The 57,671-nt window shown below is 73.6% G+C and carries 48 protein-coding genes and 1 riboswitch (1 of these 49 running past the window's edge); of the genes, 24 read left to right on the top strand and 24 right to left on the bottom strand.

The genetic code is table 11. The features are described 5' to 3' along the window. A protein-coding gene (locus ACI79I_RS09355; RefSeq protein WP_456992044.1) for a hypothetical protein crosses the window boundary here: on the top strand, positions 1-383 show its 3' end. The gene continues 877 nt to the left of window position 1, outside the view; 383 of the gene's 1,260 nt are visible here — the last part of the coding sequence; its start codon lies beyond the left edge, outside the window; the stop codon is at positions 381-383. A gap of 129 nt (positions 384-512) precedes the next feature. Next, positions 513-1,607 carry an OmpA family protein gene (locus ACI79I_RS09350; protein ID WP_456992043.1) on the top strand — a complete coding sequence of 365 codons (1,095 nt, stop codon included), beginning with the start codon at positions 513-515 and terminating at the stop codon, positions 1,605-1,607. Positions 1,608-1,655: 48 nt separating this feature from the next. Here ACI79I_RS09350 and ACI79I_RS09345 read toward each other — a convergent pair whose 3' ends face one another. Continuing rightward, positions 1,656-2,168 (bottom strand): C40 family peptidase, encoded by a 513-nt coding sequence (locus tag ACI79I_RS09345; protein ID WP_456992041.1) that lies wholly within the window; start codon positions 2,166-2,168, stop codon positions 1,656-1,658. 13 nt (positions 2,169-2,181) lie between these two features. Next, positions 2,182-2,306, bottom strand: a riboswitch (cyclic di-AMP (ydaO/yuaA leader). Between the two features lie 352 nt (positions 2,307-2,658). On the opposite strand from ACI79I_RS09345, the gene ACI79I_RS09340 reads away from it, so the two are divergent. Genes ACI79I_RS09340 through ACI79I_RS09330 form a run of 3 tightly spaced genes read left to right on the top strand, consistent with a single transcriptional unit; the run spans position 2,659 to position 4,083 of the window. Further along, a complete protein-coding gene (locus ACI79I_RS09340; RefSeq protein ID WP_456907530.1) occupies positions 2,659-2,829 on the top strand; it encodes a hypothetical protein in 171 nt (56 codons plus the stop codon). A 46-nt stretch (positions 2,830-2,875) separates the two neighbouring features. Then, positions 2,876-3,838 carry a D-2-hydroxyacid dehydrogenase family protein gene (locus tag ACI79I_RS09335; protein ID WP_456992040.1) on the top strand — a complete coding sequence of 321 codons (963 nt, stop codon included), beginning with the start codon at positions 2,876-2,878 and terminating at the stop codon, positions 3,836-3,838. Further along, entirely contained in the window at positions 3,835-4,083 is a 249-nt protein-coding gene (locus ACI79I_RS09330; RefSeq protein WP_456992039.1) for a hypothetical protein, read from the top strand. The genes ACI79I_RS09335 and ACI79I_RS09330 overlap by 4 nt, the downstream gene beginning before the upstream one ends. Before the next feature lie 8 nt (positions 4,084-4,091). Here the strand turns inward: ACI79I_RS09330 and ACI79I_RS09325 are convergent, their stop codons facing one another. Then, entirely contained in the window at positions 4,092-4,991 is a 900-nt protein-coding gene (locus tag ACI79I_RS09325) for an SMP-30/gluconolactonase/LRE family protein (protein ID WP_456992038.1), read from the bottom strand. 46 nt (positions 4,992-5,037) lie between these two features. Here ACI79I_RS09325 and ACI79I_RS09320 point away from each other — a divergent pair, with 46 nt between their 5' ends. The 3 genes from ACI79I_RS09320 to ACI79I_RS09310 all read left to right on the top strand — a co-directional run bounded on the left by ACI79I_RS09320 (position 5,038) and on the right by ACI79I_RS09310 (position 7,560). Then, positions 5,038-5,886, top strand: a complete 849-nt coding sequence (locus tag ACI79I_RS09320) for an NmrA/HSCARG family protein (protein ID WP_456992037.1) — start codon at positions 5,038-5,040, stop codon at positions 5,884-5,886. Between the two features lie 117 nt (positions 5,887-6,003). Then, positions 6,004-6,495 (top strand): hypothetical protein, encoded by a 492-nt coding sequence (locus tag ACI79I_RS09315; protein ID WP_456992036.1) that lies wholly within the window; start codon positions 6,004-6,006, stop codon positions 6,493-6,495. A 96-nt stretch (positions 6,496-6,591) separates the two neighbouring features. After that, on the top strand, positions 6,592-7,560 hold the full coding sequence (locus ACI79I_RS09310) for a TIGR03557 family F420-dependent LLM class oxidoreductase (protein WP_456992035.1): 969 nt from the start codon (positions 6,592-6,594) through the stop codon (positions 7,558-7,560). A 90-nt stretch (positions 7,561-7,650) separates the two neighbouring features. Here ACI79I_RS09310 and ACI79I_RS09305 read toward each other — a convergent pair whose 3' ends face one another. From ACI79I_RS09305 to ACI79I_RS09295, 3 genes are all read right to left on the bottom strand, one after another. Further along, positions 7,651-8,814 carry an RtcB family protein gene (locus tag ACI79I_RS09305; protein ID WP_456992034.1) on the bottom strand — a complete coding sequence of 388 codons (1,164 nt, stop codon included), beginning with the start codon at positions 8,812-8,814 and terminating at the stop codon, positions 7,651-7,653. A 27-nt stretch (positions 8,815-8,841) separates the two neighbouring features. After that, positions 8,842-10,242, bottom strand: a complete 1,401-nt coding sequence (locus tag ACI79I_RS09300) for a serine/threonine protein kinase (protein WP_456992033.1) — start codon at positions 10,240-10,242, stop codon at positions 8,842-8,844. Between the two features lie 91 nt (positions 10,243-10,333). Continuing rightward, positions 10,334-10,768 carry an ATP-binding protein gene (locus ACI79I_RS09295; RefSeq protein ID WP_456992032.1) on the bottom strand — a complete coding sequence of 145 codons (435 nt, stop codon included), beginning with the start codon at positions 10,766-10,768 and terminating at the stop codon, positions 10,334-10,336. Positions 10,769-10,844: 76 nt separating this feature from the next. Here ACI79I_RS09295 and ACI79I_RS09290 point away from each other — a divergent pair, with 76 nt between their 5' ends. Further along, the gene (locus tag ACI79I_RS09290) at positions 10,845-11,195 is read left to right on the top strand and encodes an STAS domain-containing protein (protein ID WP_456944093.1); all 351 of its coding nucleotides are present in this window, start codon (positions 10,845-10,847) and stop codon (positions 11,193-11,195) included. 10 nt (positions 11,196-11,205) lie between these two features. Further along, positions 11,206-13,485: a SpoIIE family protein phosphatase gene (locus ACI79I_RS09285; RefSeq protein ID WP_456992031.1), complete on the top strand. Its 2,280-nt coding sequence runs from the start codon at positions 11,206-11,208 to the stop codon at positions 13,483-13,485. Positions 13,486-13,509: 24 nt separating this feature from the next. Here ACI79I_RS09285 and ACI79I_RS09280 read toward each other — a convergent pair whose 3' ends face one another. The 5 genes from ACI79I_RS09280 to ACI79I_RS09260 form a co-directional block, all read right to left on the bottom strand. Next, positions 13,510-13,680: a hypothetical protein gene (locus ACI79I_RS09280; RefSeq protein ID WP_456992030.1), complete on the bottom strand. Its 171-nt coding sequence runs from the start codon at positions 13,678-13,680 to the stop codon at positions 13,510-13,512. Between the two features lie 385 nt (positions 13,681-14,065). After that, positions 14,066-15,736: a GAP1-N2 domain-containing protein gene (locus ACI79I_RS09275; protein WP_456992029.1), complete on the bottom strand. Its 1,671-nt coding sequence runs from the start codon at positions 15,734-15,736 to the stop codon at positions 14,066-14,068. After that, entirely contained in the window at positions 15,733-16,908 is a 1,176-nt protein-coding gene (locus ACI79I_RS09270) for a TRAFAC clade GTPase domain-containing protein (protein ID WP_456992028.1), read from the bottom strand. Before ACI79I_RS09270 ends, ACI79I_RS09275 begins: the two co-directional genes overlap by 4 nt. Next, a complete protein-coding gene (locus ACI79I_RS09265; RefSeq protein ID WP_456992027.1) occupies positions 16,908-17,045 on the bottom strand; it encodes a hypothetical protein in 138 nt (45 codons plus the stop codon). Before ACI79I_RS09265 ends, ACI79I_RS09270 begins: the two co-directional genes overlap by 1 nt. Positions 17,046-17,066: 21 nt before the next feature. Continuing rightward, on the bottom strand, positions 17,067-18,170 hold the full coding sequence (locus ACI79I_RS09260; RefSeq protein ID WP_456992026.1) for a serine/threonine-protein kinase: 1,104 nt from the start codon (positions 18,168-18,170) through the stop codon (positions 17,067-17,069). Positions 18,171-18,329: 159 nt separating this feature from the next. Here ACI79I_RS09260 and ACI79I_RS09255 point away from each other — a divergent pair, with 159 nt between their 5' ends. Then, positions 18,330-19,280, top strand: a complete 951-nt coding sequence (locus ACI79I_RS09255; RefSeq protein WP_456992025.1) for a chitosanase — start codon at positions 18,330-18,332, stop codon at positions 19,278-19,280. A gap of 12 nt (positions 19,281-19,292) precedes the next feature. Here ACI79I_RS09255 and ACI79I_RS09250 read toward each other — a convergent pair whose 3' ends face one another. Further along, the gene (locus ACI79I_RS09250) at positions 19,293-25,355 is read right to left on the bottom strand and encodes a DUF4011 domain-containing protein (RefSeq protein WP_456992024.1); all 6,063 of its coding nucleotides are present in this window, start codon (positions 25,353-25,355) and stop codon (positions 19,293-19,295) included. A gap of 278 nt (positions 25,356-25,633) precedes the next feature. On the opposite strand from ACI79I_RS09250, the gene ACI79I_RS09245 reads away from it, so the two are divergent. Continuing rightward, entirely contained in the window at positions 25,634-26,428 is a 795-nt protein-coding gene (locus ACI79I_RS09245; RefSeq protein WP_456992023.1) for an enoyl-CoA hydratase/isomerase family protein, read from the top strand. Positions 26,429-26,479: 51 nt separating this feature from the next. Here ACI79I_RS09245 and ACI79I_RS09240 read toward each other — a convergent pair whose 3' ends face one another. Together ACI79I_RS09240 and ACI79I_RS09235 are read right to left on the bottom strand one after the other, a co-directional pair. Beyond that, the gene (locus tag ACI79I_RS09240; protein ID WP_456992022.1) at positions 26,480-27,748 is read right to left on the bottom strand and encodes an LLM class flavin-dependent oxidoreductase; all 1,269 of its coding nucleotides are present in this window, start codon (positions 27,746-27,748) and stop codon (positions 26,480-26,482) included. A gap of 72 nt (positions 27,749-27,820) precedes the next feature. Further along, positions 27,821-28,798 (bottom strand): fumarylacetoacetate hydrolase family protein, encoded by a 978-nt coding sequence (locus tag ACI79I_RS09235; protein ID WP_456992021.1) that lies wholly within the window; start codon positions 28,796-28,798, stop codon positions 27,821-27,823. Positions 28,799-28,901: 103 nt separating this feature from the next. Between ACI79I_RS09235 and ACI79I_RS09230 the strand changes: the two genes are divergently transcribed. Both ACI79I_RS09230 and ACI79I_RS09225 read left to right on the top strand, forming a co-directional pair. Further along, positions 28,902-29,882, top strand: coding sequence for a LysR family transcriptional regulator (locus ACI79I_RS09230; RefSeq protein WP_456992020.1), 981 nt, complete (start codon positions 28,902-28,904; stop codon positions 29,880-29,882). A gap of 113 nt (positions 29,883-29,995) precedes the next feature. Then, on the top strand, positions 29,996-30,538 hold the full coding sequence (locus tag ACI79I_RS09225) for an NAD(P)H-dependent oxidoreductase (protein WP_456992019.1): 543 nt from the start codon (positions 29,996-29,998) through the stop codon (positions 30,536-30,538). Positions 30,539-30,606: 68 nt separating this feature from the next. Here ACI79I_RS09225 and ACI79I_RS09220 read toward each other — a convergent pair whose 3' ends face one another. Beyond that, on the bottom strand, positions 30,607-31,611 hold the full coding sequence (locus ACI79I_RS09220) for an AraC-like ligand-binding domain-containing protein (protein ID WP_456992203.1): 1,005 nt from the start codon (positions 31,609-31,611) through the stop codon (positions 30,607-30,609). A gap of 249 nt (positions 31,612-31,860) precedes the next feature. On the opposite strand from ACI79I_RS09220, the gene ACI79I_RS09215 reads away from it, so the two are divergent. After that, positions 31,861-32,880, top strand: a complete 1,020-nt coding sequence (locus ACI79I_RS09215; protein WP_456992018.1) for an AraC family transcriptional regulator — start codon at positions 31,861-31,863, stop codon at positions 32,878-32,880. Positions 32,881-32,939: 59 nt separating this feature from the next. On the opposite strand, the gene ACI79I_RS09210 is transcribed toward ACI79I_RS09215, so the two are convergent. Continuing rightward, entirely contained in the window at positions 32,940-34,079 is a 1,140-nt protein-coding gene (locus ACI79I_RS09210; protein WP_456992017.1) for an LLM class flavin-dependent oxidoreductase, read from the bottom strand. A 257-nt stretch (positions 34,080-34,336) separates the two neighbouring features. On the opposite strand from ACI79I_RS09210, the gene ACI79I_RS09205 reads away from it, so the two are divergent. Together ACI79I_RS09205 and ACI79I_RS09200 are read left to right on the top strand one after the other, a co-directional pair. Further along, positions 34,337-35,476: a flavin reductase gene (locus ACI79I_RS09205; protein ID WP_456992016.1), complete on the top strand. Its 1,140-nt coding sequence runs from the start codon at positions 34,337-34,339 to the stop codon at positions 35,474-35,476. A gap of 1 nt (position 35,477) precedes the next feature. Beyond that, on the top strand, positions 35,478-37,457 hold the full coding sequence (locus tag ACI79I_RS09200; RefSeq protein ID WP_456992015.1) for an aconitate hydratase: 1,980 nt from the start codon (positions 35,478-35,480) through the stop codon (positions 37,455-37,457). A gap of 56 nt (positions 37,458-37,513) precedes the next feature. Here the strand turns inward: ACI79I_RS09200 and ACI79I_RS09195 are convergent, their stop codons facing one another. From ACI79I_RS09195 to ACI79I_RS09165, 7 genes are all read right to left on the bottom strand, one after another. Next, positions 37,514-38,431 carry a hydroxymethylglutaryl-CoA lyase gene (locus tag ACI79I_RS09195; protein ID WP_456992013.1) on the bottom strand — a complete coding sequence of 306 codons (918 nt, stop codon included), beginning with the start codon at positions 38,429-38,431 and terminating at the stop codon, positions 37,514-37,516. A gap of 22 nt (positions 38,432-38,453) precedes the next feature. After that, the gene (locus tag ACI79I_RS09190; RefSeq protein WP_456992011.1) at positions 38,454-39,671 is read right to left on the bottom strand and encodes a CaiB/BaiF CoA transferase family protein; all 1,218 of its coding nucleotides are present in this window, start codon (positions 39,669-39,671) and stop codon (positions 38,454-38,456) included. A 161-nt stretch (positions 39,672-39,832) separates the two neighbouring features. Continuing rightward, the gene (locus ACI79I_RS09185; RefSeq protein ID WP_456992010.1) at positions 39,833-41,014 is read right to left on the bottom strand and encodes an LLM class flavin-dependent oxidoreductase; all 1,182 of its coding nucleotides are present in this window, start codon (positions 41,012-41,014) and stop codon (positions 39,833-39,835) included. 233 nt (positions 41,015-41,247) lie between these two features. After that, positions 41,248-42,486, bottom strand: coding sequence for a bifunctional 3,4-dihydroxy-2-butanone-4-phosphate synthase/GTP cyclohydrolase II (locus ACI79I_RS09180; RefSeq protein WP_456944071.1), 1,239 nt, complete (start codon positions 42,484-42,486; stop codon positions 41,248-41,250). Positions 42,487-42,550: 64 nt separating this feature from the next. Continuing rightward, positions 42,551-42,760 (bottom strand): dodecin, encoded by a 210-nt coding sequence (locus ACI79I_RS09175; RefSeq protein ID WP_456992009.1) that lies wholly within the window; start codon positions 42,758-42,760, stop codon positions 42,551-42,553. 104 nt (positions 42,761-42,864) lie between these two features. Further along, positions 42,865-44,355: an aldehyde dehydrogenase gene (locus ACI79I_RS09170; RefSeq protein ID WP_456992008.1), complete on the bottom strand. Its 1,491-nt coding sequence runs from the start codon at positions 44,353-44,355 to the stop codon at positions 42,865-42,867. A gap of 180 nt (positions 44,356-44,535) precedes the next feature. Then, positions 44,536-45,549, bottom strand: coding sequence for an AraC family transcriptional regulator (locus tag ACI79I_RS09165; RefSeq protein WP_456992007.1), 1,014 nt, complete (start codon positions 45,547-45,549; stop codon positions 44,536-44,538). 276 nt (positions 45,550-45,825) lie between these two features. Between ACI79I_RS09165 and ACI79I_RS09160 the strand changes: the two genes are divergently transcribed. Continuing rightward, complete coding sequence (locus ACI79I_RS09160) at positions 45,826-48,150, top strand: transketolase-like TK C-terminal-containing protein (RefSeq protein WP_456992006.1); 2,325 nt, start codon at positions 45,826-45,828, stop codon at positions 48,148-48,150. Positions 48,151-48,668: 518 nt separating this feature from the next. Here ACI79I_RS09160 and ilvA read toward each other — a convergent pair. After that, on the bottom strand, positions 48,669-49,940 hold the full coding sequence (gene ilvA / locus ACI79I_RS09155) for a threonine ammonia-lyase IlvA (RefSeq protein ID WP_456992005.1): 1,272 nt from the start codon (positions 49,938-49,940) through the stop codon (positions 48,669-48,671). Between the two features lie 75 nt (positions 49,941-50,015). Beyond that, positions 50,016-50,900 (bottom strand): isocitrate lyase/PEP mutase family protein, encoded by an 885-nt coding sequence (locus ACI79I_RS09150; RefSeq protein WP_456992004.1) that lies wholly within the window; start codon positions 50,898-50,900, stop codon positions 50,016-50,018. A gap of 123 nt (positions 50,901-51,023) precedes the next feature. On the opposite strand from ACI79I_RS09150, the gene ACI79I_RS09145 reads away from it, so the two are divergent. From ACI79I_RS09145 to ACI79I_RS09120, 6 genes are all read left to right on the top strand, one after another. After that, positions 51,024-51,713 carry a GntR family transcriptional regulator gene (locus ACI79I_RS09145; RefSeq protein ID WP_456992202.1) on the top strand — a complete coding sequence of 230 codons (690 nt, stop codon included), beginning with the start codon at positions 51,024-51,026 and terminating at the stop codon, positions 51,711-51,713. Further along, positions 51,710-53,800, top strand: a complete 2,091-nt coding sequence (locus tag ACI79I_RS09140) for a hydantoinase/oxoprolinase family protein (protein WP_456992003.1) — start codon at positions 51,710-51,712, stop codon at positions 53,798-53,800. The genes ACI79I_RS09145 and ACI79I_RS09140 overlap by 4 nt, the downstream gene beginning before the upstream one ends. Before the next feature lie 5 nt (positions 53,801-53,805). Continuing rightward, entirely contained in the window at positions 53,806-55,683 is a 1,878-nt protein-coding gene (locus ACI79I_RS09135; protein WP_456992002.1) for a hydantoinase B/oxoprolinase family protein, read from the top strand. Between the two features lie 91 nt (positions 55,684-55,774). Continuing rightward, complete coding sequence (locus ACI79I_RS09130) at positions 55,775-56,398, top strand: isochorismatase family protein (RefSeq protein ID WP_456992001.1); 624 nt, start codon at positions 55,775-55,777, stop codon at positions 56,396-56,398. A 26-nt stretch (positions 56,399-56,424) separates the two neighbouring features. Then, on the top strand, positions 56,425-56,889 hold the full coding sequence (locus tag ACI79I_RS09125) for an NUDIX domain-containing protein (protein WP_456992000.1): 465 nt from the start codon (positions 56,425-56,427) through the stop codon (positions 56,887-56,889). Positions 56,890-57,038: 149 nt separating this feature from the next. Continuing rightward, positions 57,039-57,536 carry a DUF4234 domain-containing protein gene (locus ACI79I_RS09120; RefSeq protein WP_456991999.1) on the top strand — a complete coding sequence of 166 codons (498 nt, stop codon included), beginning with the start codon at positions 57,039-57,041 and terminating at the stop codon, positions 57,534-57,536. The last annotated feature ends 135 nt before the right edge of the window (positions 57,537-57,671 follow it).

Raw genomic sequence — 57,671 nt, 5'->3', positions numbered from 1 at the left:
ACCACCCCCACATGACGACCTACCTCGCGCTACGGGAGACGTTGCCGGCCCACCGGAGGGCGGCTGTCGAGGCTGCAGCAGTGGCGACCGCCCGGCAGCAGGAGTTGGCGCTGGCCCGCACCGAGGAGGCGCGAGCACACCAGCGCGCTGCTGATGCCTCCATCGAGATCGACGCCGGCATCGATGCGTTGAAGGAGCTCGTCCGCGTGGAGGTCGCCCGCTACATCGGGCTGCCGGAGGCCACCAGCGGACTGACCGCCGGCCGTGGCGCGGACGTCTCCTCGGAGCCGACTGCGCGCCGACACGGCGCGAACCTCGTCCCGACCTCGCGGGACGCCCACGACCGCATCAACGGCTACGGCACGCATGCCGGCAGCCACTGACCACTGCGGTCCTCACCACATCCGAGAGGTTTCCCTGTGCGAAAGAGCACGACCCCGCGCGCTGTCTCCGCGGCGGCAACCGTCCTGACCCTGGCCGGAGTCCTGGCCGGCTGCGGTGGTGGAGAGGCGGTGGGCGACCCGACCGGTGCGGTGGCCCTGGTGGCCGGGGCGCGCAGCAACATGCCGCCGCCGCAGCTCGACGGTGACGCCGCGGATGTGTTCGACCAGGCTCTGCAGGACCAGTCACTCGTGACCATGGTCGTCGCGGACGGCGAACCGTCAGTGCAGTTCTCGGAGCAGATGCTCATCACGGGCAACAACGGACCTGCACGTGAGGAGAGTCGGGAGCGCAACGAGGCAGCGCTGGCCGCAGAGATCGAAGCGCTCCGTGCGGAGGACGAGGAGACCGATCTCCTCACGGCTCTGGACGAGGCAGCGCGCAGCATCTCGGCCGTGGAGACGCCGCCCCGGACGATCGTCGTCGTCGACTCAGGGCTCTCGACCGTGGCGCCGCTGGACTTCACCCAGCCCGGCCTGCTCGACGCCGACCCTCAGGAGATCGTCGACAACCTGGTGGCGCTCGATGCCCTGCCGGACCTCGGCGGAGTCAGGGTCATCCTGCAGGGAATCGGTGACACGGCCGAGCCGCAGGAGCCGCTGAGCATCGCGCAGCGGAAGAACCTCGTCGCCATCTGGAGGGCGATCAGCACCGCCGCCAATGGGGGCGTTGAGCCCGAGGTCGAGGACACGCAACTGAGCCGGGAGCTCCTCGATGAGGAGCTGCCGAGAGTCACGCCTGTACCGGTGCCCGAGGGGCCGGTCTGCACCAAGGGCACCATCGTGCTCACCGGGGCCGATGTCGCCTTCCGGCCGGACTCGGCCGAGTTCGTCGACGAGGAGGCGGCCGAAGCTGTGCTCCGGCCGATCGCCGAGCAACTACGCGAGAGCGGTGCGACCGCGACCTTGACCGGTACGACCGCCAACGTCCAGGGCATCGAGGGACAGCGGCGACTCGGCCTCGATCGCGCCGAAGCCGTGCGCCAGGTGCTGGTCGACCTCGGTGTCCCGGCCGGCGGCCTGACCGCTGACGGCGTCGGGAGCGAGTTCCCCGGCTACGTCCAGGACCACGACGCTGAAGGCAACCTGCTCCCGGGTCCGGCGGCGCAGAACCGGAAGGTCATCATCACGCCGTCGATCGGGACCGCGGGCCTGGCCTGCGACTGACGGACGGTGCCCCCGGCCGTCCCTCAGGACGGCCGGGGCACCGGTGCGTCACGCGACCCGACGGGCCCCGACGTAGCTCGGCATGGAGTCGAGGTTCACGACCTTGACCGGCTGGCCGGCGGTGGAGGCGTGCACCATCTGGCCGTTGCCGATGTACATGCCCACGTGCGAGACCGGGCTGTAGAAGAACACCAGGTCACCGGGCTTGAGGTCGGACTTCGCCACCGGCGCGCCGAAGGTCGACTGCGCCCGCGAGGTGCGCGGCAGCTCGACGCCGGCCGCCCGGTAGGCGAACGTCGTCAGCCCCGAGCAGTCGAAGGCGTTGGGACCGGTGGCGCCCCAGCCGTACGGGTCGCCCTGCTGTGCGAGGGCGGTGTCGACGGCCTTCTGGGCGGCGCCGTTCGGGGCGGCGGCCGCAGCGACGGCGACGGCGCCGGAACCGGCGTCACCGGCGTCAGCCTGGGCGGTGGCCGGAGCGAGGGTCACGGCGGCGCCGGCGACGGCGGCGATCGCGATCCCACGGAAAGAACGGCGTGCGAAAGACGTGCGTGCAGTCGTCATGGACGACGGGTTCTCCTGTTCTCCACGGCCGCCTACCGGGTTAGCTGACGGGTTCGGACGGGGGAGTCGCCCGGCGCGAGATGCGCTTCACCCCAGGGATGCGGTGGGTCCCCGGTCCGGGCGCGGCGTTCACCGCGTCCGGTTCGGCGTAGTCCGGCCGGTGTCACGCGGTTCGGTGACGAGAGGCCCGGCAGGACCGCGGACGACCGTAGGAGAGCGCGACGGCCCTCGCAGGCGGCCGGACGGTCGCGCGACGGCGGCGTGTCCGGATCGCGACACGCCGCGCTGACCACCGGGGACTACGGAGCGCGCAGGAATGCCATGGATGCGTTTCCGCAGGTCAGCGGCTTGGGACCAAAGTATGTGAACGGCGGAGTGTTCTCACGCGGCGTGACGTCCGTATCGCGGACAGCAGCCGGAACCCGGGGGTTGGCGCAGCCGTTGGGCGGGCACGACAAGAGACGACCGAGAACGAGGAGGGACACACCCCATGGCCGGAATGATCCGGAAGCTGGTGGCGTCGGGGATCGCGGCGAAGGTCATCCAGGAGGCCCGCAAGCCGCAGAACCAGGCCAAGATCAAGGAGTTCATCGCCAAGATGGGCGAGCAGAACAAGAAGCGCGGCGGCGGCAAGGGCTACGGCCGCGGCCCCGTCCACTGACGGCTCCGCTGGGGAGCCCCCGTCCGGCACCGGGCGGGGGCTCCCGGTGAGCCCCCACCGGGTCGCCGTCCTCGACGACTACCAGTCCGTGGCGGCCGAGTTCGCCGACTGGTCCCGCGTCCCCGGACCGCTCGACGTCGTCGCCTTCGCCGACCACCTCGACGACGAGGACGCCCTCGTCGAGCGCCTCGCCCCCTTCGACGTCCTCGTCGCCATGCGTGAGCGGACGCCGTTCCCGCGCAGCCTGCTCGAGCGCCTGCCCGCGCTCCGGTTGCTGGTCACCACCGGCGCCCGCAACGCCGCCATCGACCTCACCGCGGCCCGCGACCGCGGGATCACCGTCTGCGGCACCGGCTCGCACGCACCCGGCACCGCAGAGCTGACCTGGGCGCTGCTGCTCGCCGTGGCCCGCCACGTCCCGGCCGAGGACGCCGCCCTGCGCGCCGGCCGCTGGCAGACCACGGTCGGCACCGACCTCGCCGGCGCCCGCCTCGGCGTGGTGGGCCTGGGCCGGCTCGGCACCCGCGTCGCGCGGATCGGGCAGGCCTTCGAGATGGACGTCGTCGCCTGGAGCCCGCACCTCACCGACGACCGCGCCGCGGCGGCCGGCGTCCGCCGGGTCGAGCGGGACGAGCTGTTCGCCACCGCGGACATCGTCACCGTGCACCTGGTCCTCGGCGAGGGCACCCGCGGCATCGTCGGCCGCGCCGAGCTCGGCCGGATGAGACCCACCGCGATCCTGGTCAACACCTCGCGCGGGCCGGTCGTCGACGAGGCCGCCCTGGTCGAGGCGCTGTCCGACGGGCGGATCGCCGGCGCCGGCCTCGACGTCTACGACCGTGAGCCGCTGCCCGCCGACTCCCCGCTGCGCAGCGCGCCGCGGACGGTCCTCACCCCGCACCTGGGCTACGTCACCCGCCGCGGCTACGAGGTCTTCTACCGCGAGGTCGTCGAGGACGTCGCCGCCTTCCTGGCGGGCTCCCCGGTCCGGGTGCTCGACCCCGCGTGACCGCCGCCCGGCACGGGTACTCCAGCGGCATGACCGAGGGCAACCTGACCGGCCGGCCGGCCGGTGGCGTCAACGAACCGACCGACGGGGTCCCGGGCACGCGTCCGGAGGAGGACCTGGTCGGGCCGCCGTCGCAGCAGGAGGAGCCGCGCGCCGCCCGGGACGGCGAGATGTCGACCAACCCGGGTGAGAGCGCCAGCGGCGTCCCGGACACCGACCACCCGCTCGGCGGCCGGAACGGCTGACCTCGCGGCTACGGCCGGCCGGCGTGGGGGACGTCGACCTCGGTGGCCACCAGGACCGCCTCGCGCACCGGCGCCCGGTTGTGCTCGTAGAAGTCCGGCGCGCAGCACATCAGCAGCGTGCGGCCGTCGTCCCCGCCGAGCATGCACGCGTAGACGCCCAGGCCGGACGGCGCGGCGACCTCGTCGAGGACCTCCCCACCCTCGGCCACGCGCACCACCCGGCCGCCGACCGCGTCGGCCGCCCAGATCCGCCCCTCGGCGTCCAGCGCGCAGCCGTCGGGGGCGACCGTCAGCTGGCCGAGCACCTCGTCGACCGTCGTCCCGGTGACCTCCGGGCCGAGGGACGCCCACACCCGCCGGTTGGACAGCGACCCGTCGGCGCCCAGGTCGAACGCGGTGTACCGGTTGCCCAGCGTCTCGCCGACGACGAGCGTGCCGCCGTCCGGGGTGATGACAGAGCCGTTCGGGAACTGCAGCCCCTCGGCGGCGACCGACACCGTGCCGTTCGGGTCGATGCGCTTGAGCGACGCGGTCGCGGCGCTCCCGCCGCCCATCAGGTCGAAGCCGAAGTCACCGACGAACACGCGGCCGCCGGCGTCGACCACCAGGTCGTTGAGGTGCCCGCCGCAGTGTTCGGCCAGGTCGGCGTGGGTCGTGAGCGACCCGTCGGCGTACCGGAGCACCCGGCGGTCCTTCATCGACACGACGACCAGGGAGCCGTCGGGCAGCCAGCCCAGCCCGGACGGCTGCTGCTCCACCTCGACGACGACGGTCTCCGCACCGTCGGGGGTCACCCGGCTGACCGTGTGCCGGTAGAAGTCCGAGATCCACCACGTGCCCTCGTGCCAGCGCGGGCCCTCGAAGAACCCGCCGCCCTCCAGGACCGTCCTGAGCTGCCGTTCCGCCATGCTCGGGCACCCTAGGGGGACCCGACCCGTCAGCGAGGAGTCACACGTGCCCGGACCCGTGATCGCCGTCGTCGGAGCCACCGGCCGGCAGGGCGGCGCCACCGCCGGCGCACTGCTGGACGCCGGCGCCCGGGTCCGCGCCCTCGTCCGCGACCCGGGCCGGGCCCGCGACCTCGCCGACCGCGGTGCCGAGCTCGTCCCCGCCGACCTGCAGGACCCGGACAGCCTGCGGACGGCGTTCCGCGGCGCGCAGCGGGTGTTCGCGATGACCACCCCCTTCGGCCCGCGGGGTGTGGACGGCGAGGTGGCGGACGGCACCGCCCTGGCCGACGCGGCCGCCGACAGCGGCGTGGAGCACCTGGTGTTCAGCTCCGTCGGGGGCGCCGAGCGGGACACCGGCATCCCGCACTTCGACAGCAAGCGTCGCGTCGAGGAGCACATCGCCTCCCTCGGCCTGCCCGCCACGGTCGTGCGCCCGGTCTTCTTCATGGAGAACCTGCGCTGGATGGCGTCGGCCGAGGACGGCGCGGTCGTCGTCCGGATGGCGCTGCCGGCCGGGGTGCCGCTGCAGATGATCGCCGTCGCCGACATCGGCGCGGTCACCGCGGCCGTCCTGCTGGACCCCTCACGGGTGCCCGGCGGCAGCATCGAGATCGGGGGCGACGAGCGGACCGGCGAGCAGGTCGCCGCCGCCTTCGGTCAGCACGCCGGCCTGCCCGGCCGCTACGAGGCGCTGCCGCTGGACGCGCTCGGCGACGACGAGGACTCCCGGGCGATGTTCGCCTGGTTCGCCCGGCCGCCCGCCTACCGGGCCGACGTCGCTGCCACCCGCGCCCTCGCACCCGGCCTGCAGGACCTGCCCACCTGGCTGGCTCGCACCGGCTGGACACCCTGACGTCCCGGCGCGGACCGGTAGCGGAGGGTCACGCCCACCGCGTGTCGGGACGGGATCCCCGCGACACGGCCGGGGGAGCGGCGGGCCGCGGGTCCGGCTGTCCGAGGCTCCGTCGTCATGACGGGCAGAGTGGGGGTCCCCGGGCTGGCGCTGCCGATGGTCACGGCGGCGACCCGGCTGGACTACCTGAGCCGGCGGGACAACGCGACGGCGTCCTCGCGGCGGCGCACCCCGGCACCCACGCACTCGTGGACGGCCCACCTGCGCGGTGAGGTGGAAGCCCTCGACCAGGAGGAGTCCCTGGAGCTGCTCGACCTGGGCGTCGTCCTCGCCCGCCGGGCCTACGACGCGCAGCACCTGGGCATCCGCGCGGCGCTGCGCACCGGGGCGTCGTGGGCCCGGATCGGTGAGTCGCTCGGCACCACGCCGCTGAACGCGTGGAACCGGCACCAGCGGTGGATCGAGGAGCAGGTCGAGCTCTTCGAGGCCAGCCGCGGCCGGGACGGCCTGGACGACGCCGGCGCCATGGAGGCGCTGCGGCTGGCCGGTGACCGCCCGATCGGCCTGGGTCACGTCCGGCGCACCGGGGACGCCGGCCCCGGGAGCTGACCGCGGCGGCCGGCGCCGGCCCCGGCGAGTCGTTTCCCCCGTCCGCACCCCGGGCAGGCCCCGGGGGACCGACGCGATCCACGGAGGGACGACGACATGCAGGTCGGCTACAAGCTCGCCACCGAGGCCTTCGGGCCGGAGGAGGTCATCCGGCAGACGGTCCGCGCCGAGCAGGCCGGCTTCGACTTCGTGGAGCTGAGCGACCACTTCCACCCGTGGTTGGACAACCAGGGCCACAGCGCGTTCACCTGGTCCCTGCTGGGCGCCATGGCCGCGAGGACCGAGCGGATCGGCCTGGCCACCGGCGTCACCTGCCCGATGATCCGGTACCACCCGGCGGTGATCGCCCAGGCCGCGGCCACCGTGCAGATCCTCTCGGGCAACCGCTTCACCCTCGGGGTCGGCGCCGGCGAGCGGCTCAACGAGCACGTCGTCGGGCAGGGCTGGCCGGCGGTGCGGATCCGGCACAGGATGCTCCGCGAGGCCCTGGAGATCATCCGGCTGCTGTGGCAGGGCGGCTACCAGTCCTACGACGGCCAGTACCTGCAGCTCGAGGACGCCCGCGTCTTCGACCTCCCCGACCAGCTCCCGGTCATCGCGGTGGCCAGCGGCGGACCCGAGGCCTCGAGGCTCGCCGCGGAGCACGGCGACGGGTTGTTCGCCACCGAGCCGCGCGGGGACCTGGTCAGCGCCTACCGGGACGGCGGCGGCACGGGGCCGCACTACGCCGAGGTGCCGATGGCCTGGGCCGCCGACGAGGACTCCGCCGTCCAGGCCGCCCTGGAGACCAGCCGCTGGGCGGTCACCGGCTGGAAGGTGATGAGCGAGCTGCCCAACCCGGTCAACTTCGCCGCCGCCAGCGAGACGGTGACGCCCGACGACATCCGGCAGCAGTTCTCCTGCGGCCCCGACCTGGACGCGCACGTGCAGCAGGCCCAGCCCTACGTCGACGCGGGCTTCGACCACCTGGTGCTGCAGAACACCGGCCCGGACCCGGACGGTTTCCTCGACGTCTGCGAGCGGGAGCTCATCGGCCGGGTGCGTGCGCTGACGCCGTCGTCCTGAGCCGGCGGGGGACCACCTGCGGGTGGTCGTGCTCTGCATGCCCCTCGTACGCAGAGCACGTGCACCCGCAGGTGAGCACCGGCCGGCGGCTCAGTCGCCCTTGACGTTGACCACCTGGCGCAGCGTGTGCCGGACCTCCACCAGGTCGGCGGCGTCGGCCATGACGACGTCCACCGGCTTGTACGCGTCGGGGTGCTCGTCGAGGAACGCGTCCGAGCGGCCCCAGGCGATGCCCTTCATCCGGCGGTCCAGGTCCGCGCGGGTGAACAGCCGGCGGGCCTGGCCGCGGGAGTGGTTGCGGCCCGCGCCGTGGGGTGCGGAGTGCAGTGACTCGACGTTGCCCCGGCCGACGACGATGTAGGACGCCGTGCCCATCGACCCCGGGATGAGCCCCCACTGGCCCGCCCGCGCGGAGATCGCCCCCTTGCGGGAGACCCAGACCCGCGTGCCGAAGTGCTCCTCGCGCTCGGTGTAGTTGTGGTGCGCGTTGACCACCTGGACCCGCTCGACCTCCGTGGTGAGGAAGCGGGAGACCTGCTCGGCGACGCGGTCCATCATCTCCTCGCGGTTGAGGTAGGCGAACCGCTGCGCCCAGTGCAGCGCCTCCATGTAGGCGTCGAACTCCGGCTCGCCCTCCTCCAGGTAGGCGAGGTCGCGGTCGGGCAGGTCGACGCCGCGCGCATCGGTGAGGTCCTTGGCCACCCGGATGTGCTTGGACGCCAGCCGGTTGCCCACGCCGCGCGACCCGGAGTGCAGGAACAGCCACACCCGGTCGGCCTCGTCCAGCGAGACCTCGATGAAGTGGTTGCCCGACCCGAGCGAGCCCAGCTGCAGCGGCCAGTTCTGCGCGACGGCGTCGGCCTGCACGGCACCCGGCAGGTCCCGGAGCTCGTCCACCCGCGGCGCCGCCGTCTCGCGCAGCTTCTTGTTGTAGCGGCCGGCCGACAGCGGGATCGCCCGCGAGATCTGCTCGTGGAGGGTCGCCAGGTTGCGGCCGCGCAGGTCGTCGCCGGTGAACTGGGTGCGGACCGCCATCATCCCGCAGCCGATGTCCACCCCGACCGCCGCCGGGATGATCGCGCCGTCGGTCGGGATCACCGAGCCCACGGTCGCGCCCAGGCCCAGGTGCGCGTCGGGCATCAGCGCCATGTGCGGGTTGATGAACGGCATCGAGGCGGTGCGCTCGGCCTGCAGCCGGGTGGTCGGCTCGAGGATCGACGCCCAGTTGAGCAGGCGGTCGTTGATCTTCTCCACACCTCACCGGTACCCCGCGCGGGTGCCTCAGTCCTTCTTCCCGTCCTTCTTGTCGCCGCCCTTCCCGTTGCCGTTGCCCTGGTTGCCCTCGTTGCCGTTGCCCCCGCCCGCGTTCCCGTTGCCGCTGCCCTCCTCGTCGGGGTCGGCCTCGTCCTCGTCGGGCTCCTCGGCCGGCGCGGACGACGGGGCGGGCGGGGCGACGGCGTGCGTGACGGTGACCGTGTCACCCGGCTGCAGGGCGCCGAGGGGGTCGAGGGCGATCACCTGCCCGGCGGGCACGTCGCCGGTCTGCAGCGGCCGCGGTCGCACGGTCAGGCCCAGCCCGCCCAGCTCGTCCACGACCTCGGACACCGGGCGGCCCACGTAGTCCCCGGAGGCGACCTCCACCCCGGCCGGCGCCGACGGCGAGGGGGTCGGCTCCGCGGTGGGCGAGGACGTGCCGCGGGTGTCGAGCACCACCGCGCCCACCACGACGGCCAGCACGAGCAGCGCGACCAGCGGCACGAGCAGCCGCCGCGCCGGCCGGCCGCCGGGCCCGGACGGCAGCACGCGGGTCACCGGTGCGGCGCCGGCGGTGGCCAGGACGCGGGTCCGCTCGCGCTCGGGTGCTCCGCCGTCCAGGGCGTCCAGCAGCGCGGCGCCGTCGGGGATGCGGTCCGCGGGGTCGGTGGCGAGGGCCCGCTCGACAACCCGGCGCAGGTCCGGCGGGACGTCGGGCGGCAGGGGGCCGAGCCGCTGGGACACCTTCTGCGCGACGACGTGCAGGGCGTTGTCCCCGTCGAAGGCCCGGCGGCCGGTCAGGCACTCGTACGCCACCACGCCGAGCGCGTAGACGTCGCTCGCCGGGGTCGCCTTGGCCCCCTGCGCCTGCTCGGGGGAGAGGTACCGCACCGTCCCGATGACCTGCCCGGTCCGGGTGATCGACGCGCTCGACGCCGACCACGCGATCCCGAAGTCGGTGATCTTCACGGTGCCGTCCGCGGCCACCAGCAGGTTGGCCGGCTTGACGTCCCGGTGGACCACCCCGGCGCCGTGGGCGACGGCCAGTCCGGCGGCGGCCTGGCGCAGGACGTCGCGCGTGCGCTCGGGGCTCAGCCGGCCCTCCCGCGCCAGCACGGCCGAGAGCGGTTCGCCGTCCACCAGTTCCATCACGAGGTAGGCCAGCCGCTGTCCGCCGGGGCCGGTGGTCTCCCCGTAGTCGTGCAGCGTCGCGATGGAGGGCGCGGTCAGGCCAGCCGTCAGCCGGGCCTCGGCGCGGAAGCGGGCCAGGAAGCCCGGGTCGTCGGTGTACTCGCTGCGAAGCAGCTTCACGGCCACCGGCCGCTCCAGGACGACGTCCCGGGCCCGCCACACCTGGCCCATGCCCCCGGTCGCGAGGAGGGCTCCCAGCTCGTACCGGTTCCCGAGGACCGAACCCGCCAGATCCACCGGTCACCTCCGTGCTCGTGGGATCACGCCGCCGTACCCGGTATCGGCGTCCCGTGCCCCCGACCGGAGCGTGCCCGGGGGCGAGCCGGCGTCAGACCGGGTCGACCAGGCGCAGCGCCGGGGGAGAGGTCAACCGCTTCACCAGGGTCACCCGGTGCCGGCCGTCGGGGCCGTGCGCGAAGTCCAGGCGGTCCACCAGCGCCTGCATCAGCTGCAGCCCGCGCCCGCCGCCCTCCAGCAGGGAGCCGTCCCGGTCCTGCGGCAGCGCGTCGGGGTCGAAGCCCTGGCCGTCGTCGAACACGCTGATCCGGCAGGTCCCGGAGTCGATGGCGACCTGCACCTCGTAGTCGCCGTGGTCCCCGGTGTGCTGGACGACGTTGGCGCACGCCTCGGTCAGCGCCAGCGTGATCTCGTCGATCACCACCCGCTCCACGCGCAGGTGCTCCAGCGCCTGCCGGCACAGCCCCCGGACGAAGGGGACGCTGTTGCTGTCCACCGGAAGGCGGACGCTGAGCCCGATGTCCACGCCTGGCTCCCCTCTCCTGTCCGGTGGCATCTACCCTGCGGAGGGCCAGTGGACCACGACGAGGGGACCGATTCCCTTGCTCTTCGAGATCGAGCGGACGACGGTCCTCGGGCGACCGGCGCTGAGAGTACGCGGAGAGCTCGACATCGCGACCTCGCCACAGCTGGCCGAGGCCGTCGACGCCGTGCTGGCCACCGAGCCCCGCTCGATGGTGGTGGACCTGACCGACACCACGTTCCTGGACTCCTCCGGCGCCCGCCAGCTGGCCTGGTGCGCGCGGCGGGCGACCCGCAGCGGGGTGCGGCTGCAGGTGGTCTGCCCCCGCGACAACCGACCGGTCCGGCTGGTCGTCGACCTGCTGGAGCTCCAGGCGCTCGTGCCGATCGTCGAGGCGGCCAGCCTGACCGAGGGGGAGGTCGGCCCGTAGGGTCGCGGTGGTGAGTACACCGCCCGATGACAGCCGCGGGAGCATCGCAGCGAGGAACGAGCGAGGAGCGGATCGCGGCGCGGAGTCGGGCCAGGGTGCGCCGCCCACGACGGTCAGCGACGAGGCGCTCGCCCGCTGCGCCGACGAGCCGATCGCCGTCCCCCGGGCGATCCAGCCGCACGGTGTCCTGCTCGCCGTCACCGAGCCCGACCTCCGGGTGGTGGTCGCCTCGGCCGACGCCGCCGAGCTGCTGGGGACCGAGCCGGCGTCCCTCGCCGATGTGCTCGCGCCGGCCGACCTGGACCGGCTGCGCGACGGGCTGGCCGACGACCTCGCCCTGCTCAACCCCCTGCGGGTGACCGTGGCCGGCGGCGAGGTGGACCTCGTCGTGCACCGCACCGAGGGGCTGCTGGTCACCGAGTGGGAGCCGCTGACCGGTGCCGAGCAGGCCGGCGCCGCCTGGCACCGCCGGCTGCCCACCGTGCTGCAGCGGCTCTCGGCCGCGGCCACGCTGGAGGAGCTCACCGCGACCCTCGCCCGCGACGTCCGGGCGCTCACCGGGTTCGACCGCGTGATGGTCTACCGCTTCGACCCGGAGTGGAACGGCGAGGTGGTCGCCGAGGACCGCCGGGAGGACCTCGAGCCCTTCCTCGGTCTGCGCTACCCGGCCAGCGACATCCCGGCCCAGGCGCGCGCCCTCTACGCGACCAACTGGCTGCGGCTGATCCCCGACGCCACCTACCGCCCGGTGCCGCTGCACCCGGCGGTCAACCCGCTCACCGGCCGGCCCCTGGACCTCTCGGGCGCGGTGCTGCGCAGCGTCTCGCCGGTGCACCTGGAGTACCTGGCGAACATGGGCGTGGTCTCCTCCATGTCGGTCTCGCTCGTCGACCGCGGCCGGCTGTGGGGCCTGGTCTCCTGCCACCACTACTCCGGCCCGCACCGCCCCTCGTACGCCGACCGGGTGGCCGCCGAGTTCCTCGGCCGGACGGCGTCCCTGCTGCTGCACACCACCGTCGAGGCCGCCGAGCGGGGGGACGCCGTCGGCGTGGCGCAGCGGCAGGCACAGCTGGTGGCCGCGCTCGGCCGCACCCCGCGGACGCCCGCGCGGGCGCTCACCGAGGGCAGCCCGAGCGTGCTGGACCTGGTGCCCGCCTCCGGCGCCGCGGTGCGGTTGGACGGCCGGCTGCACCTGCTCGGCAGCACCCCTCCGGCGCAGCGGGTGCCCGGACTGGTGGCCGGGCTGCTGGACACCGGACGCCCGGCGACCGACGCACTGCGCCGGGTGGTCCCCGCCGCGGCCGACGTCGCGGACACCGCCAGCGGGCTGCTCGCCGTCGAGGTCGGCAGCGGGAGCGGGGACTTCCTCGCCTGGTTCCGGCCCGAGACGCCGCGCGAGGTGACCTGGGGCGGCAACCCGCACACCCCGAAGACCGTGCCGACCGACGCCGGCCCGCGCCTGTCCCCGCGCCGCTCCTTCGCCGCGTGGCGCGAGACCGTCCGCGGGACGGCGACCCCGTGGCGGGAGCACGAGGTCGCCGCCGCGCAGGCGCTGGCCGCCCACGTCACCGAGTCCGCGCTGCAGCGGGCCGGCGAGGACAACCGGCTCGCCGCGGCGCTGCAGCGCACCCTCCTGCTCGAGGAGCTGCCCAAGGTCCCGGGCCTGGCGCTGGCCGCTCGCTACCGCCCCAGCGCTGCCGACGTCGTGGGCGGGGACTGGTACGACCTGGTCCCGCTGCCCAGCGGCCGGGTGTCGATCGTGCTGGGCGACGTCGCCGGGCACGGGCTGGCCGCCGCGGCGATCACCGCCCAGCTGCGGCACGCCCTGCGCGCGCACCTGCTCCGCGACCTCGGTCCGGCCGCGGCGCTGCGGGGGCTCAACGAGGTGATCGCCGCGCTGCTGCCCGGCGAGCTCGCGACCGCCGTCGTCGTCGAGCTGGACCCGCGAACCGGGGCGGTGGGGCTGGCCAACGCCGGGCACCTGCCGGTGGTGCACGCCACGGCCGGCGGGGTGGGCCTGCTGGCCGGCCGGCACGGCCCCGCGCTGGGGCTGCTCGACGACGCCGAGTACCCCGAGACCCGGCTGCGGCTGGCCGGCGAGGACCGGGTGCTGCTGTTCAGCGACGGCCTGGTGGAGCGCCGCGACGTCCCGCTCGAGGAGCGGTTGGGCGCGCTGTGCAGCGCGGTGGCCGCCGGCCGCGACCCGGAGAGGCTGCTGGACGACGTCCTCGCTGTGCTGGACCCGCCGGACACCGACGACGTCACCCTGGTCGGCCTCGGCCGCACCTGAGGGCGGCGCGGCCGGACGCCGGTCCTACTCGGCCCGGTCGTCGCCGTGCCGGCGGTGTCCGACCGGCGGCTGCCGGCGGGCGATCCCGTCCAGCCGCTGGGTCAGGTCGGCCTGGGTGTCCTCGTCGTCGGCCGCATGCCGCCCGAGGGTGGGCATCCGGAACTCTGCGGTCTCGTCGAGCAGGTGTCGGGCCACGATGATGTCCTTCCGCGCGTGGTCGACCCCGAGCGTAGAAGCCGGGCCCGGTGCCCCCGGGGTGGCAGGGACGGGTGTGACCGCTGGGTCAGCCGGAGCCGAACAGGACAGCGTTCGTGCCCTGCCCCCGCCCTCGGCCGGGTCGGGTGGGCAGAGGTCCTGGCGTGCTCGTGCTCCGCGGGCCCACGGCACGCAGAGCACGAGTTCCCGGGGAGGTGAGGTCGACCGGGGAGGGGTCGGTCCCAGCGTGCTCGTGCTCTGCATGCCCACGGCAGGCAGAGCACGAGCACCCGCCGGGGTACCGGGTCGGTCGGGACGACGCCGGCGCCAGCGCCGGCCGGGAGCCGCTGGTCGGTCGGGAGGGCGGGTCCGGTGGGGTACCTGCTCAGTCGGGACGGCGGCGGCGCCGGCGGGGCATGTCGTCGTCGGCGCCGCGGCTGCGGGCGAAGGACTCCGCGAGGTCGGCCGGCCAGCCGTCGTCCACCAGCAGCAGGGCCAGCTGCCGGGCGAGGATGCCGTCGACGTCCGCGGCCGGCAGTTCGGAACCGAAGACGACCTCCCGCAGCGCCCAGCCGTTGCCCGCGGTGCCGCCGGTGGCCACCGCGGCGGCGAGCCTCTCGACGCCGGGGACGTCCATCCGCAGCGCGGCCCAGCGCAGCACCGGCGGCAGTCCCGACTGCGGAACGGCCCCCTCCAGCCGGGCCAGCCAGCCGACGTCGGCCAGCAGCAGGTGCCCGAACAGCGTCCTCTGCGGCTCCTCCCACGGGACGCCGGCCCGCCGCCACTGCGCGGCGAGCGCGTCGCCGACCACGCGCCGGCGGGTCGCGAGCAGCGCCAGCTCCCAGGCGTCGTCGGTCAGCTCCAGCAGCGGCAGCGCGATGCCGAGGCTCAGCGCCTGCTCGACGAGCAGGCCCGCCGCCCGGTCCAGGGTGGTGATCCGCCGGCCGCGGGCGACCTCGGCGGCCAGGGCGGCGCACAGGTCGCCCTGGGTGAGCCCGGCGATCTCCACCGCCTGCTCGGCGGGGCCCTCGGCGCCGTCGAACACCTCGTCGAGCAGGGCGGTCAGCACACCGCCGCGCACCCGCTCGGCGGCGACCGGCGACTGCCCGACCGCCGTCCGCAGGGACGCGGCCACGGTCCGGTCGCTGCCGGCCAGCTCCAGCGCGGCGGCGGCGTTGCGCCCGCGGGCCAGCCACCGCGGGCCGGCCTCGGAGTCGAGCACGCACGCCACCTGCTCGCCGGTCAGCTCGGGGGCGTCCTGCTCGGCCCAGGCGTCGGCGAACAGCCACGCGTCCAGCCGGCGCAGGTCGCCGACCGGGTCCGGTGCCAGCTCTCCCTTGCTCGCCGCCTCGAGCAGGGTGCGGGCCCGCTCGGTGTCGGCCGCGCGCGCCGCCGACCGCGGCAGGGCGTCGGAGAGCTCCACGCGCACCGGGGCGGTGTCGCCGTCGTCCGCCCGCGGGCCGGCCGTCAGCGAGACCCCAGCCGTCAGCGCCCGCGGCAGGACGTCGAACAGGACGTCGGCGACCTCCCGGCCCGACGGCGTCCGGCGCGGCAGCGGACAGACGCCCTCGCCGGCGGCGAGCACCGCGAGCAGCCGGGCCAGGCTCGGGGTGAGGGCGTCGACCTCGTCGGTGGTCAGCACCGGCACGGTGCGGTCGGCCGCCGGCACCCGCAGCGGCGGCAGCTCGTCGGTCGGGGTGGCGCCCTCGGGCAGCCCGTCGAGGAACCGCCCGGCCCGGCGCAGCGCCAGCAGCTCGCGGACGCCCAGCCGGGCGCCGTCGTCCCAGAGCAGGTGCACCAGGTAGTTGCCGGGGCGGCCGAAGCCGTCGGCGCTCGCGGCGACCGTGCGGTGCAGCAGCCGGCCGCCGGGACGGTGCACCAGCCCGAAGGTCTCGGTGGCGTCGGGGGTGAACCCGATCAGCGCGCCGAGCGCCTTGCGGGTGCGGCCCACCTCGGCCGGCCAGTCCGCCGAGTGCGCGAAGACGCCGAAGCCCGGGCCCTCCAGCGTCCGGGGGGCCGAGGTGTAGATCGCCTGCGCGCAGGTCCGGCCGCTCATCCGGACCACTCGCGGTACGGCGCCGAGCCGGCCTCCTCCGGGTCGAGGCCCTCCTCGGAGAGGAAGCCGTGGCGGGCCAGGAGGACCAGCAGCGGGTCCAGGCAGCCGACCGGGGCGATCTCCGGGTAGCCGCCGTCCTTGGCGTCCGCGCCGGTGGCCGACACCGCGTGCACGGTCGGCCGCGGCAGCCGGTTGAGCACCGCGGTGAGCAGGTTGGAGCCGCCGCTGAGCTCGAGGAAGTCGACCAGCCGGGAGCTGGTGTCCCGCACCTCGCCGAACCAGTGCGCGAGCGGCCGCGCGGCCAGGTCGGTGTCGCGCAGGGTGTCGGTGGGGAAGTCGGGGAGGCCGCGCAGCTTGTCCGCCTTGGTGAGCACCACGGCTGCCGAGACGCCGGTCAGCGGGCTGTCCTGGTGCAGGTTGCGCGCGCTGCGCAGCAGGTTGGCCAGGTTGACGACCATCTGCGTGTGCCGGGCCAGGCCCATCGACTCCTCGCCCGGGTCGGCCAGGTGGCGCAGCCGGGGGAAGACGCCGGGGGAGAGCAGCACCAGCACCGAGGACGCCGCGTAGAGGAACTTCCCGTACTGGCCCATGTCCTCGGCGCGGTAGAGCTGCTCGCCCGAGGCGTCGAAGAAAACCAGGTTCACCGCCCGCTCCGCGCCGCTGCGGCCGGTGCCGCGCAGGACCAGCATGAACGGCTCCGGTGAGCTGCCCTCGCCGAGGAGCGGCAGGGTCAGCGGCAGCTGCCGGCGCTGCACCATCAGCCGGTAGCGGTAGTCGTCGAACCGGGCGGCGCTCTCCTCGTCCATCTCCACCGAGATGCCGAGCGGCGCCAGGGCCCCCTCGTGCAGCAGGTCGATGAGCACGGTCAGGTAGGTGCTCTTCGACGCGCCGGTCAGCCCGACAAGGCCGACGACGATCGTGGGCCGGTCGAGGTAGTCCGGCGGCAGCCGGTGCCCCCGCGGGCAGGTGGGGCTGACGTTGGCCGCGGCCGCGCCGGCGGCGTCCTTGGGGGTGGGCGGCGGCACCGGGTCGGCGCGCAGCGGTTCGAGGAACCGCTGCCACCGGGTGCGGCGCTCGACCGGCGGCCGGTGCGCGACCCCGTGGGCGTCCCGCCACACGGGCGTGGACAGGGGCTCGAGGCAGCGGGGGCAGACCCGGCGCTTCACCGCCATCAGCGGACGAAGACGACGAAGAAGACGACGGCGACCGCGCAGAACACCGCCAGCAGCACCCGCTGCCGCTCGCGGTAGCGGTGCCGCCGCGCGTCGAGGCGCTGCTGGGCCAGGGCCCGCTCGTACAGTCCGGACACGGTCGGGGAGACCTCCTTGCGCTAGAAGACCAGGTGGTAGGCGACGGCGAGCACGAGGCCCGCGAGGATCCCGAGGACGACCGCCACCGCCATCGCCACGGCGAAGCCGGCCCAGGTGTCGGCGACCGCGCGTTCCAGCCGGCCCAGCTCGTAGCGCGCCGCCTCGACGACCGCCCCCACCGACTGCAGGTCGCGCATCGTCGTCCGCGGGTCGGCGATCTGCGAGGTCCCGCCCAGCCACCGGGTGTGCTGCTCGACCTGCTTGGCCAGCCTGGCCACCGACGGGCGCTTCTCGGGGGCGAACTTCAGCGCGGCGGAGACGCTGTCGAGCAGGTTGGGCGGCACGAGGGAGAGGTTGAGCCGGCCCGCGCGCAGCGCGAGGAAGTAGTCGGAGTCGGGCATGGTGTCGTCGGGGTCCACCGGGTGGACCGCGCCGGCGGCGTAGGCGATCACCATGCCCCAGCTGTAGACGTCGCTGGCCTCGGTGAGCACCGCGCCCTGCAGCTGCTCGGGGCTGGCGAACAGCTTGGTGCCCAGCGCGGCGATGCCGGTGGTCGAGGTGCCCGACGGCGGCTCCGGGCCGATGTAGCGGCTGATGCCGAAGTCGACGAGCCAGACGTCGGCGCCGGAGATGATGATGTTGCCCGGCTTCACGTCCCGGTGGACGACGCCCGCGGCGTGGACGTCCCGCAGCGCGCGGAGCAGGCCGATCGCGATCCGGCGCAGCTCCTCGGCGTTGAGCCCGGCCGAGCGGCGGGCCAGGAACTCGTCCAGCGGCGTGCCGGTCACGTACTCCTGCACGTAGTACGGCGCGTCGGCGGTGAGGTCCTGGTCGACGATGCGGGCCACCCGGGAGCTCTTCACCCGGGCGGCGTTCTCCACCTCCCGCGCCAGCCGCTTGCGGGCCAGCTCGGGCGCGGCCTCGGGCAGCCGCTTGATGACGACCAGCGGGCTGTCCGGCCCGGTCGAGCCGACGAAGACGTCCGCGCCCTGGCCGCCGCGGGGCAGCCGGCAGAGCAGCTCGTAGGGCCCGATGGAGGAGGGGTCGCCGGGCTCGAGCAGCTCGACCTGGCGGGTCCCGGCGAGGTCGGCGACGGCTCCGGTGGGGTCGAGTGCCTCGTCCACGTGCGGCGCCCTCCCTGTCGTCGGCAGGCGGACCCCGACCGTAGATCGCCAACCTGTGAACATCCATGGAGTTCCGCCCCACCCCGCACGGCCCCGGGATTCGCGGGTACAACCGAGTTGTTGCGGAAGCGAACGATCTCGGCCAGGTCAGGGGCGTTGATGAGCAGTGTCGGCACCGGCTCCCGGCCGGACACCGTCCGCACCTCGCACCGGGCCCCGCGGCGCGGTCCCTCGCCGTCGGTCGTCCTGGCCCTCGGGGCGGCCGGGCTGGCGGTGCTGCTCGTGCTCCTCGTGGTCGTCGTCGCCCGCGTCGGCGGGGACCCCGACACCGCGCCGGCCCCGACCGCGGAGGCGAGCCCGACACCGGTGGACACCTCCGACCTCACCGACCCGGCCAAGCGGGACGTGGCGATGCAGTTGATCTCCAGCGCGGAGAACTCGACGCTGGACTGGCGCGGCCAGTACGGCTACATCGAGTGGGACGTCGAGGGCGTCGCCGAGGAGAACCGCGGCTACACCGCCGGCCTCGTCGGCTTCTGCAGCGGCTGCGGCGACATGACCCGGCTCATCGAGTACTACACGTCGATCGCGCCCGGCAACCGGCTCGAGCAGTACCTGCCCGCGCTGCGCGTGCAGGAGGAGCTCGGCATGGGCGACGTGACCCGGGAGGGCCTCGGGTCGGCGTTCGTCGCCGACTGGCGGGCCGCCGCCCGCGACCCGCAGTTCCAGGCCGCGCAGGACCACGTGGTCGACCAGGCCTACTTCGACCCGGCGGTGCAGCAGGCGCTGGCCGACGGCGTGCACGCCCTGGGCCAGTTCGCCTACTTCGACGCCATGGTCGTGCACGGGCCCGGCGACGACCGGCTCAGCTTCGGCGGCATCCGCGCGGCCGCGCTGGCCGTGGCCAGCCCGCCGTCCCAGGGCGGCGACGAGACCGAGTGGCTCGAGGCCTTCCTGGACGCGCGGGTCGAGGCGATGCAGGCCGAGCGCGCGCACCGCGACACCAGCCGGGTGGACGACGCACAGCGGGTCTTCCTCGAGGAGGGCAACCTCCACCTCAACGTGCCGCTCCGCTGGTCGACCTACGGGGACGACTACCGCATCCCCTGACCCCGGCCGCGGTCAGACCACGGTGAGCAGCCCGGACTCCTGGCGGGTGAGCCGGCCGGCGTCGAGCACCCGGGTCAGCGCCGACTCCAGCAGCGGAGCCAGCGACGGCGTCCGGCGGCGGTAGCCGAAGACCTCCGCCGTCCGCAGGAACAGCTCGTCGGGGGTCATCCCCGCGCTCGCCCGGCACAGCGCGACCATGGCGTTGCCGACCTCCTCCGGCGCGACGTGCTCCAGCGGCCGGTCGGTGCTGGCGGCCTGGCGGCGGAAGGCCGACCAGGTGGCGCGGTCGGTCGCCTCGGGCCAGACGAACTCGCCGTCGAGGGCCCCCGGCGGCAGCAGCCCGAGCAGCGCGTCGCGGCGGGCCTCGCTGACGCGGGTGAGCCCGAAGGCGCTGCCGGCCAGGCGGGCCAGCCGGTCGCGGTGGATCGGCCCCTCGACCCGGATGCCGGCGCCCAGCACGCGCTTGACCGTGCGGGCCACGCGCGCGTCGGAGAGCTGGTCGAGCAGCTTGCGCTCCCCGGCGGTCTTGGGCACCCAGGGGACGAACGGGACCTCGCCCTCGAGCAGGGGCTCGGCCGGCACCTTCCTCAGCGCCCGGCGGGCGGGCCGGGCCGGTGCCGCCGCCGCGGCCGGGGCGGCGTCGGCTCCCGGAGCGGCCTCGGCTCCCGGGGCGGCCTCGGCTCCCGGGGCGGGCTCGGCGACCGGGGCGGGCCCGGCGACCGGCACGTCGATCACCGCGGGGGCCGCTGCGCGCAGCGGGGCGACGGACCGCACCTCGGAGGCCGGCGGCCCGGCGGGCGCGGGCACGACCACCGGCACCGAGACGTGCTCGGGCTCCGCGACGTCCTCGGGCTGCGCGACGGCGACCGAGGGAGGCGCGGCGGCCGGGGCGGGCGGCTCGGGAGCCGGGACGGCGGCGACGGCGGCGGCCAGGCGGTCGAGCACCGCCTCGCGGTCGCGCAGCCAGGTCGGCAGCCAGACCCGCTCGACGGCGGGCCAGCGCAGCATGCCGGACAGCACCTCCACCGGCAGGCCGTCGCGGTCGCCGACGGTCCGCCGCCGCGCCCACGCCGGCCCGTCCAGCAGCACGGCCATCACCGGCGCGTCGGGAGCGTCGGCCCGGGCGACCGAGAGGTCCACCCGGAACTCCGACAGGCCGACGTCGGTGTGCACCACCAGCCCGCGCTCGCGCAGCGCCGCCGCGATCTCCTCGCGGTGCCGGTCGGGGACGGCCACCGGGCGGGCGTCCCGAGGCAGCGCGTCGGTGCCGAGCGCGGCCAGGTCGAGGTAGGCGCGCAGGTGCTTCACGCCGACCGACGAGGTCTGCTCGGCGCGCAGCTGGGACGGGTCGAACGAGGTGAAGACGACGACCTGGCGGCGGGCGCGGGTGACCGCGACGTTGAGCCGCCGCTCGCCCCCGACCCGGTTGAGCGGGCCGAAGTTCAGCGGCAGGAAGCCGCGGTCGTTGACGCTGAACCCGGTGGAGAAGAGCACCACGTCGCGCTCGTCGCCCTGCACGTTCTCCAGGTTCTTGACGAACAGGCCCTCGCCGTCGGTGCGGTCCAGGGCCTCGACCAGCCGCTCGTCGCCGGCGTCGCGCAGCAGCCCCTCGATGTAGGCCCGCTGCTGCGCGTTGAACGTCACGACGCCGATCGAGGGGAGGACGTCCGGGGAGGCGTCGAACCGGCGGCGGATCTCCGCGACGACGGCCTTGGCCTCCATCGGGTTGGTGCGCAGCAGCCGCCCGGCGCCCGAGCGGTGGAAGGTGCCGTTGACCCGCACCAGCGAGATGCCGCGGCCGTCGACGTCCGCCGAGGGCCGGCCGTGGGTCGGCGCGGGGAACGAGGAGAGCCGGTTCTCGTAGTAGTTGGCGTTGCTGAACGCGATCAGCGACTCGTCCTGGCTGCGGTAGTGCCAGGACAGCCACTGCCGCGGCACCCGCGCCTGGACGCACTCGGAGAGGATCGACTCCTCGTCCTCCACCGCGGTGCCCAACAGCTCGATGGCGTCGTCCTCGGCCGAGCCGGACGACGGCTCCATGAACGACGTCGGCGGCATCTGCTTGCTGTCGCCGACGACGACCGCCGCCTTCGCCCGGCCCAGCGCCCCGACGGCGTCGGCCACCCGGATCTGCGAGGCCTCGTCGAAGACGACCAGGTCGAACAGGCCCGCCTCGGCCGGGAAGAACCGCGCCACCGAGTCGGGGCTGACCAGCACGCACGGCATGACCGCGGTGACCAGCTCGCCGTACTGCGCGAGCAGCCCGCGCACACCCAGCCGGCTGCGGGACTTGGCCAGCTCCCGCTGCAGCGCGCCGACCTGGCCGTTGCCGCTGGCGGCGTCGAAGGGCCGGGAGGCCAGCACCGAGCCCGGCAGCGCGGTCCGCAGGTGCTCGCGCACCGCCCGGGAGGCCGCGGTGAACCGGACGATGGCCTTCTCGTGGACGTCGGCGTCGAACCCGTCGAGGCCGGAGGCGCCGCGGCGCTCGTCCACCGAGGCCCGGGCCATCCCGTGCTCGAAGGCGCGGACCGCGTCGTCGGCGGGCAGCTCCCCGCGCACCAGCAGCGCGCGCGCCTCGTGCAGGCCGGCGGCGCGCAGCGGCTCGAGGGTGTCGATGAAGTCCGCCCAGCGGCGCAGCGACATCAGCCCGGTGTGCTCCACCCCGCGCTCGGGGCGGGTCATCTGCCAGCGCAGCACCAGCCCGTCGTCCCCGGCCCAGTCGGCCAGCCGCCGCTCGTCGCTGCTGCACACCCGCAGCAGCGCGGTGACCGCGGCGCGCAGCCGGGCGATCGCGGTGGCCGCGGCGGCGTCCGGGCCGGGGCCCTGGACGACCCAGCGGCGCAGCGCGACGGCGAACTCGCTGGCGCTGTCGGTGGCGGTGCCGGCCCGCTCCAGCCACTCGACCTGGCCGACCAGCAGCTCGGGCTCGGCCAGCGGGTTCCAGGTGGGCGGCACGGACAGGCCCGGGATGACCGAGGCGCGGGCGACGATGCCGGCGGCCGCGGTCTGCACCCGCCACAGCGCGGCGGTCAGCTCCGGGACGTCCTTGAGCTTGACCTTCACACCCGGCCGCAGGACGGGGGCCAGCTGGTCGCGGACGGCGCGCAGTCCCTTGCGGCGGGCCAGCCAGCGGCCGGCCTGCGCGGTCTGCGCGGCGACGTACAGATCGGCCAGCGGCAGCGCCAGCGCGGCCGGCGTGGCCAGCTCCATGCCCGGGTGGACGGCGGAGGAGAACGCGGCGACCTCACCGAGCACGGTCGTCGTCGCCACGGTCCACCGCTCGGTGGGCACCTCGTCGAGGACGTCCAGCGTCGTCCGCGGGCCGGAGAGGACGTGGGCGAGCGCGTCGAGGTCCGAGGGCGTGCGCACCTCGCGCAGCACCCGGGCCAGGTGCGGCTCGGCGGGCAGCTCGCGGATGGCCTGGTCGACGGCGGCCGCGGCCTGCTGCGCGGCGAGCAGGTCCACCCGCGCGGTGTCGACGAACGCCCAGGCGTGCCGCGGGGAGGGGCGCACCAGGTCGGCGATGTCGGGCAGCAGGGCCAGCGCCCGGCGCACCGCGGTCATCGTCTCGGCCGACGCGGCGGCCACGAACGGCGTCGGCAGCGGCAGCGCGGGGACGCCGTCGCGCACCGACAGCACCGCCGTCCGCGCCGAGTAGAACGACAGCCCGGCGGCGTTCTCGGCGTGCAGCCGGTCGGCGTAGCGGGCCAGGGTGCGGCGGGCGGAGCGGAGGTCCTCCCCGTCGGCGGCCAGGCCCTGCTCGTCGACGGCGACCGCGTGCTCGAGCGCGGCCTGGATCTGCGCCCGCACCACCGACGCCTTGCTGCCCTTGTCGTGGAGGTCCAGCGCGAACGGGCCCATGCCCACCGCGTCCAGCCGGCGCGCGACGACGTCCAGCGCCGCCCGCTTCTCGGCGACGAACAGCACCTTCTTGCCGTCGGCCACCGCGCGGGTGAGCAGGTTGGTGATCGTCTGCGACTTGCCGGTGCCGGGCGGGCCCTCGAGCACGAACGTGCGGCCGGCCGCGGCCTCGGCGACCGCGCGCAGCTGCGAGGCGTCGGCCGGCACCGGGCAGGAGGCGGCGAGCTCGTCGAGGTCGACCCGGCCGGCGGTGTCCGGCACCGGGTCGGCGAAGGGCTCGGTCGGCTCGTGCACCAGGTGGGCGACCAGCGGGTTGGCGGTGAAGTCGGCCCAGTGCTCGTCGAGGTCCTTCCACAGCCGGTACTTGGCGAACTGGAGGACGGCCAGGTCGGCGGTCGGCTCGACGCGGTGGGGGAGGGCGGCGTCGGCCAGCGCCTGGCGCATGGCCTGCAGGGCGCGGTCGAGGTCGATGCCCGCGCCGTCCTCGGCGGGTTCGATGAGGCCCGGCACGGTCAGCCCGTGCACCTGCCGCAGCTTCTCCAGCAGGCAGTAGTTGGGCGTGCTGCTGCCGGTCTCGTCGAGGGTGAGCTTGTACACGCCGTTGCGGCTGGTCGGGGTGAGCGTGACCGGGACCAGCACCAGGGGCGAGCGCAGCGGCCGGCCGTCGAGCTCCCAGACCAGGCTGCCCAGCGCCAGGTAGAGGTTGTTGGCGCCGGTCTCCTCCCGCACGGTCTTGGCCTTGTAGGCCAGGTTCCGCAGCCGGGGCAGGTAGCCGCCCTCGGTGACGTCGGCGTGCACGCCCTTCCGCTCGACCAGCAGCTCGGCGAGGGAGTCGGCGGGCAGCTCGGCCGCCGACCGCAGGCCGCGCTCGCGGTGGACGGCGGCGATCCGGTCGTTGGGCAGCAGCTGCACGGCCGTGCCGGTGTGCAGCAGGTTCTCCAGGGTCGCCAGCGAGTCGGCCGGGACGGCCAGGGGCAGGCCGGCGCGCTCGGTGTAGTTGATCAGCCGGTTGCGCAGGGAGAGGTCGAGCAGGCTGTTCTTCCACTGCTGCACCCGCGCGGGGATGTCACCGCGGCCCGGGGCCGACGGCACCGCCACCCGCTCGACCGGCGTGGCGGCGACGCTGTGCACCGCGGGCCGGTACTCGAAGACCTGCACCGCGCCGTCCAGGCCCCGCGTGCGGGCCGGCAGCGGCACGATGCCGTCGCGCCGGGCGCGGTGGACGTCGGTCACGCCGAGCACCCGGTCCAGGTCGCCGGCCAGCCAGGCGTCGTACGCGCTCCGGTGCAGGTCGGCCTCGGCCGCGCCCCGGCTGGTGAGCAGGGTGGTCTCGACCAGCCGGATGAGCCCGAGGTCGACCAGGTTGACCAGCGGCGCGACGTCGGTGGTCGCGGCGCTCTCCGCGCTGCGCTCCTCCCTCCAGTAGCCGAGGAAGGCGTGCCCCTCGGCCAGCCACAGCATCGGCCGGATGCCCGCCTGCTCCAGGGCGGCGGCGAGGACGACCACGGTGTCCAGGCAGGTGCCCACCCGCCCGTCGAGGACGTCGCCGGGGGTGCGCACCTTCTGGCCGACGTCGGCCCAGCTGGCCGGCGGCTCGCTGTAGCGGATCTCGCGGCGCCGCATCGCCTCGGTGACCGCGGCGACGATCTCGTCGACCCGCTCGGGGCCGGACTGGTAGCCCTGCACCGACCCGCTGCCGGTGCGCTCCTCCAGCAGGGCGCCGGCCTCGCCGATCAGCGTGGTGATCGTCGGGTGGTTGGGCAGGACGTGCGCGGCGAGCATCTCCAGCGCCAGCGGGACCGGCGCGGCCAGCCACTGGTTGGCGGCCAGCACCTGCACGGGGACGGCGGTCCCGCCGATGTCCTCGCCGTCGGCCAGGAGGTCGATCTCGATCGAGCCGGGGCGCTGCTCCTCGATCTGCAGCATCGCGGCGGGGTCCATGACCAGGCCGACGTCGCTGAGCACCGTCGTCTGGCCGGCGTCGAGGTCGACGAGCACCTCGACGGCGCTGCCGATCGGCCCCTCCGCGTCGCGGACGCCGAGCTTCACCGTGGCCGCGCGGACCGGCCCGCCGTGGTTGGTGAACGCCAGCCGGGAGACCACCGGGACCCAGTTGTGGGCCAGGGCGTAGCTGAGCACCGGGGTGGAGGTCGCCTGGATCGCCACGGCCGGCCGGGTGCTGGGATCGGTGGGCCGGAGGTCCGTGGTGCTCATGGCCTCCTGTCTACCGGCACGGACGGACCGGTCCGGTCAGGCGGCGGAGGCGTCTGGGGCGGGTGTGACGGGTGCTGCCCGTCTGACCACGGATCACCGCCGGGACACCTCCGGAGGGTCACGAAGCCGTCTCGGGGCGCCGATACGGGCCGGTTCCGATCGACCTCGGAACCCGGGTCGTGTGCGGTGGCGGCGCGTTCCCGGGGCCGTCGTGCGCCGGGACCGCACACCACCGCGGTCGGGAGTGCACGCCGCCGGTTCGTGAGAGGTTGGCCGGCATGAGTGGAACCGGACGGCGGGAGTCGGGACTGGTCATCGAGGACCGCGGGCACGTCCGCCTGCTGACCCTCGACCGCCCGGAGCGCCGCAACGCGCTCTCCAGCGCCCTCCAGGCCGACCTGGTCGAGGAGCTGCTCCGCTGCGGGGAGGACGGCGACGTGCGGGCGGTCGTGCTCACCGGCACCGGCCCGGCGTTCTGCGCCGGCTTCGACCTCAAGGAGATCCGCGAGGGCGACCGGCGGGGGGAGCGCTTCCGCCCGCCGATGAACCGGCCCACCCGCTCGCTGTTCGAGGTGGTCAGCGAGACGCCGGTCCCGATCGTCGCCGCGGTCAACGGCGCGGCGGTGGCCGGCGGGTTCGAGCTCGCCCTGGCCTGCGACCTGCGGGTGGCGGCGGCCGGCGTCCCGATGGGCCTGCCCGAGGCGAAGATCGGGATGGGTGCCAACTTCGGCTCCGTCGTCCTGCCCAAGCGGATCCCCATGGGGATCGCCCTGGAGATGCTCTACACCGGCGAGTACGTGACCAGCGAGGTCGCCGAGCGCTGGGGCCTGGTCAACCGGCTCGTGCCGGCCGACGACGTCCTGCCCACGGCGCTGCGGCTCGCCGAGACCATCGCCGCCAACGCGCCGATCTCGATCCGCCGCATGAAGGAAACCGCGGTCAAGGCCCTGGAGCTGCCGCTGTGGCAGGCGCTGCGGCTCGACGTCGGGCCCAACCCGTACCTGTCCGAGGACCGCCGGGAGGGCATCGCCGCCCACCTCGAGAAGCGCCCGCCGCGGTGGACCGGCCGCTAGGCCGCGAGGGACCGGAGGCGCCGTCGACGGGCGCCTCCGGCCGCTCGGGGGTCAGGCCTGGCCGGTGCCGGCCTCGGCGAGCCCGAACTCGGGCATGATCTCCGTCGAGAAGAGCTCGAGCATCTGCAGGCCCTCGTCGCGCGGGATCATCCCCCAGTGGAACAGCCACACGAAGTAGTCGATGGGCAGCTTCGTGAGGAAGTCCCCGACCTGCCGCTTGACGTCGTCGACCGTGCCGCCGATGAGCAGCCCGCTGTTGATGAGCCGGTCGGCGAGGTGCTCACCGGGCTTGGGCACCGGTCCCTCCTCGCCGTCGTAGCGAGCGCCCTCCATGAAGCCGAACTGCTCGTACCAGCCCTGCCAGACCGGCTTCTCGTAGCGGTCCACGCTCTCCCGGATGCGGGCGCGCACCTCGTCCTCCGGCGTCCCGTTCGGGTAGACGTAGAAGGTGCGGCAGACGCCGATGCCCTCGCCGAAGCGGGGGTTGCGGCCCCGTGAGGTGGCCCCCTCCACGTAGATGTCCATGAGCTGGCGCAGCTTCTCGTGCGAGCCCATGAGGATGGTCGGGGTGACGTCCTCCTCGCCGCACCAGCGCAGCGTCCCCGGGCTGGCGCCGAAGGCCTGGAACAGCTGCGGGTGGGGGCTCTGGTACGGCCGCGGCACCACGCTGACGCCCTTGATCGTGCCGTGCTCGTCCACCTCGCCGGGCTGCCCGTAGGGGCGGGTGATCGTGTCGGCCGGCGGCCAGTTCGGGATGCCTTCGACCGGGAAGGGGACCTGGTAGGTCGGGCCGTCGTACTGCAGCAGCGGCTCCGTCCACGCCTTCTTCATGATCGCGAAGTTCTCGGAGAAGAGCAGCCGGTTCCGCTGGTCTGCCTCGCTCATGTCCGAGGCCGTCGAGGTCACCCCGAACCGCTGGCCGAGGATGTTCTGCCACCGCGCCTGGTAGCCACGGGCCATGCCGACGAACAGCCGGCCCTTGAGCATGTGGTCGACGATGGCGATCTCCTCCGCCAGCCGGATCGGGTCGTGCGCGGGGAGGACCAGGCCGAGCTGCCCGTGCCGGAGCCGCCTGGTGTGCTGCCCCAGGTAGAGGTTGAGCATCACGGGGGCGGGCGAGATCTCCATGCCCTCCGAGTGCATGTGGTGCTCGACGTGGGTGATGCCCCAGTAGCCGAGGTCGTCGGCGGCCTTCACCAGTTCGACCAGGCTCTCGAGCATCCGCTGGTAGGCGTCGTTGTCCCGGCCGATCGGTCGGCGGGCGGCCATCTCCTGCTCGTCGCCGAGGGTGGGATAGACCTGCAGGATCACTTCGGGCACGGGGACCACTCCAATGCTTGCCGGACGGCGGTCTGCCGGGTGCAGGCCGCGACGTGCAGTCGGGGCGGACGGTCAGCCGGCGCGGGGACCGAGGTCGATGCCGAAACCGGGTGCCGGCCGCTTCTCGCCCACGGGGTTGCGCAGGACGCCGATGCCCTCGACCTCCAGTTCGACGACGTCCCCCGGTGCGATCCACCGGTCCATCTCCAGGCCGCAGCCGCGGCCGATCGTGCCGCCGCCGAAGACGTCGCCGGGCTGCAGCGGCTGGTCCACCGAGAGCGTCGAGACCACCTCGGCGAAGCTGAAGACCATCGCGCCGAGGTTGCCCTCGGACCAGGTCTCGCCGTTGACCCGCGCACTCATCCGGGCGGTCGTGATGTCGATCGAGTCGGCCGTGGTCAGGGTGGGCCCGAGGGAGGTCGCGAAGTCCTTGCCGAACGCCGGGCCGAGCCGCACCTCCATCTCGCGGAACTGGATGTCGCGGGCGCTCCAGTCGTTGAAGATCGTGTATCCGGCGATGCAGTCCAGCGCCTGCTCCGGGGTCACCCGGGACGCCGGCTTGCCCAGGACGGCCGCCACCTCGAGCTCGAAGTCCAGCTTGTCGGTGTAGTGCGGCCAGGGCACCTCGTCGTCCGGGCCGATGACGGTGTCCGGGTTGCCCTTCCAGTGGATCGGCAGCCGGTACCACTCGTCCGGCACGGTGCCGAAGCTGTTCATGACGTGCTCCTCGACGAGCATGAAGTCGCGCATCGAGTTCGGGCGGGGCAGCGGCGCGGCCAGGCGGACCTCGCTCGCGGGGACGGCGAAGTCGCCGGTGGTCCGCGACCGGTCGAGGCACTCGCGGGCCAGGTCCAGTCCCGCGTCGCCGAGGCGCAGCAGGGCGAGCACCGAGTCGGCCACCGGGCCGCTGCCGGGGCGGCTGGCGGCCGCGTCGACGACGTCCACGACCCGCTCCCCGTCGAGGACACCGGGGCGGAGGGCGCCGTCCCCGGTGCGATAGCTGACCAGCTGCACGGCGCTGCCTCCGATCCGGGCGTCCCCGGTGACCACCGACGGAGCGAACCTACGGTCCGGGCATGTGACGTGGGTAACAGTGGTTCCTGGTCGATCCACCATCTAGCGTGGTGGATCCGTGGCCCGGAGGAGGCAGGCGGTGGCCGACGACCTCCAGCTCCGGCACCTGCGCGCGTTCGTCGCCGTCGCCGAGGAGCTGAACTTCTCCCGCGCGGCCCGCAGGCTGCACCTGGCCCAGCAGTCGATGAGCGCGCAGGTGCGGCAACTGGAGCGCGAGCTCGGGGTCGAGCTCTTCCGTCGCACCACCCGCCGCGTGGAGCTGAGCGAGGCGGGGGTCGCGCTGCTGGAGCACGCCCGGCCGATCCTGCAGCTGGTGGCGACTGCGGCCGAGGAGACCCGGCGGGTCGCCGCCGGGCAGAGCGGACGGCTGGTCATCTCCTACACCCCCACCCTGGTCAACGAGACCCTGCCCCACCTCGTCGCCGCTGTGCGCGAGCGGGCGCCCGGTCTCTCGCTGCAGATGTGCAAGATGTGGCAGACCGAGAGCCTCGAGGCGGTCCGGTGCGGCCGGGTCGACGCGGGGATGGCCCGCCCCGCGACGGTGGACGACGACCTGGAGTCGGTGCGCCTGCGTGAGGAGCCGATCGGGGTCGTGCTGGGGGAGCGGCACCCGCTGGCGGCCGAGCCCGTCCTCGCCGTCGAGCAGCTCGCCGACCTCACCCTTGCCATCTGGCCCCGGCGCTTCTCACCGGACTTCTTCGACCAGGTGGTCGACTCCTTCCGGGGCCACGGGTTCCGGGGCCCCATCTCCGAGTTCGAGTACCTGACCTCGGCGCTGTTCCACCGCGATCCCGCCGCCCGCGCGGAGATCGCCGCCGGCCGGGCGTTCTCGGTGGCCTTCGCGACCCAGTTCGACCCGGTGCCCGAGGGTTTCGTGTGGCGGCCGGTCGAGCCGGCCACGCTCATCCCCGTCCAGCTCTACTGGCGACCGGGCGCCGGGGCGGCGGTCCGGCGCTTCGTGGACACCGCGCTGGAGGCTGCCGTGGCCGAGGGTTGGCTTTCCCGGGGGTCTCCGTACCTGGCCGGCACGCAGTCCGGGCGCTGGGAGTGGGGCGCCTAGCGGCTGGACGAACGGCGGCCAGCGGATACCGGACAGGTGTGTCGGTTCTTACCCTCGGTGACCTCAGGGCAGGCGTGCCGTCCACCGGACGTGCACACGGGCAGGGAGGCCGGATGACGATGATCCTCGGACTGGTGGGCGGCCCCGAGGCGGGCGGGCGGACCGCCACGGCGGTGGCGGGCATCCTCGCTGGCGCGGAGGAGCAGGGTGCCGCCACACGGCTGCTCGAGCTCAGCGAGACCCCCATGGCCGAGGTGACGGCGGCCATCGACGCCACCGACGGCGTCGTCTTCGGCAGTCCCGTGTACCGAGCCACGTACAGCTCGCTCCTCAAGGGCGTGCTGGAGGGCACCGAGCGCGGCAAGTGGGGGGAGACGACCGCACCGTTGCAGGGCAAGGCGGCGGCCGTCGTCCTCACGGGAGCCAGCGGCCACCACTTCCTGGCCGTCAACGACCTGCGTGACGTGCTCTCGGGCTTCTTCGCTGTCCAGGTGCTGTCCCCCGGGCTGTACCTCGACCACAGCGGTTACGTCGACCGCAGCACCCTCACCGAGGACAGCGTCTCGCTGACCGCCGCGCACGGCGCGGCGCTGGCCGACCTGACCGCCGCGGTGCGCGCGTCGGCAGCGTTGGGCGGCCTGCGGCCACAGGTCTGAGCAACCGCACGGGGGACCCGGGACCCGGGAGCCGGCAGGGTCGGCGGCTAGCGGTGCGGGGGCGCGCCCTACCCGTCGGGTGTCGCGCCGGAGTTCGCCGAGCGCAGGACGACCGCGGGGTCCTGTCCGTAGCGAGCCTGGTACTGGGCGGCGAACTGCTCCACGGCGGGGAACCCCCAGCGTGCGGCCAGCACGCTGAGCGACCTGACGGACGGGTCGCCGCCGAGCAGCTCGGCGCGCGCCCGCGCCAAGCGAACCGCGCGCACGTACTCGGCCGGAGTGGTGCCCAGCTCGTCCCGGAAGGCGGCGCGCAGGGCGCTCGCCGTGGTGCCCGCGACGGTGGCGAGCTCGGCCAACCCGAGGGGGCGCTCGGGGTACGCCTCGATGTAGTCGATCGCCTCGTCGAGCGCGAAGCGACCGATGGGGCCGGCCGCGGCCGAGAGCCGGCCGCTGTAGCTGTTCGGGATGCCGAGCAGCACCTGGGTGAGGAAGAAGGACTCCATCTGCTGCTGGACGAGGGGCTCCGCCGGCTCGTGGAGCTCCAGCTGCGCGACCAGGAACCGGGTCGCGGTGAGCAGCGCCGCGCCGGCGGAGGACTGCAGGTCGACGGCGAGAGAGAACCGCAGCGGCCGGCTCAGCGCGTCGTGCAGCAGCGCCGAGAGTTGTGACTCCAGCGACTGCCGGCCGATCTTCATCGCGAACTGGGTCGCGTCCGCCGACCAGTCCACCGTGGCCGGGCGGGTGGGGGAGATCATGACGCCGCTCCGGCCGGCGGCGGTCCGCACCTCGGCCCGCGCCTGCCGCACCGTCGTCGTCCCGGTCAGGGTCAGGTTCACGTGGAAGGCGTCGACCATCGCCGGGACGGTGAGCCGGGCGTCGGCCCCGTACCGGAGGTAGCCGATCGTGATGCCGCCCGAGGAGACGACGTTGAGCCGGGCGTCGAGCACACTGTCGGCCGTGAGACAGTGCGGGACGTAGGCGCCGGCCACCACGCGCTCGGCCTCGCCGACGTCGCGGGTCCGCATCGTCGCGAAGCGGGCCAGCGGTTCCCCGGATTGCTCCCGCAGCACCATCCTCACCCCCGACGACCCCTCGCCCGTCACCGCGAACCTACGACCGGTGACGGGACGGCGGCTATCCGGTCCGCGACGTGCTGGGCCGCTGCCCGCCGGGGGACCGTCGTTCCGCGGACAGCACCGTCGTTTCGTGGATGGTGACCCCGATCACGCGGTACCTATTGTGAGGTGGCTGCGCCGGGCGGTCCGCGCGGTCGACCACCGCACCGAGCGGGGAGCGGACGCGGCTCCACCGGAGAGGCTGCCATGACCCGAGACGACGTCGAGGTGCGCGCCGTGCACGCCGGTGGGGGAGACGCCCCGGACCCGCTGCTGGTTACGCGGGACCTCGAGCAGGCCCGGCACTACATCACCGACGTCTACATCCCGCACGACCTGGAGACGCGGGACGGGCGGGTACTGGACTTCCGGCTGCGCTACCTGGCCTCCGAACGGCTCACCGTGGGCCACCTGGTCTACGGGGCCGACGCCGAGCTGCTCGTGCCGCCGATGCGCGACTGCTACCACATGAACCTGACGCTGCACGGCCAGACGATGGTGTCCCAGCACGGCCGCTGGGCCGCGACCGAGGCCACGCGACGCGGCGTCCTGTTCAACCCGACCGACCCGTTCACCGTCCGCTGGAGCCCGGACGCGATCCAGTACGCCGTCAAGCTGCCGCGGCGGTCGGTCGAGGCGCACCTGGGCAAGCTGATCAACCAGCCGGTCGAGCGGCCGATCGAGTTCGACCTCGGCTTCGACCTGGTGTCGGCGACCGGGCAGGCGCTGCTCTCGACCGTGCACTTCCTGCGCCAGGAGCTGGCCCGGCCCGGCGGCATCGCCACCATGCCCACGGCGCGCGACCAGCTGGAGTCCCTGGTCCTCACCCAGCTGCTGCTCACCGTCCCGAACAACTACGCCGACCTGCTGCGGGCGCCGGACCCGCCGGTGCGGCACGGGCACGTCCGGCGGGTCGTCGAGCTGATCGAGGCCCACCCCGAGCGGGACCTCACGCTGGCCGAGCTGGCGCACGCCGCCGGTACCACCGCCCGCGCCCTGCAGCGGGGCTTCAAGGAGGTCGTGGGCATGTCCCCGACCGCGTACGTGCGTGCCGTCCGCCTCGACCGGGTGCACGCCGAGCTGCTCGCCACGGCCGGCACCGCCCCCGTCACCGACGTGGCGATGAAGTGGGGGTTCTTCCACCTGGGCCGCTTCGCCCAGCAGTACCGGGAGCGCTTCGGCGTCCTGCCCTCGCAGACCGCGCGCCGCGCCCAGTCCGTCGGCTGAACGACGCGGGAGGGCGGCCGCACCCGTCCTCTGGAGTGCGGCGCCTCCCGCCGCGGTCGTCAGTGCCGCAGGCCGTGCTTGCGCATCAGCGGCATGACCTCGTCGCCGAACTCCTTCAGCTCCTTGGCGTAGTCGAGGAAGCCGAAGATCGCGCCGCTCATGCCGGCCTCGCTGAGCTCGGCGAACTGCTCGACGATCTGCTCCGGCGTGCCGACCAGGTTGGGGCCGCCCCACCCGGCGATGAACCGCTCCTGGAACTGCTTGATCTGAGTGCCGAACGACTGACTCTCCAGGCCCAGCACATCCATGATGATCTGCGCGCCGGGCCAGTCGCCCTTGTCGATGATCGCTTGGTGGGCCTCCCGCGCCTCCTTCTCGGTCTCCCGGCAGACGACGAGGCAGTAGGTCCAGACGTCGATGTCGCGCTCGTACTTGTCGTTGGCCAGGCCCTTGATGCCCTTGACGTAGGCCGGGACCTCCTCGGTCGGCAGCGCGATCAGGTTGACGTCGACGTTGCGGGCGGAGAAGTCCTGACCGGCGGGGGAGGCGCCGGCGTTGAGCAGCGCGGGGCGCGGGTCCTGGACCGGCTTGGGATAGGCGTGGGCGTTCTTCGACTGGAAGTACTTCCCGTCGAAGTCGAAGTTGCCCGGCTCGTTCCACAACCGCTGGGCGAAGTCCAGCCACTCCTGGCCGTAGGCGTAGCGCTCGTCGTGCTCGAGCTGCTTGCGCCCGAACAGCTCCATCTCGGGGGTGAACCAGCCCATCACCAGGTTCATCCCGAACCGGCCGTTCGAGATGTGGTCGATGGTGGTCGCCATCTTCGCCGCGACGATCGGGTGGACGGTCGGCACGTGGGTGGTGGTGAAGACGCCGATGTCCTCCGTTGCCTGGGCCAGGCCCGCCGCCCAGGTGTAGGTCTCGAAGCAGACCCCGTTGAAGTTGGTCTCCCCGCCGAAACCGGTCCACCGGCCGACCGGCACCATCGCCTCCATGCCGAGCCGGTCGGCTGTGCGGGCGATCTCGAGCTGCTGGTCCCAGGTGACCCGGAAGCCGGTCGGCTCGTGACTCATGATCACGCCGCCGCTGCAGTTGGCCGAGAAGATGCCGAGCTTCATCTTCTGGTCGTTGAACACCGGGTTCTCGCGAACGGGCTTGTACTTGCCGAGCAGGCCGTCGGCCTCGTGCATGGGCAGCGTCACGCTGGTCTTCCTCCCTCGTCAGGCTGCGCGACCGTTCCACCGGGCGGCCGGTCGCCGCGATCCGAACGTAAGCGGGGTCACACCTGCGGCCTATCCCGCGCGCGACAGCGGCTGTCCGCGCCACGTCGGCGGATCCGGGGACGTGCGCTCTGCGGTCATGAGCGTTCGCTGGCGGGATAGTCGGCCGGGCCGGCACTTCCTACCGTCGATGGACACCCGTTGTGGCGCGCGCCACACCGTAGGAGGAGGAGGCGGCGATGACCGGAAGCGCCGGTACCCGGACGGTCCTCGCGGACGAGGTCTTCCGCGACGTCATCGGCCGCTTCGCCAGCGGCGTCACGGTCATCACGACGACGGCGGGCGGCGCCGACTTCGGTACCACCGCCAGCGCGGTGACCTCGCTGTCGATGGAGCCGCCGATGCTCCTCATCTGCCTGAACAAGACCAGCGACACGCAGGCCGCGATCCTCGAATCCGGCGTGTTCGGGGTCAACATCCTGGCCGAGCACCAGGGGAAGGTCGCCTACCAGTTCGCCAAGAAGGGCCAGGACAAGTTCGCCGGCGTGGGCATCCAGCGCGGGCGCACCGGGATCCCGCTGGTGGAGGACGCGCTCGCCCACCTGGAGTGCGAGGTGGACGAGACGGTCACCGGAGGCACCCACACCGTCTTCCTGGGACGGGTGAAGGAGGCGGCGGGCATGGAGGGAGCGCCGCTCACCTACTTCCGCGGTCGCTTCGGCAGGCTCGAGAGCGCCCTGGACGAGGCCGCCTACCGCGACCTCCGCAAGCGCGTCATCGAGCGCACCCTCCCGGCCGGGCAGCCGCTGGACCCGCAACGGCTGGCGGCGGAACTTGACGTCGATGCCCAGCGGATCTACTACGCGCTGACCAAGCTCGCCACCGACGACCTCGTGTCGCGCCGGCCGGAGGGGTACGTCGTCAACCCGCTGACCGCCGAGGCCGCTGAGCAGCTGTTCGACGCGCGGTGCACGATCGAGGTCGGCGTCGTCGACCAGACGGTGGGGACGATCGGCGGCGAGTCGCTCGACCACCTGGCACAGCTGGCCGACGACCTGGCGCAGATCGTCCGGAGCGAGGCCCCCGACCTCACGGCCTTCCTCCACACCAGCCACGCCTTCCACCGGCAGCTGGTGTCACTGGCCGGGTGCTCCCACCTGAGCGAGTCCTACGAGCGCCTGGGTATCCCGGCCTTCTGGACGCGCACGATGGCCGAGCGCCCATGGTGGGAGGAGTTCGACGTCGTCCACCACGCGCAGCTGGTCGAGGCCTACCGCGCCGGCGACCTCGTGGAGGCCAAGCGACTCATCTACCAGCACCGTGACCAGGTGAAGGAGCTCGCGCGCCGGCGCATCACGGAAGCCGGCGGAGAGGTCTGACGTGGCGCACCCGGTGAACCTCACGCACAAGCTGCTCCGCAGCCACCTTGTCGACGGGGACCTGGTGCCCGGGCAGGACATCCGCGTCGCCGTCGACCAGGTCCTCGTCGAGGACGCCACCGGCACGATGACCGGGATGCAGTTCGAACTCCTCGGTGCCGACGACGTCGCCGTCCCGCTGGCGGTCATGTACGTCGACCACAACGTCCTGCAGATCGACGACAGGAACATGCAGGACCACCGGTACCTGCGCTCGTTCTCGCAGCGGTACGGCCTGCGCTTCTCCCCGCCGGGCCACGGCATCTCGCACTACATCCACATCGAACGGTTCGCCCGGCCCGGCGAACTGCTGGTCGGCGCCGACTCGCACACCACCACCTCCGGCGCCCTGGGCATGTTCGCCACCGGAGCCGGCGGTCTGGAGGTCGCCGTCGCGATGGCGGGCTACGGCTTCGACCTGCCGTGCCCCCGGGTGATCGGCGTCGAGGTGACCGGCCGGCTGGGGCCGGCGGTCGAGGCCAAGGACGTGATCCTCGAGCTCCTCCGTCGCCACGGCGTCCGGGGCGGCACCGGCGCTGTGTTCGAGTTCTTCGGCGACGGAGTCGCGGGCCTGCCGACGACCGGGCGGGCGACCATCTGCAACATGGCGATGGAGACCGGCGCCACCACGGCGGTCTTCCCCTCCGACGAGGAGACCCGCCGCTGGCTGGCCGACCAGGGCCGGGAACGTGACTTCCGACCACTGGCCGCCGACCCCGGCGCCGAGTGCGACGCCTACGAGCACATCGACCTGTCCGCCCTCGGGCCGCTCGTGGCGGTGCCGCAGTCGCCGGGCAACGTGGTGCCCGTCGCGGAGGTGGCCGGGACCGAGCTCGTGCAGGTGTGTGTGGGCTCGTCGGTGAACAGCGCCTACGAGGACCTGGCCACCGTCGCCGCCGCCCTGCGGGACCGCACGGTGAGTCCCGGCATCCAGCTCACCGTCACGCCGGGCTCGCGGCAGATCCTCGACATCATCATGCGGTCAGGGGTGTACCAGGACCTGCTCGGCTCCGGCGCCCGGATGCTCGAGCCCATCTGCGGGCCCTGCGTCGGCATCGGTCAGGCGCCGGCCAAGGGCAAGCCGTCGCTGCGGACCTTCAACCGGAACTTCCCCGGGCGCAGCGGGACCGCGGAGGACCTGGTCTACCTGTGCTCGCCGTCGACGGCCGCGGCCAGCGCGCTGACCGGCACCATCACCGATCCTCGGACCCTCGATCGGCCGCCGCTGCGACCCGCTGCGCCGCCGAACCCGGAGCTGCACGAGCGGCACGTCACCGAGGTGCTCCCCGAGGCCGAGCGCCGCGCGGTCGTGATCGAGCGCGGGGAGAACCTCGTGCCACCGCCGCTGCCGGGGCCGCTGCCGGAGGACCTCGACGGGCGTGTGGTCATCGTCGTCGGGGACGACATATCGACAGGGGATCTGGCCGCGGACGGCGCCATCGCCATGTCCACGTGGTCGAACATCGCCGACTGCGCTCGATTCATGTTCCGGCGGATCGATCCGGACTTCCACGATCGGGCACTCCGGTGGGGTGGCGGGCTGGTCGTGGCAGGGCACAACTACGGGCAGGGCTCATCGAGGGAGCACGCGGCGCTCTCCCCGCTGCACCTCGGGATCCGTGCCGTGGTTGCCCGCAGCTATGCCCGCATCCACCGGCGCAACCTCATCGGGGTCGGCATCGTGCCGCTGGTCTTCGCCGCCGCGGAGGGGGACGCGCTGGCCGAGCAGGGGCAGCACGTTCGCATCCCGGGCCTGGCCGCGGCCGTCACCGGCGGCGTGGAGACCGTGACGGCGGAGGTGGACGGCGGGCAGCAGCTCAGGCTGGAGCTCCAGCTCACCTCGCGCGAACGCGCGGTGCTCGCTGCGGGCGGTCTGCTCGCCCACATCCGCGCAGGTGGTCGGGCTCCCGTCGCGGAACGGTCTGCCCCCGGCGCGGACTGAACGCCACCGCCGCGGGATCACGTGCCGACGTCCGGTCAGGAGCGGACCGTTCAGGATCAGACCGTGCCCGACCGGGGCCGGGAGCGGCCGCCGGCCCGGTAGAGGTTGCTCGTCAGGGGGTGGCCGACGGCATCCTCGACCACGGCAGCGGCCCGCAGCACGGCGTCGAGATCCAGGCCGGTGGAGACCCCCGAGTCCTCGAGCAGGTAGACGACCTCCTCGGTGGCGATGTTGCCGCTGGCGCCGGGTGCGAAGGGACAGCCGCCGAGGCCACCCACGGAGGCATCGAGCTGGGTCACGCCGGCGTCGACGGCGGCGATCACGCTGGCCAGACCGGACCCGCGGGTGTTGTGGAAGTGCACCCCCACCTCGACCCCGGGGCAGGCGTCCCGGACGCGGTCCAGCAGCTCCATGACCCGACCGGGCACGGTGGTGCCGATCGTGTCGCCCAGGCACAGCTGGTCGGCGCCCTGGTCGACCGCTCGGCGGGCGACGTCGACGACCCGCTCGACGGGTGTGCGCCCGTCGAAGGGGCAGTCCCAGGCAACGGCGATGATCGCCTCGCACCGGCCGCCGGCGTCGTGCGCGAGCCCGGCGATCTCGGCCACTGCGGCCACCGCCTCGGCAGTGGTCCGGCCGGCGTTCGCCTGGCTGTGTCCGTCGGATGCCGAGATCACGTACTCCAGTTCCGGCATGCCGGCGGCGACAGCGCGGCGGGCGCCGCCCGCCCCGGCCACCAACGCGGAGAAGTGCACGTCCGGCCAGCGGCCCAGCTCGGCGACCACCTGCTCGGCGTCTGCCATCGCCGGGACGGCACGCGGGGACACGAAGGAGGTCACCTCGACCCGGGAGACCCCGGTCGCGGCGACGGCCTCGAGGATGGCGAGCTTGGCTTCCGTCGGGACGGGCGCCTCCAGCTGGAGGCCGTCGCGCAGGCCCACCTCGCGGATGTCGACGGTCGAGGGCAGGTGCACCGTTCCTCCTCGGATCGGGGCGTCAGATGACGCCGGCTGCTTCGAGGTCGTGCAGCTGCGGGGCGGAGAGTCCGAGGAGTCCGCCGTACACCTCGGCGTTATGGGCACCCGGGTGCGGGGCGCCGGCCCAGCGGACCGACCCGGGAGTGCCCGTCAGCTTGGGCACGACCCCGGGGCCGAGCACGTCAGCGCCGATCGCCTCGTCGAAGTGGGGGACGAGCATCTCCCGCGCCCGGAACTGCGGGTCCTCGACGACCTCGGCGACCGTGTTGACCGGGCCGACGACCACGCCGGCGTCCTCGAGCACCCGCGTGAGCGTCGCCGCGTCGTGCCGCCGGGCCCAGTCGGCGACGATGTCGTCGATCTCGTCCTGGTGCCGGCCCCGGGCGGTGTGCGAACGGAACCGCGGGTCGGTGACCAGTTCGGGCCGGTCCATGGCAGCGCACAGCCGGGAGAAGACGGTGTCCTGGTTGGCCGCGATGACCATCCAGCGCCCGTCGGCCGACTCGTACAGGTTGGACGGCGCGATGCCCGTGAGCCGTGTGCCCGACGGTTCCCTCACGACACCACCCCGGTCATAGTCGGGGATGCTGGACTCCAGGAGAGCCAGGCAGGACTCGGTGAGCGCCACGTCGACGACCTGGCCGGTGCACCGGCCACGCTCACGCGCCAGCAGAGCCATGAGGACGCCCTGGGCGGCGAACATGCCCGCCAGTGAATCGCCGATCGAGAGGGCCGGTCGTGGGGGAGGACCACCCGGGTAGCCGTTGAGGTAGCGCATGCCGCTCACCGCCTCCGCCACCGACGCGTATCCGGGACGCCGGCTGTCCGGACCGGTCTGGCCGTAGCCGGACACCCGCGCCAGGACCAGCCCCGGGTTGCGTGCGCCGAGGACCTCGGGGTCCAGCCCCCACTTCTCGAGCGTCCCGGGTCGGAAGCTCTCCACGAGGACGTCGGCGGTGTCGATGAGCCGCAGGAAGATCTCCTGCCCCTCCGGGCGGTGGAGGTCGAGGGTGATGCAGCGCTTGTTGCGTGCGTGCACCGTCCAGAAGAAGTGGTGCCCGTCCTGCTCGGCCTGGCCCCACTCGCGGAGGGGGTCGGGCGCCCCGGGCGCCTCGATCTTGATGACGTCGGCCCCGTGGTCGGCGAGCAGCCGCCCGCAGAAGGGCCCGGCGATGATCGAACCGAGTTCGAGCACGCGGACGCCGGTCAGGGCGGGGGTGGAGACGTCGTCGGCCACGACCGAAACGCTAGGAACCGCCGGTGCGGGGGTCTATCCCTCCGGCGCGCGGGACTGTCCATCCTGCGCACGGCCCTGTGGCACACGGCGGCCCCGGGGTCCGCGCGGAGGAGCGCGGACCCCGGGGCCGGGTCCGGAGACCCAGGGGCGGACCCGGGCGGTCAGGCGTTGCGGATGCCCGCCTGCACCATGCGCGGCATGACCTCCGCGCCGAAGTACTTCATCTCCTCGTTGAAGTCGACCAGGCCCATGATCATCCCGTCCATGCCGGCCTCGTTGAGCTTGGCCATCTCCTCGGCCACCTGGTCGGGCGTCCCGACGATGGGGTAGCCGCCCCACCCAGCGATGAACCGGGTCTGCATCTCCTTGACCGCGTGGTCGAAGGACTCGCTGGAGCCCGACCCGGCGATCTTGATGACGTTGCCGGCGGCGCCCCAGTCGCCCTCGTCGATCACCTTCTGGTGGAAGTCCTGGGCTTCCTTCTCGGTGTCACGGGCGATCACCAGTCCGTAGGTCATCACCTGGATCTCGCGGTCGTACTCCCGGCGGGCCTTCTCCTTGATGGCAGTGGTGTAGGCCTTGATGTCGTCGAGCGTGGCCAGGGACGCGAAGTTGATGTCGACGTTGCGGGCCGAGAACTCGATGCCGGCCTTCGAGTTGCCGGCGTTGAGCAGCACCGGCCGGGGCGCCTGGTACGGCTTCGGATAGCCCTCGAGGTCGCGGCCCTGGAAGTACTTGCCGTTGACGTCGAAGGACCCCTCCTCGCTCCAGAGCCGCTCGACGAGGTCCAGCCACTCCTGGCCGAAGGCGTAGCGCTCGTCGTGCTCGCGCTGCTCGCGGCCGAACATCTCCATCTCCGGCGTGACCCAGCCCATCACCAGGTTCAGCGCGAACCGGCCCCGGGAGATGTGGTCGATGGTCATCCCGGCCTTCGCGGCGACGATCGGGTGCACCGTCGGCAGGTGGCTGGTGGAGGCGATGGCGATCCGCTGGGTGGACGCGGCGATGCCAGCAGCCCAGGTGTAGGTCTCGTACGTCTTGCCGTTGAAGTTCGTCGTCCCCCCGAAGCCCTTCCAGCGGGCGATCGGGACGAGGGCCTCGAGGCCGAGGGAGTCGGCGCGCTGGGCGATCTCCACAGTGTGGTCCCAGGTGACGTCGTAGGTGCTCGGCGCGTGGCTCATCACGAGCCCGTATGAACAGTTGGTGCCGAAGAGCCCGAGCTTCATCTTCTGGTCGCCCAACAGGGGGTTGGTCTGCCGACGGTCGACCAGCGGCCGGGTCTCCTCCGGCGGGCGTGGCTCGGTGGGGGCGAGCCCGAGGCGCTCGTTCGCGGACTGGGTCATGCTCACGGCTGACTCCTGGGGATCGGCGGGGTGAGGGCGGTGCCACGCGACTGTGTCGCGCGTCACGTCGGGGGCGACGTTAGGAGCGGACGTGCGGCGGAGCCATCCGCGCAGTGCGAGCCGATGACCGTCCACCGCAGACTTGGCCCCGAGGGGCCGGACCGGGCCCGGACGCGCGACGTCCCGCCCCGGGAGCCGGTGCGGGACGTGCGTCGATCGGCCGCCGGCCGGGGTCACTCGGCGGTGCGCAGCTCCAGGTCGTGCCCCATCCGGTCGCGCTTGGTGCGCAGGTAGCGGACGTTGTGCGGCGTCTCGACCACGGGCAGCGCGACCCGGCCGACGATGCTGAGGCCGTAGCCCTCCAGCCCGCCGAACTTCGCCGGGTTGTTGGTGATCAGCCGGAGCCGGTTGATGCCGAGGTCGCCGAGGATCTGGGAGCCGACCCCGTAGCTGCGGGAGTCGGCGGGCAGGCCCTGGGCGGTGTTGGCGTCGACAGTGTCCAACCCCTGGTCCTGCAGGGCGTAGGCGCGGATCTTGTGGCCGAGGCCGATGCCGCGACCCTCGTGCCCGCGCAGGTAGACCAGCGCGCCGCAGCCCTCGGCGGCGATGGCGCGCAGGGCCTGCTCAAGCTGACCCCCGCAGTCGCAGCGCAGCGAGCCCAGGATGTCGCCGGTGAGGCACTCGGAGTGCACCCGCACCAGGGCTCCGGCCTCGGAGCGGCCGGCCTCGGCGACGTCCCCCATGACCAGGGCCAGGTGCTCGCTGCCGTCCAGGGTGGAGCGGTAGGCCACCGCCCGGAAGGCGCCGAAGGCGGTCGGCATGGCCGAGACGGCGACCTGCTCGACCAGCCGCTCGGTGGCCCGCCGGTAGCGGACCAGGTCGGCGATGGCCAGGATCGGCAGCCCGTGCTCTGCGGCGAAGGTGGCGACCGAGACACCACTGGGCATGGTGCCGTCGTCGGCGGTTATCTCGGTGATGACCCCGACGCCGGACAGGCCGGCCATGGTGGTGAGGTCGACGGCGGCCTCGGTGTGGCCGGCGCGGACCAGGACGCCACCGCTACGGGCGCGCAGCGGGAAGACGTGCCCGGGGCGACGCAGGTCACCGGGGGCCGTCGCCGGATCGGCCAGTGCCCGGATGGTCGCGGCGCGGTCGGCGGCCGAGACGCCGGTCCCGGTGCTGCGGTGGTCGACGCTGACGGTGAAGGCGGTGCCGTGGGCGTCGGTGTTGTCGGTGACCATCAGGGGCAACCGCAGCTCCTCGGCGCGCTCGACGGACATCGGGACGCAGACGATGCCGGTGCCGTGCCGCACCATGAAGGCGATCTGGGCATCGGTCACCAGTTCGGCGCCGACGATCAGGTCGCCCTCGTCCTCCCGGTCGGCGTCGTCGACCACCACGACCATCCCGCCGGCCGCGAGTGCGGCCACAGCGTGCTGGACCGCCTCGGCAGGGGAGCGGCGCGGGCTCATCGGACCTCCTTGGGGCCGCACGGGGCGCGCGGCGTCGTTGCGGTGGGAAGGGACGGGACCGAGGTCAGTCGCGCAGCGTGAAGCCGACCTTCATCGTGACCTGGTAGTGGCCGACCCTCTGGTCGGCGATGTGGCCGCGGATCTGGCTGACCTCGAACCAGTCCAGGTGCTCGAGGGTCCTGCCGGCACGGTCGATGCCGTTGGTGATGGCGTCGTCGACGCCGGTCGTCGAGCTGCCGACGATCTCGATGACCCGGTACACGTGGTCGCTCACGGATACTCCTCGGGACGGGGCGCGACCGGGCCGGCCACGCGCTGGCAGGGGACCGGCCGGCTCCGGCTGTGCGGAGCCGGCCGGGGTGCTGCGGGTGCGGGGCCTCAGCCGAGCTGGAACGGGTCCCGCGTGCCACCGCTGAGCTCGACGAAGACGGACTTGGTCTCGGTGTACTCGTTCATCGCCTCGACGCCGTTCTCGCGGCCGAGGCCGCTGTGGCCGAAACCCCCGAAGGGCATGTTGGGTGCGACGACCCGGTAGGCGTTGATCCACACGGTCCCGGCGCGGAGCTTGGCCGCCACCCGGTGCGCCCGGTGGACGTCCTTGGTCCAGACGGCACCGGCCAGCCCGTACGGGGTGTCGTTCGCGATCTTCAGCGCCTCTTCCTCGGTGGTGAACGTGACGGCGGAGAGCACCGGCCCGAACACCTCCTCGCGCACGATCGTGTTCTCCGGGGTCACGTTGGTCACCACGGTGGGCTTGACGAAGAGGGCGCCGCGCTCGGCGTCCGCCTCGCCCCCGTAGGCGAAGGTGGCGCCCTCCTCCTTGGCGCCCTTCAGGTACCCGAGGACCTTCTCGTACTGCGGCTGGTTGGCGACCGGGCCCATCTCGGTCTCCGCCTCGAGCGGGTCGCCGAGCTTGATGGTGCTCGCCCGGGCGACGACCTTCTCGACGAGCGCGTCGTGGACGTCGGCGTGCACGATCAGCCGGGACCCGGCCATGCAGGTCTGGCCTGTGGCCGCGAAGACGCCGGCAACCAGACCGTTGGCGGCCGCGTCCAGGTCGGCATCCGGGAAGACGATCTGGGGGCTCTTCCCGCCCAGCTCCAGGGTGACGCGGTTGACGTTGCCGGCGGCAGCCTGCGCGACTTTGATGCCCGTGGCGGTGGACCCCGTGAAGGCGACCTTGTCCACACCGGGGTGGGCGGCGAGACGTTCCCCGGTCGACCGGTCCCACCCGGTCACGACGTTGAGCACACCGGCGGGCAGGCCGGCCTCGAAGAGGACCTCGGCCAGCGCGACGGTCGACGCCGGGGAGTGCTCCGAGGGCTTGACGACACAGGTGTTGCCCGCGGCGAGCAGCGGGGCCAGCTTGAAGGTCAGGAGGAGGAGTGGGGAGTTCCACGGGGTGATGGCACCCACCACACCGAGCGGCTCGCGCCGGGTGTAGGCGAAGTAATTGGCGTTGACCGGCGGGATGGTGCGGCCTTCGAGCTTGTCCGCCAGGCCGGAGAAGTAGTAGTACCACTGCGGCAGCGACCTGAGCTGCCCGAGCATCTCCCGCAGCAGCTTGCCCGAGTCCTGGACCTCGAGGCGGGCCAGCCGCTCGGCGTTGGCCGCGATGGCGTCGCCGCACGCGCGCATGACGGCGGCCCGCTCGAAGCCGGTCTTCTGTCCCCACTCGCCGTCGAAGGCGGCGCGCGCCGCTCCGACGGCGACGTCGACGTCCTCGGGGGAACCGTCGGCGATCCGCGCCCACGGCCGCCCGAGGTAGGGGTTCTGCGACTCGAACGTCTTGCCCGACAGCGCGTCGACGGACCTGCCGTTGATGAAGAGCTTGAACTCCTCGAGCTGGGTGGAGTCGGTGGAGGTCATCGACCTCTCCTTTCTCTGGATGTGGCGTCCGACACGCTGGCCTGAGCCGAAGGTAGGAGTGCCGGTGCACCCCGGCTATCCGCGGAGCGAAGGGGTGTGGCCGCAGAGCGCAGTCCTCACGGCGACGTGCGCGCAGGACCCGGCGCCGCAGGGAGAGGCCCGGCGGGCGAGGTCCTGTCGTCAGGACCGGAGGGTGTGGCTCGGCAGTTCGCCGAAGTGGTCCCGGTACTGCTGCGCGAAGCGGCTCTGGTGGAAGAAGCCCCACTTCATCGCCACGTCGGTGACGCGCACCCGTGACGGGTCGCTGCGCAGCAGCTCCGCCCGGACGCGGTCGAGCCGGACCCGCCGCAGGTAGGCCATGGGGGACTCGCCGAAAGTCTGCTGGAACGACGCGTGCAGCGTGCGCACGCTCATGCACCCCACCCGGGCGAGTTCGTGCAAGGTCAGCGGCTCGTCGGCGTTGGCCTCCATGTACTCGACGACCGGGGCCAGCCGGCCCAGTCGCACGGCCTCGGCGGGGGCGCGCAGCGCGTCGGTGAACTGGTGCTGACCGGCGTGGAGCAGCTGGGTCATGACGAAGGCCTCGAGCTGCTCGCGCGCCAGCGGCATCTCCGCCAGGCCGTCGGGACGGTCGAGTTCCTCGGCCAGGAACCGCACGGCGTGCAGGAGGCTCCGACCGGGGCCGGTCGTCAGGTCCAGCCCGAAGGTGAAGTCGATGACGTCGGTGACCGGATGGCCGAGCAGCTCGCCGAGATGGGTTTCCAGGCTGCTGCGCGGGATCTTGAGGATGAGCTGCTCGGCCTGCGGGGTCCAGCGGACGGTGTTGCGCTGCACCGGGCTGAGGACCAGGCCGCGCTCGGCGGCCAGCGTGCGCTCGCGGGCGCCGTCCGTGCGGTCGGCGTCGGTCTGCCCCGCGGTGGTCAGGTTGATGTGGTAGCAGTTCTCCGTGGCCGGCATGACCAGCTCGGTCGAGGCGTGGTACGTCAGGTAGCCGAGCGTGAAGTGGTGGTCGGACACCGCGTTCAGGGTCATGTCGACGCGGTCGTCCGAGGCCCTCAGGTCGTGCGGCAGGTAGATCCGCGTGACCGCGTCGCACGCCTCCTCCAGGCTGCGGGTCGCGATGACGGGGAAGTGGAGGAGCGGGCAGTCGGACTGCTCCTCGCGGTCGGCACGATCGAGAGTGTCGGTGGGCAACCTGGACCTCCGGGAGCGCCGCTCGGTCGTCGTCGGCCGGGCTGTGGCGTGCGCTACACGTGCGGAGACTATGCCGCGGAGGACGACAGCGACATCCGCCCAGCGCACTCCGATGTCCGCCCCGCGCATCTGCGGCGGCCTCCTCCCGGGCAGCTCCGGGATCGGCTGGTCGGCTGCGCTCTCCGGATTGTGCGGTGCGGTCACCCGTGGTCGGCTGCCGACGCCGGTGGGCGCTCGGCCGCCCCCGTCCCCCAGACCTCGAGGAGTGGACACACGATGAGCCTGACGGCCACCGAGGCGGGCAGGGACGCCGGCGCCGACCGGGCCCTGCGCGAGATCGAGGCGCGGGTCCTCTGGTTGGCGACGGCGATCGTCGACCACGCCAACCGGGTGCGACCCAATCCCACCGGGCTCAAGGTCGGCGGGCACCAGGCGTCCAGCGCGTCGATGGTGACGATCATGACCTCCCTGTGGCTGGAGCAGTTGACGGCCGAGGACAGGGTGGCGGTCAAGCCGCACGCCTCGCCGGTGCTGCACGCGCTGGAGTACCTGCTCGGCCAGCTCGACGCGTCCCATCTGACGACGCTCCGCGCGTTCGGTGGCCTGCAGAGCTACCCCAGCCGGCTCAAGGACCCGGTTCCGGCGGACTACTCCACCGGGTCGGTCGGCATCGGGGCCACGGCGCCGATCTGGGGTGCGCTGGCTCGCCGGTACGTCAACACCCAGCTCGGCGCCGGCGGCACCGGGCGGCAGTGGTCACTGGTCGGCGACGCCGAACTCGACGAGGGCGCCGTGTGGGAGACGGTCGTCGACCCCATGGTCGCCGAGCTCGGTGAGGTGGTCTGGGTTGTCGACCTCAACCGGCAGTCCCTCGACCGCGTCGTCCCCACGATGGGCGCCACCCGCCTGCAGGGCATGTTCGCCGCGGCCGGCTGGCAGGTGCTCACGGTCAAGTACGGGCGGCTGCTCGAGGAGGTGTTCGCCCGGCCTGGCGGCCCGGCACTGCGCAACCGCATCGACGACATGTCGAACCCCGAGTACCAGCGCCTGCTCCGCCACGACCCGGCCGACCTGCGCCGGCTGCTGCCGGGAGACGGACCGGCGGCCGCGGACATCGCGGAACTCATCGCCGAGGTCCCGGACGCCGACCTGACCGCGGCCGTCCGCAACCTCGGCGGCCACGACCTCGCCGCGCTCCGGGACGCCTTCTCCCGGATCGACGACACCCGGCCGACGGTTGTCCTGGCCTACACGCTCAAGGGCTACGAGCTGGCCACGGAGGGGCATCCGCAGAACCACTCTGCCCTGCTGACCGAGACCCAGCTGCGCGAGCTGGCCGGGCGCCTGGGCGTGGACCTGGCCGACCCCTGGGCCCGTTTCCCGGAGGACAGCACCCCGGCCCGGCTGCTCGACGCCGCGGCGCGGCGCTTGCAGCGCCCGGCGTACGAGGCGCAACCGGCCCCGGACGTCCCGTCCGACCTGGGTCGCACGCCATCGGGGACGGCGACGACACAGGCCGCTCTCGGCCGCACCCTGCTCGACCTCAACCGCGCCGCGCCCGAGGTGGGCCGCCGGGTGGTCACCGTCAGCCCCGACGTCAGCTCGAGTACCAACCTCGGCGGCTGGGTGAACAAGGTCGGCGTCTGGTCCCACGAGGACCGCCGCAACTGGTTCGCCGACGACCCCGAGACGATCCTGCACTGGCGGGAGCGGCCCACCGGCCAGCACATCGAGTTGGGCATCGCCGAGACCAACCTCGTCGGCGCGCTCGGCGAGCTGGGGGTGACCTGGAGCCGCTGGGGCCAGCCTCTGCTGCCGATCGGGGTGCTCTACGACCCGTTCGTGGGGAGGGCGCTGGAGCCGTGGTCGTTCGGGATCTACGCAGGCGGGCAGTCGATCCTCGTCGGGACGCCGTCGGGCGTGACGCTCGCCCCCGAGGGCGGTGCCCACCAGTCGATCACGACGCCGTCCATCGGGCTGGAGCAGCCCGGCTGCGTCAGCTACGAGCCCGCGTTCGCTCTCGACACCGAGTGGTGCCTGCTGGCGGCGCTGTCCCAAGTGGGCAGGCCGGGCGGGAGCTCGGCGTACCTGCGGCTGTCCACCAGGCCGGTGGACCAGGACCTGGCCGCCGTCCCGGCCGACCCGGCCGCCCGGGAGCGCAGGCGCCGCCAGGTCGTCGCTGGTGCCTACCCGATGCGGCGGCACCCCCGACCGGTGATCACCGTCGTGGCCATGGGGGCCCTCGTGCCGGAGGCCCTCGCCGCCGCCGGGCGCCTCGACGCCCTCGGGTTCGGCGCCGACGTCGTCTGCGTGACCAGCCCCGGCTCGCTGTTCCGGGCGCTGCAGGGCCGGCGCGCACTCGACGAGACCCCCGGGTGGGTGCTCGACAGCGTGTTCCCGGCGGACCGCGCCGCGCCGATGGTCACCGTGCTCGACGGACACCCGCACACCCTGGCGTTCCTCGCCGGGATCCGGAGCGTGCCGGCCACCCATCTGGGCGTGACGTCCTTCGGGCAGAGCGGTGACCTGGACAGCGTCTACCGCCACCACGGCCTGGACGTCGACTCGATCGTCGGTGCTGCCCTGGACCTGGTCGACTGACAGTGAGGACGTGGGTGAGCCCCGCAGCAGTCGTTCCTGACCCTTCGACTGACTGACTTCGCATCTTCGACGCGATCTGTCGGTTCGGCCCGCTGCGGGGCTCGCTGTGCACTCATCCGGCTTGGTGGTGTGACCTCACAGGAGCCTGTGCCAGCAGGTCCCATCGCGGTCTTGTCCGCCCGCCCGGCGGTGCGTGCCGCCCTGCCGATCGAGTGACGAGGACGGCGATGACCACCAGACGCAACAGCCCTCGCCAGCTCGTGCCGATCTTCGGCGGGGTGGACCCCACGCCGACACTCACATCGCCTGCCTGGCCCGCCACCTGACCGCTGCCGGCTTCGACCTGCGCTGGGATCCCCGCACCAGGCCTACGTCCCACGCCGCACTGCCCAAGGACTCGCCGAGAAGGACATCGTCCGCTGCCGCAAGCGATACATCGCCCGCGAGCCGTACCACCTGTTCGCCCCGCCCGAACAGCTTGACGATCCATAGGAGCATCGTCCCGGGAACCGGCTGGATCAGACGAGAAAGCGGTAGGCCGTCGTCCCCGGGGTCAGGTGCTGGATCCGCAGTGGGCTGGCCTCGATGCGGGCGAGCAGGCCGGCGAGGTCGCCGGTCGAGCCGATCTCGATGCCGGTGAGCGCGGCGCCGGTCTCGCGGTTGTCCCGCTTGACGTACTCGAACAGGACGATGTCGTCGTCGGGCCCCAGGACCTCGTCGAGGAAGCGCCGGAGGGCGCCGGGCTCCTGCGGGAACTCGACGAGGAAGTAGTGCTTGAGCCCCCGGTGCACGAGGGAGCGCTCGACCACCTCGGCGTACCGGCTGACGTCGTTGTTGCCGCCGGAGAGCAGGCAGACCACCGTCTGACTGGGCCGGACGGACACCAGCCCGCCGGTCAGCGCCGCGCTGGCCAACGCCCCAGCGGGCTCGGCGATGACGCCGTCCACCTGGTACAGGTCCAGCATCTCGGTGCAGATCTGGCCCTCGGGCACGGGGACCAGTTCGGCCCCGGAGTCGCGGACCAGCGGATAGGTGACGTCGCCGGCGCGGCGGACGGCGGCGCCGTCGACGAAGGAGTCGATCTCCGGCAACTCGACCGGGCCGCCGGCGGCCAGGGCGGCGGCCATGTTCGCCGCCCCGGCGGGCTCGACGCCGACGAGCCGCGTGGCTGGGCTGTGGGCACGCAGCCAGGTCGCGCACCCGGCCAGCAGCCCGCCGCCGCCGACGGGGAGGACGACGACGTCGGGTGGTGTACCGAGCTGGTCGAGGATCTCCACGGCGACCGTGGCCTGGCCGATTACCGTCGACAGCGCATCGAACGCCGGCACCAGCGTGGCGCCGGTGAGCCGTGCGCGATCTGCCGCGGCGGACGCGGCCTCGTCGTAGGAGTCGCCAGCCACCACCAGGGTCACCGTGTCCCCGCCCAGGGCGGCGATGCGCTCGCGCTTCTGCCGGGGCGTCGTCCCCGGCACGAAGACCTGGCCGCGCACGCCCAGCGTCCGGCAGGCGTAGGCGACCCCCTGGCCGTGGTTGCCGGCGCTCGCGCAGACCACGCCCGCGGACCGGTGCGTCTCGTCCAGCCCAACGATCGTGTTGTAGGCGCCCCGCACCTTGTAGGAGCGGCCGACCTGGAGGTCCTCTCGCTTGACCCGGACATCCGCGCCGGTGACCGCCGACAGGCGGCCGTTGCGCTGCAACGGGGTCATCTCGGCCACTCCGGTCAGCCGGCGCCTGGCCGCCCGCACCTGTGCGGTGAACCAGTCGAGGTCCAGCCGCGTATCGGTCGTCACGAGGTCATTCTCACCGCTGGCCGACGCCCGGCCGCATGACGGGGAGCACTGCACCCACGACCGCGCGGACGAACGTCAGGAGAAGCGCTGCTCCAGCTGCTGCACCTCGGGCAGGCCGATGAGGTCGGTGAACTCCCCGAAGGACGGGAGACCGTCGAGCGCGGGGACGCCGTCGGCCTTCAGCGACGCCAGCAGCGCCCTGATGCCCGCCGTCGCGGCCAGCAGCGTCCCGATCGGGTAGATGACCAGGGAGAAGCCGAGCTCGGTCATCCGCGCCAGCGACAGCGGGGGGGTGCGGCCGCCCTCGGCCCAGTTGAACACCAGCGGCGCGACGCCCCGCAGCTCGGCGGCGACCCGCTCGATGTCGGCCTCGGACGTGGGTGCCTCCACGAACAGCAGGTCCGCGCCCGCGTCGGCGTAGGCGCGGGCGCGCGCGAGGGCGTCGTCCACCCCGGTCACGGCCACGGCGTCGGTGCGCGCGATCAGGACCAGGTCCGGGTCCTGCCGCGCGGCGACCGCGGCGCGCACCTTGCCCACCATCTCGTCGGTGCCGATCAGCGCCTTGCCGCTCATGTGCCCGCACTTCTTGGGCATCACCTGGTCCTCGAGCTGGATCCCGGCGACGCCGGCCTGCTCGTAGAGCTGCACCGTGCGGACGACGTTGATCGCGTTGCCGTAGCCGGTGTCGGCGTCGGCGATCACCGGGACGTCGACGGCGGCGGCGATGCGGCGGGCGTTGTCGACCATCTCCGCACCGGTCAGCAGGCCCACGTCGGGGCGGCCGATCAGCGAGGCCGTCGTCCCGAAGCCGGTCATGTAGACGGCGGCGAAGCCGGCCTGCTCCACCAGCCGGGCCGACAGGGCGTCGTAGGCGCCCGGTGCCATGAGCGGTTCGGGTGCCGACAGCAGCTCGCGGAGCCGGGACCGCGGTGCGCGGCCGTTCCCCAACAGGTCCGCCACGGCGGCCTCCTCCGATACGGAGCGGAATTCCTTGTATGCAGTCACGCGGGGTTCACCGGGAAGCATTGCCCATGGAACAGGAACGCCTCTAGTTTGCACACAATCTCCGAGGGGGTGTGACGGCTGACACGCTCGCTGACCTCCGCCGAACGGGCGCTGGCCACCCTGCGCGACATGATCATGGGCGGCGACCTGAGCCCCGGCGCGCGCCTGGGCGAGGTCGAGCTCGCGGACCGCCTCGGGGTGAGCCGGACGCCGGTGCGCGAGGCGCTCTCGCGGCTGGCTGCCGAGGGCCTGGTGCAGGTGGTGCCCAACCGCGGCGCCCGGGTCGCCACGTGGACAGTCACCGAGCTCGAGGGCGTCTTCGACCTGCGCTCCAGCCTCGAGCCGCAGCTGACCGCACACGCCGTCCCGAACGCGACGCCCACCGACGTCGAGGAGCTCGACGCGCTGGCCACGCGCATGCACGAGGTCGGCAGCCCCGGTCCGCAGCAGGACCTCGACGCCCTCGTCCCGCTCAACCGCGCCTTCCACGACCGGCTGGTCGTCCTCGCCGCGCACCCGACCCTGGCCGCCGCGCTGGCCGCGGCGATCCACCCGCCGATCGTCCGGCGCAACTTCCTCACCTACGACGAGGCGTCGCTGCGCCGCAGCCTCGCCCACCACAGCGAGATCGTCGCCGCCCTCCGCGCCGGCGACCCCGACTGGGCTCGCGCCGTCATGACCTCGCACATCGCCAACGCCCGGGCCGTCATGGTCCGGGCGGCACGGCTGCAGACCGAGAAGGCGACCCGAGAAGAGGAGACCGCATGAGCTACCGGCTCGGAGTGGACGTCGGCGGCACGTTCACCGACGTCCTGCTCGTCGACGAGGACAGCGGCGCCACCTGGCGGGCCAAGACCGCCTCGACGCCGGCCGACCAGGCGGTCGGGGTGCTCACCGGCATCGGAAGGGCCTGCGCCGACGCCGGCATCGAGCTGAGCGAGGTCGCGCAGGTGCTGCACGGCACCACGGTCGCGACCAACGCCATCCTCGAGGGCAAGGGCGCCACCGTCGGCCTGGTCACCACCCGGGGGTTCCGGCAGGTCCTGCAGATCGCCCGCTCGTTCGTCCCGGGCGGGCTGGCCGGCTGGATCATCTGGCCCAAGCCCGAGCCGCTGGCCGACCTGGAGAACACCGTCGAGGTCGAGGAGCGGATCGCCAGCGACGGCTCGGTGGTCCGGCCGCTGGACGAGGACGGCGTCCGCGCCCAGTTGGGGAAGCTGGCCGGGCAGGGCATCCAGGCGCTCGCGGTCAGCCTCATCAACTCCTTCGCCGACCCCTCCCACGAGCGGCGGATCGCCGCGATCGCCGCCGAGGTGCTGCCCGGCGTCCCGGTGTCGCTGTCCTCCGACGTCCTCCCGGAGCTGCGCGAGTACGAGCGGACCCTGACCACCGTCGCCAACGGCTACGTCCAGCCACAGGTCGCCCGGTACGTGCAGCACCTGTCCGCCGGCCTGCACGAGAGCGGCGTCTCCGGTGAGCTGGCCATCCTGCGCAGCGACGGCGGGCTGCAGTCGGCGCAGGCCGCGGTCGATGCCCCCGTGACCATGCTGCTGTCCGGACCGGCCGGCGGGGTCACCGGCGCGGTGTGGGTCGCCGAGCAGTGCGGCCACCGCGACCTGATCACCTTCGACATGGGCGGCACGTCCACCGACGTCGCCCTGGTCCAGGACCTCACCCCGCGCATCGGCCGGGAGACGAAGGTCGGTGACCTCACCGTCCGGGCCTCCAGCGTCGACATCCGCACCGTCGGCGCCGGCGGCGGGTCCATCGCGCACGTCCCGGAGCTGACCCGGGCGCTGCGGGTCGGCCCGCAGTCGGCCGGCGCCGACCCCGGCCCGGCCGCGTACGGCAAGGGCGGCACCGAACCCACGGTCACCGACGCCAACGTCGTCCTCGGCTACCTGCCCTCGTCGCTGGCCGGCGGGGAGATCACCCTGGACGCCGAGGCGTCGCGGGCCGCGGTGGGCAAGGTCGCCGAGGCGATGGGGCTGGACTCCCCGGAGGCCGCGGCCGCCGGGATCGTCGACATCGTCAACGAGAACATGCTGGGCGGCCTGCGGCTGGTCTCGGTGCAGCAGGGCTACGACCCCCGCGACTTCGCGCTGGTCGCCTTCGGCGGCGCCGGACCGCTGCACGCCAACGCCCTGGGCCGGCTCACCGGGGCCTGGCCGGTCATCGTGCCGCCGTCCCCGGGGGTGCTCGCCGCCTTCGGCGACGCGACCACCAGCCGGCGCGACGAGTCCGCCCGCACCGTGCTGCGCCGGTTCGGGCAGCTGACCGGCGCGGAGCTGGCCGCGATCCTGCGCGAGCTCGCCGACGAGGCCGGGGAGCGGCTGGCGGCCCAGGGCCTGCCGCACGCGGACCAGACGGTCGGCTTCCAGGTCGACGTCCGCTACCACGGGCAGGGCTTCGAGATCCCGGTGGACGTCGACCCGGCGTGGCTGGACGCGGGCGACGACGCCGGTGCTGGCGAGACCAGCACGGCGCTGGTCGAGCTCGGGCGGGCCTTCGACGCCGAGCACGACCGGCTGTTCTCCTTCCTGCTCGACGTCGACCACGAGCTGGTCAACGCCCGCGCCACCGTCACCGGGCCGCGACCCGACGTCGCCCCGGTGCACCTCGAGCAGGGGGACGGCGACCCCCGGGCCGCGCTGGTCACCGAGCACCCCATCCACGTCGGGGGCGAGCAGGTGACCGCCGGGGTCTACGACCGGGAGCGGCTGCGCGCCGGCGACGTCGTCCCCGGCCCGGCGATCGTCACCGAGATGGACTCCACGACCCTCGTCCTGCCCGGGCACGCCGCCACCGTCCACCCCTCGGGCTCGCTGCTCATCAACCCCGTGCAGGAGGGCTGAGCGCCATGGCACGCATCGTCGAGACCGCGACCGGCGAGGTGGAGCGGGTCGATGTCGACCCGGTGACCCTCGACCTGATCGAGAACGGGCTGCGCAACGCCCGCTACGAGATGGACGAGGTGCTGTTCCGCACCGCGCTGTCGCCGGGCATCCGCGAGCAGCACGACGAGTTCCCGCTCATCGGCGACCCCAGCGGGAAGATGGTCGTCGGCCAGTTCGGCCTGTCCATCCCCGACTTCCTCGAGGGCTTCGACGACACCGTCGAGGAGGGCGACGTCCTGCTGACCAGCGACCCGTACGCCTGCGGGGCCGCGATCAGCCACGCCAACGACTGGTTGCTGGTGATGCCGGTCTTCCACCAGGGATGGGTCGTGGGCTGGGCGTCGATGTTCGGGCACATGTCCGACGTGGGCGGCAAGACGCCGTCGTCCATGCCCACCGACGCCCGGACCATCTACGAGGAGGGCGTGGTCATCCCGCCGTTCAAGCTGTACCGGAAGGGGCAGCTCAACGAGGACGCGCTGCGGATCATCCTCAACCAGGTCCGCATGCCCGACTGGAACCGGGCCGACCTCAACGGCCTGGTCGCCGCCTGCCGCACCGCCGCCCGCCGGGTGGTCGAGATGTGCGAGCGGTTCGGGACGGCGACCTACCTCTCGGCGCTCGACGCGCTGCTGCAGCGCAACCACGACGCCATGAAGGTGCTGCTGCAGACGGTGTTCGAGGAGGGGCGGACGCTCTCGTTCACCGACTACATCTGCGACGACGGCGTGGGCAACGGCCCGTACGAGCTGAAGCTGTCGCTGACCCGCACCGGCGAGAAGGTGCACCTGGACTTCACCGGCTCCTCGCCGCAGGCGGCCGGGCCGATCAACTACTACATCAACGAGAACCTGACCCGGATGTTCTTCGGGATCTACATGATCACCGTGGCCGATCCGCAGATCCTCTGGAACGACGGGTTCTACCCGCTGGTCGACGTCACCATCCCGGACGGTTCCTACTGGAAGCCGCGGCACCCGGCCGCCCTCAACGGCCGCAACCACGGCATCGGGCGGGTGTTCGACCTGTTCGGCGGGCTGCTCGGGCAGACCAACCCGGCGCTGCTCAACGCCGCCGGCTTCTCCTCCTCGCCGCACTTCATGTACTCGGGGCACTACTCGTCGGGCGAGCGGGAGGGGGAGTGGTTCCAGCTGTACTCGATCGGCTTCGGCGGCATCCCCGGCCGGCCGCTGGGTGACGGCCCCGACGGGCACTCGCTGTGGCCGAGCTTCGTGAACATCCCCTGCGAGTACCTCGAGTCCTACTACCCGCTGCGGATCGAGACGTGGGAGACCGTCGCCGACACCGGCGGCCCCGGGCTGCACCGCGGCGGCAACGGCGTCGACGTCGCCTACGTGTTCGAGGAGCCCGGCGAGATCGCCATCCACGACGACCGCTGGCTGACCCACCCGTGGGGGGTCAACGGCGGGCACCCCGGCGCGCGCGGCCGCAAGTGGATCGACCGCGCCGACGGCACCCGGGAGATGCTGCCGTCCAAGTGCCACGGGGTGCCGGTGTCGCCGGGCGACGTCCTGCACTTCGTCACCTGGGGCGGTGGCGGCTGGGGTGACCCGCTGGAGCGTGACCCGGAGCTGGTGGCCAAGGAGGTCCGCCGCGGGCTGGTCACCCAGGACGGCGCCCGGCGGTACGGGGTGGTGGTGTGCGACGGCGGCGAGGTGGACGTCGAGGCGACCGAGACCCTCCGCGACCAGGTCCGCGCCGACCGCCCCGGCGACCTGCCCGTCTTCGACATGGGCCCGCCGGTCGAGGAGCTGCTCGCCCGGTGCGAGGAGGAGACCGGGCTGCCCGCGCCGAAGCGCCCGGTGTGGGCAGCGGGATGAGGACCGTCGGTGCGCGCGAGACCTGCACACCGGTCGTCGTGACCGCCCCGATCGGCGCCGGTGTGCAGATCTCGCGGCCGGGGTGGGTCCGATGAGCGTCCCCGAGCCGGCACCCGGACCGCACGGCTCGGCGTTCTCCGGCCGGGTCGGCTGGGGGAGCGCGCCCGCGCTCGTGGTGGTCGACCTGGTGCGCGCCTACACCGACCTCGACGGGCCGTTCGGGCTGCCCGACCCCGGGCCCGCGGTGGCGGCCACGCAGCTGCTGGTGGACGCCGCCCGGACGCACGGACACCTGGTCGTGTGGACCGTCGTCCGCTACGCCCCGGGGCTGGGGGACGCGGGGTTGTTCGTGCACAAGGTGCCGGCGCTGGCCTGCTTCGTCGAGGACGCGCCGGGCGATTGGGGCGACCTCGCGCTGCGACCGGAGGCGGGGGAGCCGGTGCTGGTGAAGCAGTACGCCTCGGCGTTCTTCGGGACCTCCCTGGCGTCCACGCTGCGGGCGGCCGGGGTGGACACGGTGGTGGTCGCCGGCGTCTCGACGTCGGGCTGCGTGCGGGCCACCGCGATGGACGCGCTCAACAACGGCTTCCGCCCGCAGGTGGTGCGCCAGGCCTGCGCCGACCGGACGCCGGCGCTGCACGACAACAACCTCGCCGACCTCGACGCCAAGTACGCCGACGTGGTCGACCTGCCCGAGGCACTGGCCCACCTCTGACCGCTGCCACCGGCGAGGATGGGCCGGTGCCGAGGACCAGCGCGGGCGTGCTCCTGTACCGGCGAGACCCCGACGGCGGCGTCGAGGTGCTCATCGGGCACATGGGCGGTCCGTTCTGGGCGCGCAAGGACGACGGCGCCTGGTCGATCCCCAAGGGGGAGTACGGCGACGGCGAGGACCCGTTCGCCGTCGCCCGCCGCGAGTTCGAGGAGGAGCTCGGCTCGCCGGTGCCCGCCGAGGACTTCCTGCCCCTCGGCCAGCTGCGCGGCAGCGGCAAGCTGCTCACCGTCTGGGCCGCCGAGGGCGACCTGGACGCCGCGACCTGCCGCAGCAACACCTTCGCGCTGGAGTGGCCGCCGCGGTCGGGGCGGGTGCAGGAGTTCCCCGAGGTCGACCGCGCCGGGTGGTTCGCCCTCGACGCGGCCCGCGCCAAGCTGGTCACGGGGCAGGTGCCCTTCCTCGACCGGCTCCGCGACCGGCTGACTGCGTGACCGCCTGCTGTGACCGTGGTGACGCCTGACACGTCCTGGGAGTGGCGGGACCGAGTCGTCTCGGAAGTCCCCGGAACCCTGCTGACGCCGTCCTAGCGTCCGGGGCGCCGTCGGGCAGGCCGGCGGTCCACCAGCAGGAGAGCGCGGTCATGACCACCTCGGAGCAGTTCCCCACCACCCAGCCGTACACGCCGCACGCCTATGGGTTCCCCAGCCCGGCGAACGGTCAGGTCTACGGCGGACAGCCGATGCCGCCGGCGCCGGCCGGCCCGTACCTGCCGCCTTCGGGCCCGATCGGCAAGGTCCGCGGCACGGGCGTCGTCATCCTGCTGTCGATCATCACCTTCGGCATCTACGGCCTGGTCTGGATCTACTCGGTCCACGACGAGATGAAGCGGCACACCGGCAACGGCCTGGGCGGCGGCCTGGCGCTGGTCATCTCGATCATCTTCGGCATTGCGACGCCGTACATCATGAGCAGTGAGGTGGGCGGCCTCTACGAGCGCGCCGGTCGCGCCAAGCCCGTGAGCGGGGCCACCGGGCTGTGGTACTTCCCCGGCGCCTTCCTCCTCGTCGGCCCGATCATCTGGCTGGTCAAGACCAACGGCGCCCTCAACGCCTACTGGCGGTCGCTCGGCGCCCGCTGACGCCGACCGCACCTCGACCGGCCGCACCGCCGACCCGGCGGTGGGGGGGGGGGGGGGGGGGGGGGGGGGGGGGGGGGGGGGGGGGGGGGGGGGGGGGGGGGGGGGGGGGGGGGGGGGGGGGGGGGCTGCTCGGCC

This window comes from Geodermatophilus sp. SYSU D01105, from assembly GCF_054050095.1.
This window is presented reverse-complemented; position numbering and strand designations above follow the sequence as displayed.

Bases quoted from the DNA above. Each gene is read 5' to 3' on its own strand.
- ACI79I_RS09275 (WP_456992029.1), bottom strand. From the start codon at position 15,736: ATGAGCGGCCGGACCTGCGCGCAGGCGATCTACACCTCGGCCCCCCGG.
- ACI79I_RS09340 (WP_456907530.1), top strand. From the start codon at position 2,659: ATGGCCGGAATGATCCGGAAGCTGGTGGCGTCGGGGATCGCGGCGAAG.
- ACI79I_RS09135 (WP_456992002.1), top strand. From the start codon at position 53,806: ATGGCACGCATCGTCGAGACCGCGACCGGCGAGGTGGAGCGGGTCGAT.
- ACI79I_RS09245 (WP_456992023.1), top strand. From the start codon at position 25,634: ATGAGTGGAACCGGACGGCGGGAGTCGGGACTGGTCATCGAGGACCGC.
- ACI79I_RS09255 (WP_456992025.1), top strand. From the start codon at position 18,330: ATGAGCAGTGTCGGCACCGGCTCCCGGCCGGACACCGTCCGCACCTCG.
- ACI79I_RS09205 (WP_456992016.1), top strand. From the start codon at position 34,337: ATGACCGGAAGCGCCGGTACCCGGACGGTCCTCGCGGACGAGGTCTTC.
- ACI79I_RS09345 (WP_456992041.1), bottom strand. From the start codon at position 2,168: ATGACGACTGCACGCACGTCTTTCGCACGCCGTTCTTTCCGTGGGATC.
- ACI79I_RS09170 (WP_456992008.1), bottom strand. From the start codon at position 44,355: ATGACCTCCACCGACTCCACCCAGCTCGAGGAGTTCAAGCTCTTCATC.
- ACI79I_RS09130 (WP_456992001.1), top strand. From the start codon at position 55,775: ATGAGCGTCCCCGAGCCGGCACCCGGACCGCACGGCTCGGCGTTCTCC.
- ACI79I_RS09325 (WP_456992038.1), bottom strand. From the start codon at position 4,991: ATGGCGGAACGGCAGCTCAGGACGGTCCTGGAGGGCGGCGGGTTCTTC.
- ACI79I_RS09250 (WP_456992024.1), bottom strand. From the start codon at position 25,355: ATGAGCACCACGGACCTCCGGCCCACCGATCCCAGCACCCGGCCGGCC.
- ACI79I_RS09160 (WP_456992006.1), top strand. From the start codon at position 45,826: ATGAGCCTGACGGCCACCGAGGCGGGCAGGGACGCCGGCGCCGACCGG.
- ACI79I_RS09120 (WP_456991999.1), top strand. From the start codon at position 57,039: ATGACCACCTCGGAGCAGTTCCCCACCACCCAGCCGTACACGCCGCAC.
- ACI79I_RS09185 (WP_456992010.1), bottom strand. From the start codon at position 41,014: ATGACCCAGTCCGCGAACGAGCGCCTCGGGCTCGCCCCCACCGAGCCA.
- ACI79I_RS09180 (WP_456944071.1), bottom strand. From the start codon at position 42,486: ATGAGCCCGCGCCGCTCCCCTGCCGAGGCGGTCCAGCACGCTGTGGCC.
- ACI79I_RS09310 (WP_456992035.1), top strand. From the start codon at position 6,592: ATGCAGGTCGGCTACAAGCTCGCCACCGAGGCCTTCGGGCCGGAGGAG.
- ACI79I_RS09220 (WP_456992203.1), bottom strand. From the start codon at position 31,611: ATGGTGCTGCGGGAGCAATCCGGGGAACCGCTGGCCCGCTTCGCGACG.
- ACI79I_RS09215 (WP_456992018.1), top strand. From the start codon at position 31,861: ATGACCCGAGACGACGTCGAGGTGCGCGCCGTGCACGCCGGTGGGGGA.
- ACI79I_RS09140 (WP_456992003.1), top strand. From the start codon at position 51,710: ATGAGCTACCGGCTCGGAGTGGACGTCGGCGGCACGTTCACCGACGTC.
- ACI79I_RS09225 (WP_456992019.1), top strand. From the start codon at position 29,996: ATGACGATGATCCTCGGACTGGTGGGCGGCCCCGAGGCGGGCGGGCGG.
- ACI79I_RS09315 (WP_456992036.1), top strand. From the start codon at position 6,004: ATGACGGGCAGAGTGGGGGTCCCCGGGCTGGCGCTGCCGATGGTCACG.
- ACI79I_RS09270 (WP_456992028.1), bottom strand. From the start codon at position 16,908: ATGGCGGTGAAGCGCCGGGTCTGCCCCCGCTGCCTCGAGCCCCTGTCC.